The 57,671-nt window shown below is 70.8% G+C and carries 52 protein-coding genes and 1 tRNA gene (2 of these 53 cut by a window edge); 35 read left to right on the plus strand and 18 right to left on the minus strand.

Features of this window, described 5'->3' with window-relative positions; all coding sequences use genetic code 11:
- Both ACIP63_RS12425 and ACIP63_RS12430 read right to left on the minus strand, forming a co-directional pair.
- Positions 1-212: the start of a TetR/AcrR family transcriptional regulator gene (locus tag ACIP63_RS12425; protein WP_401514174.1), read on the minus strand. Its footprint begins 550 nt before the window's first position; the window shows 212 of its 762 coding nt (coding positions 1-212); it begins with the start codon at positions 210-212; its stop codon lies beyond the left edge, outside the window.
- 41 nt (positions 213-253) lie between these two features.
- Positions 254-1,189: a diiron oxygenase gene (locus ACIP63_RS12430; RefSeq protein WP_401514176.1), complete on the minus strand. Its 936-nt coding sequence runs from the start codon at positions 1,187-1,189 to the stop codon at positions 254-256.
- Between the two features lie 189 nt (positions 1,190-1,378).
- Here ACIP63_RS12430 and ACIP63_RS12435 point away from each other — a divergent pair, with 189 nt between their 5' ends.
- Positions 1,379-2,488: a ferritin-like domain-containing protein gene (locus ACIP63_RS12435; protein ID WP_401514178.1), complete on the plus strand. Its 1,110-nt coding sequence runs from the start codon at positions 1,379-1,381 to the stop codon at positions 2,486-2,488.
- A 20-nt stretch (positions 2,489-2,508) separates the two neighbouring features.
- Here the strand turns inward: ACIP63_RS12435 and ACIP63_RS12440 are convergent, their stop codons facing one another.
- Entirely contained in the window at positions 2,509-2,811 is a 303-nt protein-coding gene (locus ACIP63_RS12440; protein WP_401514179.1) for an SCO0607 family lipoprotein, read from the minus strand.
- Between the two features lie 122 nt (positions 2,812-2,933).
- On the opposite strand from ACIP63_RS12440, the gene ACIP63_RS12445 reads away from it, so the two are divergent.
- A complete protein-coding gene (locus ACIP63_RS12445; RefSeq protein WP_401514182.1) occupies positions 2,934-3,824 on the plus strand; it encodes an ADP-ribosylglycohydrolase family protein in 891 nt (296 codons plus the stop codon).
- 3 nt (positions 3,825-3,827) lie between these two features.
- Here ACIP63_RS12445 and ACIP63_RS12450 read toward each other — a convergent pair whose 3' ends face one another.
- The 6 genes from ACIP63_RS12450 to ligD form a co-directional block, all read right to left on the minus strand.
- On the minus strand, positions 3,828-4,904 hold the full coding sequence (locus ACIP63_RS12450; RefSeq protein ID WP_401514185.1) for an amidase family protein: 1,077 nt from the start codon (positions 4,902-4,904) through the stop codon (positions 3,828-3,830).
- Between the two features lie 4 nt (positions 4,905-4,908).
- The gene (locus ACIP63_RS12455) at positions 4,909-6,372 is read right to left on the minus strand and encodes a penicillin-binding transpeptidase domain-containing protein (protein ID WP_401514187.1); all 1,464 of its coding nucleotides are present in this window, start codon (positions 6,370-6,372) and stop codon (positions 4,909-4,911) included.
- Positions 6,369-7,733: an FtsW/RodA/SpoVE family cell cycle protein gene (locus ACIP63_RS12460; protein ID WP_401514190.1), complete on the minus strand. Its 1,365-nt coding sequence runs from the start codon at positions 7,731-7,733 to the stop codon at positions 6,369-6,371. Before ACIP63_RS12460 ends, ACIP63_RS12455 begins: the two co-directional genes overlap by 4 nt.
- A 70-nt stretch (positions 7,734-7,803) precedes the next feature.
- The gene (locus tag ACIP63_RS12465) at positions 7,804-8,124 is read right to left on the minus strand and encodes a zinc-ribbon domain-containing protein (RefSeq protein WP_356711659.1); all 321 of its coding nucleotides are present in this window, start codon (positions 8,122-8,124) and stop codon (positions 7,804-7,806) included.
- Positions 8,121-10,241, minus strand: a complete 2,121-nt coding sequence (locus ACIP63_RS12470; protein WP_401514193.1) for a PBS lyase — start codon at positions 10,239-10,241, stop codon at positions 8,121-8,123. Before ACIP63_RS12470 ends, ACIP63_RS12465 begins: the two co-directional genes overlap by 4 nt.
- Positions 10,242-10,623: 382 nt before the next feature.
- Positions 10,624-11,517: a non-homologous end-joining DNA ligase gene (gene ligD, locus ACIP63_RS12475; protein ID WP_401514196.1), complete on the minus strand. Its 894-nt coding sequence runs from the start codon at positions 11,515-11,517 to the stop codon at positions 10,624-10,626.
- Between the two features lie 59 nt (positions 11,518-11,576).
- Between ligD and ACIP63_RS12480 the strand changes: the two genes are divergently transcribed.
- Positions 11,577-12,632, plus strand: coding sequence for a Ku protein (locus ACIP63_RS12480; RefSeq protein ID WP_401514199.1), 1,056 nt, complete (start codon positions 11,577-11,579; stop codon positions 12,630-12,632).
- A gap of 32 nt (positions 12,633-12,664) precedes the next feature.
- On the opposite strand, the gene ACIP63_RS12485 is transcribed toward ACIP63_RS12480, so the two are convergent.
- Positions 12,665-14,305 carry a hypothetical protein gene (locus tag ACIP63_RS12485; RefSeq protein ID WP_401514202.1) on the minus strand — a complete coding sequence of 547 codons (1,641 nt, stop codon included), beginning with the start codon at positions 14,303-14,305 and terminating at the stop codon, positions 12,665-12,667.
- Between the two features lie 338 nt (positions 14,306-14,643).
- Here ACIP63_RS12485 and glyA (ACIP63_RS12490) point away from each other — a divergent pair, with 338 nt between their 5' ends.
- The 6 genes from glyA (ACIP63_RS12490) to ACIP63_RS12515 all read left to right on the plus strand — a co-directional run bounded on the left by glyA (ACIP63_RS12490) (position 14,644) and on the right by ACIP63_RS12515 (position 22,031).
- Positions 14,644-15,939: a serine hydroxymethyltransferase gene (glyA, locus tag ACIP63_RS12490; RefSeq protein ID WP_401514204.1), complete on the plus strand. Its 1,296-nt coding sequence runs from the start codon at positions 14,644-14,646 to the stop codon at positions 15,937-15,939.
- Between the two features lie 157 nt (positions 15,940-16,096).
- A complete protein-coding gene (locus tag ACIP63_RS12495; RefSeq protein WP_401514207.1) occupies positions 16,097-17,266 on the plus strand; it encodes a nuclease-related domain-containing protein in 1,170 nt (389 codons plus the stop codon).
- A 74-nt stretch (positions 17,267-17,340) separates the two neighbouring features.
- Entirely contained in the window at positions 17,341-18,303 is a 963-nt protein-coding gene (locus tag ACIP63_RS12500) for a D-2-hydroxyacid dehydrogenase family protein (protein ID WP_401514210.1), read from the plus strand.
- 93 nt (positions 18,304-18,396) lie between these two features.
- Positions 18,397-19,059 (plus strand): formylglycine-generating enzyme family protein, encoded by a 663-nt coding sequence (locus ACIP63_RS12505; protein WP_401515104.1) that lies wholly within the window; start codon positions 18,397-18,399, stop codon positions 19,057-19,059.
- 63 nt (positions 19,060-19,122) lie between these two features.
- The gene (locus ACIP63_RS12510) at positions 19,123-19,854 is read left to right on the plus strand and encodes a hypothetical protein (protein ID WP_401514212.1); all 732 of its coding nucleotides are present in this window, start codon (positions 19,123-19,125) and stop codon (positions 19,852-19,854) included.
- Between the two features lie 1,202 nt (positions 19,855-21,056).
- Positions 21,057-22,031: a TauD/TfdA dioxygenase family protein gene (locus ACIP63_RS12515; RefSeq protein ID WP_401514215.1), complete on the plus strand. Its 975-nt coding sequence runs from the start codon at positions 21,057-21,059 to the stop codon at positions 22,029-22,031.
- 81 nt (positions 22,032-22,112) lie between these two features.
- Here ACIP63_RS12515 and ACIP63_RS12520 read toward each other — a convergent pair whose 3' ends face one another.
- Complete coding sequence (locus tag ACIP63_RS12520) at positions 22,113-23,921, minus strand: ABC transporter permease/substrate binding protein (protein ID WP_401514217.1); 1,809 nt, start codon at positions 23,919-23,921, stop codon at positions 22,113-22,115.
- Between the two features lie 533 nt (positions 23,922-24,454).
- Positions 24,455-24,526, minus strand: a tRNA-Arg gene (locus ACIP63_RS12525).
- A gap of 171 nt (positions 24,527-24,697) precedes the next feature.
- On the opposite strand from ACIP63_RS12525, the gene ACIP63_RS12530 reads away from it, so the two are divergent.
- The 25 genes from ACIP63_RS12530 to ACIP63_RS12650 all read left to right on the plus strand — a co-directional run bounded on the left by ACIP63_RS12530 (position 24,698) and on the right by ACIP63_RS12650 (position 50,759).
- Positions 24,698-25,132 (plus strand): response regulator, encoded by a 435-nt coding sequence (locus tag ACIP63_RS12530; RefSeq protein ID WP_401514220.1) that lies wholly within the window; start codon positions 24,698-24,700, stop codon positions 25,130-25,132.
- 79 nt (positions 25,133-25,211) lie between these two features.
- Complete coding sequence (gene nrtL / locus ACIP63_RS12535; RefSeq protein ID WP_401514222.1) at positions 25,212-26,276, plus strand: ArgS-related anticodon-binding protein NrtL; 1,065 nt, start codon at positions 25,212-25,214, stop codon at positions 26,274-26,276.
- Positions 26,277-26,301: 25 nt separating this feature from the next.
- A complete protein-coding gene (lysA, locus tag ACIP63_RS12540; protein WP_401514225.1) occupies positions 26,302-27,693 on the plus strand; it encodes a diaminopimelate decarboxylase in 1,392 nt (463 codons plus the stop codon).
- A gap of 95 nt (positions 27,694-27,788) precedes the next feature.
- The gene (locus ACIP63_RS12545) at positions 27,789-29,099 is read left to right on the plus strand and encodes a homoserine dehydrogenase (RefSeq protein ID WP_401514227.1); all 1,311 of its coding nucleotides are present in this window, start codon (positions 27,789-27,791) and stop codon (positions 29,097-29,099) included.
- A 6-nt stretch (positions 29,100-29,105) separates the two neighbouring features.
- On the plus strand, positions 29,106-30,176 hold the full coding sequence (gene thrC, locus ACIP63_RS12550; protein WP_401514230.1) for a threonine synthase: 1,071 nt from the start codon (positions 29,106-29,108) through the stop codon (positions 30,174-30,176).
- Positions 30,177-30,441: 265 nt separating this feature from the next.
- The gene (gene thrB, locus ACIP63_RS12555) at positions 30,442-31,359 is read left to right on the plus strand and encodes a homoserine kinase (RefSeq protein ID WP_401514232.1); all 918 of its coding nucleotides are present in this window, start codon (positions 30,442-30,444) and stop codon (positions 31,357-31,359) included.
- Between the two features lie 388 nt (positions 31,360-31,747).
- Positions 31,748-33,805: a transcription termination factor Rho gene (gene rho, locus ACIP63_RS12560; RefSeq protein ID WP_401514235.1), complete on the plus strand. Its 2,058-nt coding sequence runs from the start codon at positions 31,748-31,750 to the stop codon at positions 33,803-33,805.
- Between the two features lie 468 nt (positions 33,806-34,273).
- Positions 34,274-35,377: an LCP family protein gene (locus tag ACIP63_RS12565; protein WP_401514238.1), complete on the plus strand. Its 1,104-nt coding sequence runs from the start codon at positions 34,274-34,276 to the stop codon at positions 35,375-35,377.
- Positions 35,378-35,554: 177 nt separating this feature from the next.
- A complete protein-coding gene (gene rpmE, locus ACIP63_RS12570; RefSeq protein ID WP_099174467.1) occupies positions 35,555-35,779 on the plus strand; it encodes a 50S ribosomal protein L31 in 225 nt (74 codons plus the stop codon).
- Between the two features lie 156 nt (positions 35,780-35,935).
- A complete protein-coding gene (prfA, locus tag ACIP63_RS12575; protein WP_104789115.1) occupies positions 35,936-37,012 on the plus strand; it encodes a peptide chain release factor 1 in 1,077 nt (358 codons plus the stop codon).
- 52 nt (positions 37,013-37,064) lie between these two features.
- On the plus strand, positions 37,065-37,910 hold the full coding sequence (gene prmC, locus ACIP63_RS12580; protein WP_329207327.1) for a peptide chain release factor N(5)-glutamine methyltransferase: 846 nt from the start codon (positions 37,065-37,067) through the stop codon (positions 37,908-37,910).
- A gap of 67 nt (positions 37,911-37,977) precedes the next feature.
- Positions 37,978-38,625 carry an L-threonylcarbamoyladenylate synthase gene (locus tag ACIP63_RS12585; protein ID WP_401514243.1) on the plus strand — a complete coding sequence of 216 codons (648 nt, stop codon included), beginning with the start codon at positions 37,978-37,980 and terminating at the stop codon, positions 38,623-38,625.
- A complete protein-coding gene (locus ACIP63_RS12590; RefSeq protein ID WP_104789118.1) occupies positions 38,622-39,263 on the plus strand; it encodes a protein-tyrosine-phosphatase in 642 nt (213 codons plus the stop codon). The genes ACIP63_RS12585 and ACIP63_RS12590 overlap by 4 nt, the downstream gene beginning before the upstream one ends.
- Before the next feature lie 140 nt (positions 39,264-39,403).
- A complete protein-coding gene (gene glyA, locus ACIP63_RS12595) occupies positions 39,404-40,684 on the plus strand; it encodes a serine hydroxymethyltransferase (RefSeq protein ID WP_401514248.1) in 1,281 nt (426 codons plus the stop codon).
- A 94-nt stretch (positions 40,685-40,778) separates the two neighbouring features.
- Positions 40,779-42,146: an MraY family glycosyltransferase gene (locus ACIP63_RS12600; protein ID WP_401514251.1), complete on the plus strand. Its 1,368-nt coding sequence runs from the start codon at positions 40,779-40,781 to the stop codon at positions 42,144-42,146.
- Between the two features lie 262 nt (positions 42,147-42,408).
- Positions 42,409-42,846 carry a hypothetical protein gene (locus ACIP63_RS12605; RefSeq protein ID WP_356711608.1) on the plus strand — a complete coding sequence of 146 codons (438 nt, stop codon included), beginning with the start codon at positions 42,409-42,411 and terminating at the stop codon, positions 42,844-42,846.
- 222 nt (positions 42,847-43,068) lie between these two features.
- Complete coding sequence (atpB, locus tag ACIP63_RS12610) at positions 43,069-43,884, plus strand: F0F1 ATP synthase subunit A (RefSeq protein ID WP_104789126.1); 816 nt, start codon at positions 43,069-43,071, stop codon at positions 43,882-43,884.
- 74 nt (positions 43,885-43,958) lie between these two features.
- Positions 43,959-44,204, plus strand: a complete 246-nt coding sequence (gene atpE, locus ACIP63_RS12615) for an ATP synthase F0 subunit C (RefSeq protein ID WP_014048348.1) — start codon at positions 43,959-43,961, stop codon at positions 44,202-44,204.
- Between the two features lie 42 nt (positions 44,205-44,246).
- Complete coding sequence (locus ACIP63_RS12620; RefSeq protein WP_401514254.1) at positions 44,247-44,792, plus strand: F0F1 ATP synthase subunit B; 546 nt, start codon at positions 44,247-44,249, stop codon at positions 44,790-44,792.
- Positions 44,789-45,604, plus strand: a complete 816-nt coding sequence (locus ACIP63_RS12625; RefSeq protein ID WP_401514257.1) for a F0F1 ATP synthase subunit delta — start codon at positions 44,789-44,791, stop codon at positions 45,602-45,604. The genes ACIP63_RS12620 and ACIP63_RS12625 overlap by 4 nt, the downstream gene beginning before the upstream one ends.
- 147 nt (positions 45,605-45,751) lie before the next feature.
- Entirely contained in the window at positions 45,752-47,323 is a 1,572-nt protein-coding gene (gene atpA / locus ACIP63_RS12630; RefSeq protein ID WP_073745255.1) for a F0F1 ATP synthase subunit alpha, read from the plus strand.
- A 3-nt stretch (positions 47,324-47,326) separates the two neighbouring features.
- On the plus strand, positions 47,327-48,244 hold the full coding sequence (locus ACIP63_RS12635; protein ID WP_033298379.1) for a F0F1 ATP synthase subunit gamma: 918 nt from the start codon (positions 47,327-47,329) through the stop codon (positions 48,242-48,244).
- The gene (atpD, locus tag ACIP63_RS12640; RefSeq protein ID WP_401514260.1) at positions 48,244-49,686 is read left to right on the plus strand and encodes a F0F1 ATP synthase subunit beta; all 1,443 of its coding nucleotides are present in this window, start codon (positions 48,244-48,246) and stop codon (positions 49,684-49,686) included. The genes ACIP63_RS12635 and atpD overlap by 1 nt, the downstream gene beginning before the upstream one ends.
- A 109-nt stretch (positions 49,687-49,795) precedes the next feature.
- Positions 49,796-50,170 (plus strand): F0F1 ATP synthase subunit epsilon, encoded by a 375-nt coding sequence (locus ACIP63_RS12645; protein ID WP_104789137.1) that lies wholly within the window; start codon positions 49,796-49,798, stop codon positions 50,168-50,170.
- Positions 50,171-50,312: 142 nt separating this feature from the next.
- Positions 50,313-50,759, plus strand: coding sequence for a DUF2550 domain-containing protein (locus ACIP63_RS12650; protein ID WP_014154045.1), 447 nt, complete (start codon positions 50,313-50,315; stop codon positions 50,757-50,759).
- A gap of 153 nt (positions 50,760-50,912) precedes the next feature.
- Here ACIP63_RS12650 and ACIP63_RS12655 read toward each other — a convergent pair whose 3' ends face one another.
- From ACIP63_RS12655 to ACIP63_RS12665, 3 genes are all read right to left on the minus strand, one after another.
- Positions 50,913-52,790 carry a glycosyl hydrolase family 18 protein gene (locus ACIP63_RS12655; protein ID WP_401514264.1) on the minus strand — a complete coding sequence of 626 codons (1,878 nt, stop codon included), beginning with the start codon at positions 52,788-52,790 and terminating at the stop codon, positions 50,913-50,915.
- Positions 52,791-52,951: 161 nt separating this feature from the next.
- On the minus strand, positions 52,952-53,602 hold the full coding sequence (locus tag ACIP63_RS12660; RefSeq protein ID WP_401514266.1) for a response regulator: 651 nt from the start codon (positions 53,600-53,602) through the stop codon (positions 52,952-52,954).
- Positions 53,599-54,795, minus strand: coding sequence for a sensor histidine kinase (locus ACIP63_RS12665; protein ID WP_401514269.1), 1,197 nt, complete (start codon positions 54,793-54,795; stop codon positions 53,599-53,601). The genes ACIP63_RS12660 and ACIP63_RS12665 overlap by 4 nt, the downstream gene beginning before the upstream one ends.
- A gap of 150 nt (positions 54,796-54,945) precedes the next feature.
- Between ACIP63_RS12665 and ACIP63_RS12670 the strand changes: the two genes are divergently transcribed.
- On the plus strand, positions 54,946-55,503 hold the full coding sequence (locus ACIP63_RS12670) for a hypothetical protein (protein ID WP_401514272.1): 558 nt from the start codon (positions 54,946-54,948) through the stop codon (positions 55,501-55,503).
- Here ACIP63_RS12670 and ACIP63_RS12675 read toward each other — a convergent pair whose 3' ends face one another.
- The 3 genes from ACIP63_RS12675 to ACIP63_RS12685 all read right to left on the minus strand — a co-directional run.
- On the minus strand, positions 55,504-56,076 hold the full coding sequence (locus ACIP63_RS12675; protein WP_401514275.1) for a cob(I)yrinic acid a,c-diamide adenosyltransferase: 573 nt from the start codon (positions 56,074-56,076) through the stop codon (positions 55,504-55,506).
- Positions 56,077-56,251: 175 nt separating this feature from the next.
- On the minus strand, positions 56,252-57,001 hold the full coding sequence (locus ACIP63_RS12680; RefSeq protein ID WP_401514278.1) for an ABC transporter permease: 750 nt from the start codon (positions 56,999-57,001) through the stop codon (positions 56,252-56,254).
- A gap of 9 nt (positions 57,002-57,010) precedes the next feature.
- Positions 57,011-57,671, minus strand: partial view of an ABC transporter ATP-binding protein gene (locus tag ACIP63_RS12685; protein ID WP_401514280.1) — the 3' portion only. Its footprint extends 122 nt past the window's final position; 661 of the gene's 783 nt are visible here — the last part of the coding sequence; its start codon lies off the right edge, out of view; its stop codon occupies positions 57,011-57,013.

A 57,671-nucleotide genomic window follows, 5' to 3' on the forward strand; every position in this document is an offset into this window, starting at 1 on the left:
GCCTCGTACAACTGCTGCCTGCCGCCGGGGAAGTAGCGGTAGACCAGGGGGCGGGAGACCCCGGCCGCCGCCGCGACCTCGTCGATCGACACGTCGTCCGGCGCCCGGTGGGCGAAGAGTGTGAGCGCCGCGCCCAGCAGTTGGGCGCGGCGTTCCTCGACACCGAGCCGTCGGTATGCGCGGGCCGGCGGTGCTGCGGGTGCGGAGGTCATACTCCGAAGCCTAAGCGCTACCCCCAGTAGGGGGGCCGGCCTCAGGCCAGCAGACCCGAGCTCTTCCACAGCCTGCGTCCCACCCCGTTGAGTACGCCGATGTCGTCGAAGAAGTCCGTGAGCCGCTTCGCTCCCGTCTGCATGACCTCCGCCCGGTGGCCGCTCGCCTTCACCTGCGCGACGGCCTCGTGGCGGTCCAGGCCGACGTTCTCGTACACCTGCGGGTTGACGAAGCAGACCGAGAACACGCGTGCCGCCTCACCGCAGTTGAGCCGCGTGAGCCTGCGCTGCCAGGGGGGAGCGGTGACCATCTGGCGGCGCAGCTCCTCGCGTGCGTAGCGCACGTGCCGCGCCTCCTCGACCACATGGATGCGGGTCACTCCGCGTACGAGCGACTGGACGCGCTCGTCGGGGAAGGTCAGGCGCTGCATCCAGTCCAGGATCTCCTCGCCGAGCAGGGTCGCGGCGAACGAACCGGGGGTGGTGGAGACGGTCTTCAGCACCCGCGCCAGGTTGTGGTAGCGCCGGGGGACCGGGTAGGCGGGCGCGCCGCCCCACTCGATCATGCGGGCGAACATCATGGAGTGCCGGCACTCGTCGGCTATCTCGGTGAGGGCGTAGCGGACATGCTTGCTGGTCACGGACTTGTCGTAGATGTGCCGGACGAGCAGCTGCATCAGGATGATCTCGAACCAGATCCCCAGCGAGGCCAGCGACGCGGCCTCGTGGCGGGCCAGGTCCATCCGCTGTTCCTCGGACATCCTCCGCCACAGCGGGGTGTCGTAGAGGGAGACCAGCTCGGGCGGCCAGAACCACTTGCCGTCCTCGACGGCCGAATCCCAGTCGAGCTCGGTGTCCGGGTCGAAGGAGTGCTTGGCCGAGGCTTCGAGCAGGCGGGCCGCCACCTGTTCGCGGTCCTTGAGGGGACCGAGCGCATCGCGCAGCGCCTGAATGTCCTCGTCGGTCACGGTCGTCACGGCTGAAGGCACCTCGCAGAGGGGTTACCGGCGGTCAAGTTTCCGCTCACGAATTATGAGACTGCCTGTCAGCAAGGGAGTCAATCCCTCGTGCGCGACTTGTTGACCGCGCGTCTACCAACGTGTGAACCTGCCAACTGACGTCAGCACCACGGAATGCACGATCCTCGCCGGGCGAAGGAGCTGTCCGTGTCGACACACGACCTCTACACCACCCCACCCGCCGCGCCGACATGGCAGGTGCCTGCCACGGGCGCGGCCCGGTTCAGCTGGGACTACGACGACGGCCGCGAACGCCTCCTCGCCCTCTACCAGAAGGGCAAGGACAAGCAGTGGGACGGCAACAAGCGCATCGACTGGAGCCTGGAGGTCGACCCCGCCGACCCGCTCGGCACCCCGGACGAGGCCCTCACGCTCCACGGCACCCCGCACTGGGCGAAGATGACCGAGCGGGACCGCGGTGAACTCCGCAAGCACTACACCTCCTGGCAGTTCAGCCAGTTCCTCCACGGTGAGCAGGGCGCCATGGTCTGCGCCGCGCGGATCGTGGAGTCGGTCCCCGACCTGGACGCGAAGTTCTACTCCGCGACCCAGACCATGGACGAGGCGCGGCACGCGGAGATCTACGGCCGCTTCCTGCACGAGAAGATCGGGATGCTCTACCCGGTCAACGACAACCTCCAGGGGCTGCTCGGCGACACCCTGCGCGACTCCCGCTGGGACATGCCCTACCTCGGCATGCAGGTCCTCATCGAAGGGCTCGCGCTCGCCGCGTTCGGCATGATCCGCGACACCACGACCAGGCCGCTGCCCAAACAGATCCTCGCCTACGTCATGCAGGACGAGGCCCGGCACGTGGCCTTCGGGCGGATGGCGCTGCGCGACTACTACAAGCAGCTGAGCGACGCCGAACTGCGCGAGCGCGAGGAGTTCGTCATCGAGGGCTGCTACCTCATGCGCGACCGTCTCAGCGGCGTCGAGGTCCTGGAGAACTTCGGCATCGGCAAGCAGGAGGCCAAGGACCTCTCCGAGCACTCGGAGTACCTCCAGCTCTTCCGCAAACTGCTCTTCAGCCGGATCGTCCCCTGCGTGAAGGACATCGGCCTCTGGGGCGAGCGGCTCCAGAAGGCCTACGTCGACATGGGCGTCTTCGAGCTGGGCGACTCGAATCTGGACCTCCTGATGGCCCAGGACGAGGAGATAGCCGAGCAGCTGGACCGGGAGCGCTTCGCGGCGGAGGAGCAGGAGCGGGTCGCGGAGGTCGCGGAGGCGATCGCGGAGGGCGGGACGGACGGCTGAACGGAGCCCCCGGAGCAGCCTCAGCTCTCCGCGGGGATCTCGATGGTCCTGCCGTCCTCGTCGAGGGTCCGGGTCTCCCAGTACGTGTACCACTTGTCGTCCACGCGCTCGGGCACCTTGCCCTCCGGGTAGCGGGCGTAGCCCTTGGGCGGCTCCTCGTCGTCGGACACGCACGCGCTGCCGGCGCTGCCGACGTGCAGGACCGGGTATTCGCCACCCCCGCACACGGCGTCCTGCATGGAGCAGGCGCCGGTGAGCAGGGCGACCGTGACGCCGGCGAGGGCGAGCCCGAGCGTGGTGCGGATTCGGTTGGCCGTTCGCATGGTGGGGCTCCCTCTGGTGTTCGGCTGACTGTGCCCAGCCTGCCGTGGCCGGCGAGAAGGAGCGTGAGCATCCGTACTCATATCCGGTGTACGTACCGGGTGCGCGGACGGAGGATGGCGCCATGAACTCCCCTCCCGGCCACGGTGACTCCGCGGCGGCCCGCCGCAGCCTCGAAGCGCTCGCCCTCGGCGACGCCTTCGGGGAGCGGTGGTTCCCGCTCTTCCGGCCGCCCCGCCAGGCCTACGCCGAGGTCCGGGCGCGCCGCACCCCGCACGAGCCCGTGTGGCACTGGACCGACGACACCGCGCTGGCGCTGGCGCTGCAACGGGTCCTCGACGAATACGGACAGGTCGAGCAGGACCGGCTCGCCCTGTACTACGCCCTGGCCTTCGACGCCGACCAGGCCCGTGGTTACGGCCACGGCATGCACATGCTGCTGCCGGAGCTGCTGGCCTCGCCGGCCGACTGGCGCACCCTCGCGCCGGGGCTCTTCGAGGGCGGCAGCCTCGGCAACGGAGCGGCGATGCGGGTCGCGCCGCTCGGAGCCCGCTTCCACGCGGACCTCGGACACACCGCCGAACAGGCCGTGCTCTCGGCGGTCGTCACCCACGCCCACCCGGAGGGCGTCGCCGGCGCGGTGGCGGTCGCGGTCGCCGCGGCGCTGTCGGTGCGTGGGGAGCTCACGCTGGAGGCGGTCGCCGCGCACACACCGCAGGGGGCGGTGCGCGACGGCGTGCTCCGCGCGGCGGAGGTGGCGTTCGCCACCGAGCCGTGGAAGGCCGCCGACCTCCTGGGCAACGGGAGCCGGATCAGGGCCGACGACACCGTGCCGTTCGCTCTGTGGACCGCCGCCCGGCACCCCGGCGACCTGGAGGCCGCCCTGTGGTCGACGGCGGAGGGCTTCGGGGACGTGGACACCACATGTGCCATCACCGGGGGCGTCGTCGGGGCGGCGACCGGGGTGGAGGGCGTCCCCGCCGAGTGGCGCCTCCGGCGGGAACCGCTGGGCTGACGGTCAGCCGGTCCGGCGCGGCGGTCCCGGCGGCGGCAGGACGCGTTCCACCGCGCACGCGATGCCGAGCAGTTCCGCGTCCGTCCCGCGGCCGGTCACCAGCTGGAGACCGGCCGGGCAGCCGTCCGGGGTGAAGCCGGCCGGCACGCTCGCCGCCGGATGGCCGCTGAGGTTGAACGCCCAGGTGAGCGCCGTGGAGTAGACGTCGCCCGGTCCTTCGTGACCGTGCGGCGGGTTGGGTGTCACCGGGGTGAGGAGCAGAGGCGTACGGGCGAAGAAGGCGTCGAGAGCGCGGTCGTTGGCGGCACGGAGCGCCCGGGTGGCGGGTGTCGGTGACTCCCCGCGCACTGCCGTCCATGTCTCCGCCGGGTCGAGCAGCGTGACGGGGTCCTGGACCAGGCGGATCACCCCGGCCGCGGCCAGCCGCTCCACCGCGGCTCGCGTCACCTCGGCCACCTCCGGCTCCACCGAGGCGAAGCCCAGGTCCGGGCTGTAGGCGGCCGGGACCGGAAGCCGTGCCGGCCGGGGCGCGTACCCGTCCAGCACATGGCGCAGGCAGGTCTCCGCCAGTGCCGCCGAGCTCGCGAGCACACCGGGGGAGGCCAGGCCCGTACGGTCCGGGGAGGGCAGCAGGCCCGTCGTCGTCTTCAGGCCGAACACCCCGCACCACGCAGCTGGGATCCGCACCGACCCGGCCCCGTCGCTGCCCGTCGCCAGCTCCACCATGCCGGCCGCGACCGCCACCGCCGAGCCCGCCGAGGAGCCTCCCGGAGTGCGGTCGGGCCGCCATGGGTTGACCGTACGGCCGTGTGCGCCCCGCCCCCATGTCTGCCAGTAGGTGCCAGGCCCGGGGACGGACGTCGTGCCGACCGGGACGGCGCCCGCCGCGGCCAGTCGGCGGGCCGCGTACGAGCGGAGACCCGTGCGGCCCTTCACCGCGAACGGCAGCCCGGCGAGCGGGAGGTCCCGGGCGGCCCGCTCCTCGGCGAGCGCGTCCTCGCGCCGGACCCCGGTGAACGCGTGGAGCTCCGGGTCCAGTTCGTCGATCCGGGCCAGCGCCGCCGCCACCGCTGAAGTCATGCGGTCAGTCTCGGGCATCCAGAGCGGCCTCCATCACCGCCCGGGCGATCGGAGCCGCGTTGCCGCCGCCGCTGACGTCGGCCCGGTCGGCGGCCGCGTCCTCCACCACCACGGCCACGGCGACCGCCGGGCGGCCGGAGTCCGGTGCCTGCGCCCAGGCGATGAACCAGGCGTAGGGCGTACCGGAGTTGTCGACCCCGTGCTGCGCCGTGCCCGTCTTGCCGCCGACCGTCACCCCGTCGATCGCCGCGTTCGTCCCGGTGCCGTCCTCCACGACGTCGACCATCATCCGCTGGAGCTGCTGCGCCGTCGTCGGGTCCATCGCCTGGTGGTACGAGTCCGAACCCTGCTGCCGGACCGTGTCGCCGTCGCCGGTGGTCACCCGGCCCACCAGGTGGGGACGCCTGAGGTCGCCGCCGTTCGCCACCGCCGCGGCCACCATGGCCATCTGGAGTGGGGTCGCCGTCGTGTCGAACTGGCCGATCGACGACTGGGCCAGCTGGTCGTCGCTCATGTCCGAGTCGAAGTTGCTGCGGGCCACCCGGGAGGGGATCTTCAGGTCGTCGTCGTTGAAGCCGAACCTGCCCACCGCCTCCAGCATCCCGTCCAGCCCCACCTCGACGCCGAGATGTGCCATCACCGTGTTGCAGGAGACCCGGATCGCCTCCGCCAGGGACGCCTTCTCGCAGCCGCGCGCCTCGTTGGGGAGCACGGTCGAGGTGCCGGGCAGGACGTACGGGGACGGGGTGTCGGTCTCCGCGTCCGGATCGGTGACCACCTCCGCGTCCAGCGCCGCGGCCGCCGTCACGATCTTGAAGGCCGAACCGGGCGGATAGGTCTGCCGGATGGCCCGGTTGAGCATCGGCCGGCTCTGCGCGCGGTTGAGCCGCGCCCAGGCGTCCGTGACGGCGGAGCCGGTGCCGGAGAGGACCTCGGGATCGTACGAGGGGGAGGAGACCAGCGCCAGGATCCGGCCGGTGGCGGGGTCGAGGGCGGCGACCGCGCCGCGCCGGCCGTCCAGGCCCTCGTACGCCGCGCGTTGCGTCGAGTCCTCGATCGTGGTGACGACGTCGCCGCCGGGCTGCCGGCTGCGGGTGATGTCCCCCCACAGCGGGAGGGGGGCCAGGATCGGGTCGGTGCCGGAGAGGACGCCGTCCTCGGCGTTCTCCAGCAGCGTGGTGCCGTACGTCTGCGAGGCGTAGCCGGTGACCGGCGCGTACAGCGGACCGTGACGGTAGGTGCGCTCGTACGCGAGCTGCTCGCCGGTGTCCTTCGACCCGGTGACGGGTTCGTCGCCGACCAGGATGTTGCCGCGCGGCTCGTCGTAACGGTCGATGGTGGTGCGGCGGTTGGCGGGGTTGGTGGTGAGTTCGTCGGCCTCGAAGAGCTGGACACGGGCGGCGTTGGCCAGCAGGGCGAGGAGCAGGAGCAGGCAGAATCCGGCGGCGTGCCGGATGTGGCGGATCACGGTCCCTCCCCGGCCGGCGCGGTCTCCGTATCGGGGGCGGGGGTGCGGGCCACGTCGCTGACCCGGATGAGCAGCGCCACGATGATCCAGTTGGTGACCACGGAGGACCCGCCCTGGGCCAGGAACGGCATCGCCATCCCGGTCAGCGGGATCAGCCCCATCACCCCGCCCGCGATCACGAAGACCTGGAGCGCCAGGATCGAGGCGAGGCCGACCGACAGGAGCCGCCCGAAGGGGTCCCGCAGAGCGAGGCCCGCACGGAAGCCGCGGGCGACGAGCAGGGCGTACAGCAGGAAGATCGCGGTGAGCCCGGCCAGGCCGAGCTCCTCGCCCGCGGTGGCCAGGATGAAGTCGGACTTGGCGGCGAAGCCGATGAGGATGGAGTGGCCGAGCCCGAGACCGGTGCCGAGCATGCCGCCCGCCGCGAACGCGAAGAGGGACTGCGCGAGCTGGCTCGGACCCTGGCCCGCGTCGATCGTGGCGTACGGGTCCAGCCAGTCCTCCACCCTGCTGTGCACATGGGGTTCGAACGAGCCGACGGCGAAGGCGCCGGCCGCCGCGAGGAGCAGCCCGACCGCGATCCACCCGGTCCTGCCGGTCGCCACGTAGAGCAGGATCACGAAGAGGCCGAAGAAGAGCAGCGAGGTGCCCAGGTCGCGTTCGAGGACGAGGACGCCGACGCTGAGCAGCCAGATCGCGACGATCGGGCCCAGTACCCGGCCCGTGGGGAACTGGAGCTTCCAGATCCTGCGGCCGGTGTAGGCGAGCGCGTTGCGGTTCGCCGCGAGGTACGCCGCGAAGAAGACGGCGAGCAGGATCTTGGCGAACTCGCCCGGCTGGAAGGAGAATCCGCCGACCCTGATCCAGATCTTCGCCCCGTTCACCGCCGGGAAGAAGATCGGCACGATCATCAGGACGAGGGCGGCGGCGACCGACAGATAGGCGTACCGCTGGAGCACCCGGTGATCGCGGAGGAACACCACCACCGCGATGAAGAACGCCACCCCGAGCGTGGACCAGATCAGCTGTGTCGTCGCCGCCCGGTCGCTCGGGGTCTCCAGGTCCAGCCGGTAGATCAGCACCAGGCCCAGTCCGTTGAGCAGCACGGCGATGGGCAGCAGCAGCGGATCGGCGAACGGGGCGCGGAAGCGGACCGCGAGGTGGGCGAGCAGGGCGAGGAGACCGAGACCGGCGCCGTACCCGGCGACATCGGGAGGCACGGCGTCGTTCCGGGCGAGGCCGACGGCGGCGTAGCCGTAGACGGAGATGAGCACAGCCCCGATCAGGAGCGAGAGCTCGACCCCGCGCCGCTTGGGCAGGCGTAGCTCGGGCGGGCGCGCCTCCGCCGTCGTTGCGGTCATGCCCCGCAACGTAGCAAGAGGCGGGTGTTATTTCCCTTATGTCAGCTTCGTGGCACTCCTCGGCCGCACCTCAGCGCTGGTACGGGTTCTGGCCGCCGGGAGGCGCGTAGCCGGGCTGCTGCTGCGCGGCGCCGTACGGATTGCCGTCCTGGCCGCCCTGGGCCTGCGCCAGCAGCTGGTCGGCCTGCTCCTTCGGTATCTGCCGCTCGCCGCCGCAGAAGGTGCACTGCGTCGCGTACTTCGTCGAGAACGGGAACAGCGGCACGAAGAACAGCGTGAACTTGGTGACCCGCTTGCGCAGGGTGTGCGCCGCGGGATTGCCGCACCAGCCGCACACCATCGTCAGGACTGCCAGCTGGTAGAGATACCCCTTGGTACCGAAAATGATCATGATGTGGTTCCTTTCCCCGTGTCTCCCAGGAGTGCCCGCCGGCAGAGCGCCAGCAGCCTCTCGTCCTCATAAGTGTCGTGACTGCCGTACCCGCCGTCCATCGCGTTGTGGCGGCGTACGGAGAGGAGCTCGGCACTCAGCACGTGTGCCGCGTCCGACCCTGCACCAGCCGGGCCCATCCGCGCCAGGCATTCCGCGACCCGGACCCGGACGTGACGGTTCTTCTCCCACGCCGAGAGGAGCACCGGCACCGATTCACCCGTGCGCCCCGAGACCTCCCAGAGGGCGATCGCGGCATCGACCCGGAGCCACAGCTCCTCGTGCGCCAGCAGGCCCCGCAGCCTCGGCGCCACCGCCTCGGCCCGCCTCCCCAGCCCGCCCAGCGCGCTCGCCGCCGCCCGGCAGTCGTGCACCTGCTCCGCACGCAGCCCCTCGGCCAGCACCGGCAGGACCGTATCCGCGTCGCCCGTGACCGCCCACAGGGCCTCCGCCGCCTCCGTCGCCGCCGCGGTCCCGGGCCGCCGGATCAGCCGCCGCAGCTCCGGAACGGCACAGTGGGCCGCCGGCCCGAACGACCTGAGCGCCCGCAGAGCCGCCGTACGCAGCCACTCGCCCCGGTACTCGGGAGCCCCCCGCAGCACCCGCAGCACCTCCGGAGCGGCCTCACCCGCACGCAGCGCCGTCAGCCCGGCGAGCAGCGGGCTCGCCCGGTCGTACGCCCCCTCGTCGAGGCCGACCTCGCCGAGCCTGCGCCGCAGCGTCTCCGCGAGGGGGGCCGCCGCGTCACCGAGGCACCGGACCGCGAACCCCACGTCGTGCGGCACCTCCGGCCGCTCCAGGGCGGTCGCCAGCGCGGGCAGCACCCGGGCGTCGCCCAGCCGGGCCAGCGCCTTCACCGCCGAGCCCAGACCGGGCGGCCCGCTCGCCCACTCCTTGACCCATGCCCCCGGATCCGCCGCCACCCGCGCGGCCAGCGCGTCGGCCGCCGGCGCCGCCAGCCCGAACAGCTCCTCCAGCACGTGCGAGGCGGCGTCGGCGAGCCGCGGCTCCGGATCGGTGAGCTGTACGCCGACGAGCCGCACCAGACCCTCGTACGAACCGCGCCAGGCCCGGATCAGCCCGCCGCTCATCCGTACGGCGTCGATGCGCTGCCACGGGTCCGGGCTGCACAGCTGGTCGGCCAGCAGCGCCGTGCGGTCCTCGACCCGGTCGTCCAGACCGACGTGGAGCGTCCGCAGCAGGTCGGCGGCCCACGGGGTGCTGCGGCCGGCGGACTCCTCGGCCGACAGCTCCCGCAGCTGGCCCACCAGCGTCGGAGAAGTGGCCCGGTCCGCCCCGGCGTCGTCGCCGCCCGGCGCCTTCCCGCCCGGCGGTTCCGGCCGCGGAGGCCGGGAGCGCAGCTCACGCAGCAGACCCGCAACCACCCGTACGACATCACCGGGCAGCGCGTCCGGAGCACACCTGGCCAGCTGGGCGAGGGCCGCGAGCCGCAGCCCGGGCGGATACGCCTCGGCGGCCAGCCGGCTCAGCCAGTCGGCCGCCCGCCCCGCCAGCGGCCGGTGGCGCAGGGCGATCCGGCCCGCGGCCTCGACGAGCGCGAGCCGCACCTCGTCGTCCGCCTCCACCGGCAGCCGCTCCCGCAGCAGCGCGAGCACCCTGCCCGGCCGGCCGTGCAGGGTGGCCAGGGCGAGCGGCGCGGCGAGCCGCACGCCCGGGTCCTCGTCCGCCACCAGCTCGAAGAACACCGCGGAACCGGCGGACACGGCGGCCGCGGCCATCGCGTAGTTCGCCACGCCCTCGATCTCGTCCTCGTCCAGCTCGTTCTCGTCGTCCTCGTCCAGATCGATGCCGCCGATGCTGGTGAGCAGCTCGACGATGCCGCCGCGGTCCCGTATCCCCGGGTCCACGGCCAGCTCGAAGAGGAACGGGATGCACGCGAGCGTGCAGGCGTACACATCGCCCTGGTGGTGCACCGCGCCGTACATGCCGTCGAGCGCGTTCTCCCGCTCCGCCGGATCGGCGGAGGCGAGTCCGTACAGGAGCCCCGGCACATCGTCGGCCGGGCCGTAGGCATGCTCCATCGAGGCCCAGTCGACCTCATCGATCCCCGTGAACACGCCACACCCTCCCCGTGTCTGGACCGGCCGGCACATGGGGGGGGCGGCGTCGCGGGGCCGGGCACGCACATCTGCCGCGTTGTCGTCAAGCACCATGGCCCTTCCCCAAGCTCCCGGCTTCGCCTGAGCAGGGGGAGACCCCATGGCCTCAATCTTCCGCTTTGCGGCTGCACGCGCCCGACCCCGCTCCTTCGCCCACCCCCCATGCGCCGGTCGGTCCTACCTCTGCGCCCCGGACGCGGCGGAGCCGTGCCCGCGAAGCGGCGTCTGCGCCGAGTGTGCACCACGCCCAGGACAATCCACCCTCCACTTGCGGCCTTTCCTGGCCGCGCCCGCCCTGGGCTGTGAGGGCGCTGTGCGTGCCCTGTACCCTCCGCTCCTCTCAGTCCTCCGGCAGGGGCCGGGCCTGCCCGGGATCGGTCAGCGGAGCGAGCAGATCTCCGTACCTTTCCAGCCGCCCGGTCATGTCGCCGGCGAGGAAGAGGAGATCGTCCGGCGCCCCGCAGGACTCGATCTCGTCCCAGGTGACGGGTGCGGAGACGGTCGGGCTGCCCTTCGCCCGCAGGGTGTACGGCGCCGCGGTGGTCTTCGCGGCGGCGTTCTGGCTGAAATCCACGAACACCTTCCCCGGACGCAGCGCGCGCGTCATCCGGTGCACGGCCAGGTCGGGCAGCGCACCCTGCGCCTCCACCGCCAGTCTCTTCGCGTACGCCGTCACCTCCTCGGAGGGGGTGGGTTCCAGGGGGACGAGCAGATGCAGCCCCTTCGAACCGGAGGTCTTCCCGTACGAGGACAGCCCGTCCTCCGCCAGCCGCTCCCGCAGCCAGAGGGCCACCGTGCAGCACTCGACGACCCCCGCGGGCGGCCCGGGGTCCAGGTCGAACACCATCCGGTCGGCCACGGCCGGGGCGTCCTGCCGCCACTGGTGGGTGTGGAACTCCACCACCAGGTTCGCCGCCCACATCAGCGACGGCAGGTCCTGGGCGAGCACCTGCCGGGCCCCGGGGTCGTCACTGCGGGGGACCGGGGCCGTGCGCACCCAGTCGGGCGTACCGGGCGGCGGATTCTTGGTGAAGAAGCGCAGCCCCTCAGGCCCGTCCGGATACCGGAGGAAGGACAGCGGGCGGTCGCGCAGGTGGGGCAGCATCGCGCCCGCCGCCGTGGCCGCGTAGTAGTGCAGCACCTCGCCCTTGGTCGTACCGGTGGCCGGGTACAGCACCTTGTCGAGATTGCTGAGCGCCAGGCGCCGCCCCTCCACCTCTGTGATCGGCGTCATACGATAAGAATCACATGAAATCGCACGAATGCGGTCGTGGCGGGCGTAAGGGGTGAACGGTGAGGTCCATCTGGAACGGTTCCATCTCGTTCGGTCTGGTCAGCATCCCGGTCAAGCTCATGAACGCCACGGAGAACCACGCGATCTCCTTCCGGCAGATCCACGTCGAGGACGGCGGCCGGATCCGCTACCGCAAGGTCTGCGAGCTGGACGAGGAGGAGGTGCCGGCCTCCGAGACCGTCAAGGCGTACGAGGACGCCGACGGCACGGTGATCCCCGTGACCGACGAGGACCTGGCCTCGCTCCCGCTCCCCACCGCCAAGACGATCGAGATCGAGGGATTCGTGCCGTCCTCGGCCGTCGATCCCCTCCAGCTGGACTCGGCCTACTACCTCTCGGCCAACGGCGTCCCCGCCGCCAAGCCGTACGCCCTGCTGCGCGAGGCCCTCAGGCGCAGCGGCAAGGTCGCCGTCGCGAAGTACGCCCTGCGCGGGCGGGAGCGGCTCGGCATGCTGCGGGTCTCCGGCGACGTGATCGCGATGCACGGCCTGCTCTGGCCGGACGAGATCCGCGCGCCGGAAGGCGTCGCCCCGGACACCGGCGTCAAGGTGCGCGACGCGGAACTGGACCTGGCCGACGCGCTGATGAACACCCTCGGCGACGCCGACATGGACACGCTCCACGACGACTACCGCGAGGCGGTCGAGGAACTGGTCGCGGCGAAGGCGGCCGGCGAGCCCGTGGCGGAGGAGGAGTCGGAGGAGCCCGAGGGAAAGGTGATCGACCTGATGGCGGCGCTGGAGAGCAGCGTGCGGGCGGCGAAGGAGTCCCACGGGGAGGACGGCGGCGAGGTCGCGGACGTCCACCACATCGGCTCCGGCCGGGGCGGCGGCGCGAAGAAGAAGACCGGCGCGTCCTCGAAGGGGGCCTCGTCGAAGAAGGCGGCCCCGAGGAAGGCCGCCGCGAAGAAGACCCCGGCGAAGAAGACAGCCGCGAAGGAGACAGCCGCCAAGAAGTCCGCCGCGAAGAAGCCGACCGCCAAGAAGTCCGCCGCGAAGAAGCCGGCGGCGAAGAAGACGACCTCTCCCGGCACGCGGAAGCGCACCTCGGCCTGACGCGTCACCGCGCCGGCCGAGGCCCGCTCACCTCAGCGCGCGGACGCCGGCTTCAGCGGATCCGGCAGCGTGGGCAGGTCCAGTCCGTACGGGTCCCTCTCGATCACGTAGGTGCAACTCGTGTACGAGTAGCCCGGATCGACGCTGGATCCGGAGGCGTAACTGTCGGCGGACGCCGTCGCCCCCGAGCCGTGCTTGTACAGGAAGTGGTAGTCGCCCGCCGGGAGCCGCAGTCGCGTCTTCGGGTACGACGTGCCGCTCGCCCTGCAGGCGCCCGCGGCGCCGGTGGCCTCGCTGCTGAACCGCTTACAGCCGCCGCAGGCCTTCAGCTTCACCGTGCCGGTGACCGGGCCCGTGTAGAGCACCTCGACGTCGTTGGGGGCCCCGTTGCTGATGACGAGTTCCATACGGACGCCACCTGGCTTGCCGCTCCCGGGCAGTCTTCTGCCGGCGGACGGCCGGACCTCGGCTATCTCGGCCGCCGTGGCGATGTCCCGGGCGTGCCGTCCGCGCCCGTCCTCCTCGTAGGTGTCCGCGAAGTCCGTCAGGGTCTGCCGGGCCTCGGCGAACCGCTTGTCCTTGAACTCGTCCACGCCGCAGGCGTACACCCCGTCCCGTACGCCCGCGTCCGCCTGCCGCCCCAGGGAGGGCACGGAGGTCTCGGGGAGCTCCGCGACCATGGTGCTCGTCCGCCGCAGCTGATCGGTCACGGCGCAGGGCTCAGCGCCCTTCAAGCCGGAGAGCTGCTGTCGTATCGTCCGGCTGACGGCCGGGCCCACCTGTCCGGCCTGCGAGGACTCGGGGAACGTGCGCAGCAGTGTGCCCAGCTCCTTGCTGCCGGAATCAGGCCCCGTACCGGCCAGACGGGAGACGCCGCAGCCGTACAGCGACTCCGCGAGCGGCGTGTCGGGCCAGCCGGCGAGATCGCCGAGCAGCTTCCGGTCCACCGTGCCGGGGAGTGTGCGCAGATAGGTCAGCGGCTCGACCGCCTCGCAGTGCCTCTTCGCGCGGTACGGCGTGGCGACGGCCTCGTAATAGCTCTTCAGACGCCCGGGTACGAGGGCGCCGGCGCGCGATCCGGGGTGGTCCTCGCCCAGTTCCCGGTAGAGCGTGAGCGCGTAGCGGTAGTCGGGCGCGGAGAGCAGGAACGAGCTCTTCGCCGCCTTCGCGACCAGATCGTCGCCCTCCTCCAGACGGTCGAGCAGCTCCTGCTCCACGGCCTCGTCCCGCGCGGAACCGTAGGCCACCGTTCCGGTGAGCGGGACGGCCAGCAGGAGCAGCCCGAGCACCGCTGCCAGGACGGGCCGGGGCCACCGGCCGAAGTCCGCGCGCCGGGCGATGCGGGCCGCGTCGGCTCCGGCGAGGACGAGCAGCACGAGATAGGCGGCGACGAGGGCGGCGGGCACCCCGCCCGGGTCCGCGGGGAGCGCGACGAGCAGGAGGACGCCCGTCGCGGCCCAGCTCACCGCCGCCCGGCCCCAGCGGCGCAGCAGGACGTGGCCGAGTCCCAGGCCGGAGAGGCTGAGCAGTCCGGCGGCGACGGCCCGCAGCGTGGCCCCCGGGGGCGGCGGGCCGGCAGCCGGAGGCCGGGCGGGAGGCGGCGGAGGCCGGCCGGCCCCCCACGCCTGCTCCGGTCCCGGCTCCGGCCCGGCCCCGGGTCTTGGCTCGGGCATGCCCGACTGATCACGTGACTCCATCACGGCCCCCCACCGCCGAACCCCGTCAGGTCCCCGGGAAGCTGCCCAGTTTCGTGCCCGTTCACGCGTCCTTGCGGATGTTGGCGCCGGTATGGTGCGGGATGCCGCGACCGGCGCGCACGCTGTCGGAACGCACCGCCCCGCAGTAAAGTGCGGAGAGCCGCGACTGGCGCGTACCCGGAAGGGTGCTCCGTGGAATCGACCACGAGGGAGCGGCACACCCCGGGCACGCCCCGGGGAGTCATCGCCGGAGGCCGTCCGCCTGGGCAGTCCGGGTCACCGTCGCCCCGTGCGACCGACCCGGGAGGAAACCCGTGGCCGTACAGCCGTCCGACGCACCCCGTCCCGCTCCCGCCCGCCCCGCCCTGACGGCGGCCGATCCGGCACTCGCCGCCCTGGTGGACGCCGAGGAGCGGCTCCAGGCGGACACCCTGCGCCTGATCCCCAGCGAGAACTACGTGTCGGCAGCCGTGCTGGAGGCGTCCGGCACCGTCCTGCAGAACAAGTACTCCGAGGGTTACCCCGGCAAGCGGTACTACGAGGGCCAGCAGGTCATCGACCAGGTGGAGACCCTCGCCGTCGACCGGGCCAAGGCGCTGTTCGGGATGGACCACGCCAACGTCCAGCCCTACTCCGGCTCCCCGGCCAACCTCGCCGTCTACCTGGCGTTCCTGGAGCCCGGCGACACCGTCCTGGGGATGTCGCTGCCGATGGGCGGCCATCTCACCCACGGCTGGGGCGTCTCGGCCACCGGCACGTGGTTCCGGGGCGTGCGCTACGGCGTGCGGCGTGACACCGGGCGCATCGACCTGGACGAGGTGCGCGACCTGGCGCGTGCCGAACGGCCCAAGCTGATCTTCTGCGGCGGCACCGCCGTTCCCCGGGTGATCGACTTCGCCGGCTTCGCGGAGATCGCCCGCGAGGTCGGCGCGGTGCTGGTGGCGGACGTCGCCCATATCGCCGGACTGATCGCCGGAGGCGCGCACCCGTCGCCCGCCCCGTACGCCGACGTGGTGTCGACGACCACCCACAAGACCCTCCGCGGGCCGCGCGGGGCGATGCTGCTGACCCGGGCCGAACACGCCAAGGCCGTCGACCGCGCCGTCTTCCCCGGCCTCCAGGGCGGCCCGCACAACCAGACGACCGCCGCCATCGCCGTCGCGCTGAAGGAGGCGGCCGGGGCGGACTTCGCGGCCTACGCCCACCAGGTCGTCGCCAACGCCCGTGCGCTGGGCGAGGAACTCGCGGCACGCGGCTTCGACCTCGTCTCCGGCGGTACGGACAACCATCTGCTGCTGGCCGACCTCACGGGCAAGGGCGTCTCCGGGAAGATCGCGGCCAAGGCGCTCGACCGGGCCGGGATCGTCGTCAACTACAACACCGTTCCGTACGACCCCCGTAAGCCCTTCGACCCGTCCGGCATCCGTATCGGCACCCCCGCCCTGACGTCCCGGGGTATCCCCGCCTCCGAGATGGGAGTGGTCGCGCAGTGGATCGATCTTGTGGTCGACGCCGCTCGTACAGGTGATGAAACGACCGTTTCCAAGGTCAGGGACGAAGTGAGGACCATGATGGAGGCCTATCCGGCGCCGGGTCTCCCCCTGGCCTGACCGGGGCGCCGGAGCAGCCCGGGGCACACAGGGCCCGGACTGCTCCGGAACGCCGTGCTCCCGACTCCGCGCGCCCGCTCTGCGCCCTGTGCGGGGGCGGACCCGCCGTACAGGCTGGGGGAGCAAGGACGTCGGCGGGGTGAACAGAGGGGGCACGATGCAGGATCTCAAGGTCACGTCATGGCAGCTCTTCGGGCACGACCGGCTCTATGTGAACCTGCCGGACGGCACCGCGATCGGATGGGCGGACCGGGGCAGCGGCACGATCACCGTCCTCCACCCGCGCTACCGCGACGCCGTGACCGACGCGCTCGCGCGCCAGGTCCCGGACCTGCCGGCACTCGTCGGCGAGGAGGCCCCGGCCGGGCCGCAGACCCCGCCCGCGCCGCCTCCGGTCCCGCGGATCCCGCCCATGCGGGGGATGCGGAAGCGGGGGGCCGCGCAGGAGGCGCCGCCCGTGCGGGGGCCCGCGCCCGCGGGCGAAGTGGCGCGTGCGCCGGGCGTGGCGCCCGCGGTGGAGGTGGCGCCTGCGGTCGAGGCGCCGCCCGCGCCGAGCGTGGCGCCCGCGCCGAAGACGGTGGACGGTCCGGAGCCGGCGGCCGGCCCCGTACCAGTGGCCGGCCCCGTACCGGTGGTCGGCCTCGCGCCGGTGGCCGGTCCGGAGCCGGAGCCGGCGCGGCGCCGGAGGCCGGCCGTCCTCCCCGCGCTGACCCCCTCGACCGACCTCGCGTCGCGCAGGCCGGGCGCCGGGCTGCGCGAGCAGCTCGGCGAATCCGGGACCGGCGCCCTCGTACGGGCCGCCACCGGGGCGCTGCGGCGGCACAAGGACGCGGACCCGCGGCGTGGCGCCCTCGCGGGGGAGCGGAGGGTCGGGGCCGAGCTCAAGCGGCTGACCCGGCACGGCTGGAGAGTCCTGCACTCCGTGCCGCTGCCGGACGGCACGGAGATCGGGCACCTGCTCATCGGGCCCGGCGGCGTGTTCGCCGTGAGCACCGATCACCGCCCCGGAGCATCGGTACGGATCGGCGACGGCACCCTGCGGACCGACAACGGCACCCCGCAGCCGTACGAACTCGACGGCCGGCCGGGCGCCCGGCGGGCCCGGGCCGCGCTGGAGGCGTACTGCGCCTTCGACGTGCCCGTACAGACCGTGCTGGTGTTCACCGGCGTCACGGCGCTGGAGGTGGCCTCCACACCGGCCGGGGTCCGCGTCTTCCGGGAGCGCCAGGTGTCCGTCCTCGCCCCGCTGACGGGCGTGTTCACCCCCACCCAGGTGGAGAGGGTCTACGACGTCGCGCGGAACAGGGAGGCCTGGCTGGACGCGTGAGCGCGGGACACGGCCGGTAGATTCCCCGGTGCTGCCGCAAGGCCGGCACCCGTACCGCCGAAGGGGAAGCCATCATGAAGCTCCGCTGCGCCGTGCTCGACGACTACCAGTCCGTGGCGGCCACCTCCGCCGACTGGTCACCCGTCGCCGACGACATCGACGTGGTCAGCTTCGCCGAGCACTGCGCCACGGAGGGTGAACTCGCCGACCGACTGGCCGGATTCGACATCGTCGTCACCCTCCGGGAGCGCGTGCCGTTTCCCGCGACGCTGATCGAGCGGCTGCCCCGGCTCCGCCTGATCGTCGCCTCCGGCATGCGCAACACCTCCATCGACTACGCCGCCGCCGAGCGGCACGGGGTCACCGTCTGCGGCACCGCCAGCACGGCGACCCCGCCCGTCGAGCTCACCTGGGCCCTGCTGCTCGGCCTGGCGCGCTCCGTCGTGACCGAGGCCAACTCCCTCCGCGAGAACGGACCCTGGCAGTCCACCGTCGGGACCGACCTGCACGGGCGCAGGCTCGGCATCCTCGGGCTGGGGAAGATCGGCAGCCGCGTCGCCGCGGTCGGCCGCGCCTTCGGCATGGACGTGGTGGCCTGGAGCCGGAACCTCACCCCGGAGCGGGCCGAGGAGGCAGGGGCGGGGCTCGCCGCGTCCTTGGAAGAGCTGTTGGAGACCAGCGACTTCGTCTCCGTACACCTGGTGCTGAGCGAGCGTACGCGCGGCTTGCTGGGAGCCAGGGAACTCGGGCTGATGCGGCCCGGAAGCTTCCTGGTCAACACCTCCCGGGCGGCGATCGTCGACCAGGAGGCTCTGCTCGACGTACTGCACCGAGGGGCCATCGCGGGCGCGGGCGTCGATGTCTTCGACGTCGAGCCGCTCCCGGCGGACCACCCGATGCGCGGCGCACCGCGCCTCCTGGCGACACCGCACCTGGGTTACGTGTCGCAGGCCAACTACGCGGCGTACTACGGGGACGCGGTCGAGGACATCCGCGCCTACCTCGACGGCGAGCCCGTCCGCAGGCTCGGCCGATGACCGATTAGCTTGTGCACGGGGGCACTTCGGCTCTCCCCGTACCGGAAGGCCCACCGCGTGCACACGCCCACCGACGACGAGACGGCCTCCTGCATGGTCCGGATACCGGCCGGCACCGTGGATCTGCGCGACGACCGCCGGGGCGCACAGTGGCAGGTGGAGATCGAGCCCTTCCTCCTCGGCCGCCACCCCGTCACCACAGCCCGGCAGCACCACGCGGTCACGGGGGAGGAGCTCGAACCCACCGTGCCGGGCGGCGCCCTGCCCGTGACGAACATCAGCTGGCTCGACGCCGTCGACCTGTGCAACCTGTTCTCGGCCCGCGCCGGACTCGACCTGGTCTACTCCCGGGACAGACGGACCGGAGAGGTGACCCGCGACCCTGCCTCCGACGGCTACCGCCTGCCCACGGAGGCGGAGTGGCAGTACGCCTGCAAGGCGGGGACCACGGGATACCGCTACGGCGAGATCGACGCCATCGCCTGGTACGACGGGAACTCCGGCGGCCGGCTCCACGAGGCCGGCGCCAAGGCGCCCAACCCGTGGGGCCTGCACGACATGCTGGGCAACGTCTGGGAGTGGTGCTGGGACCTCTACGACGAGGAGGTCTACGGCGAGTACCGCACCTTCCGCGGCGGCGGCTGGGCCGAACCGGAGCGCGGCTGCGGCGCCACGGTGCGCCGCCGCAGCCACCCCACGTTCGCGATCGACGACCTCGGCCTCCGGCTGGCCCGCAGCCGACCGGGGCGCGGGTGACGGAAAACCCTGCGACCGATCGAAAGCACGTGCGGTAGGTTCCTGTCACTCGAAGGGGGCGAAGTGACGAAGCTCAACCAGATCATCGCCGTGGAGAAGGGTGTCAAGAGCAAGTCGCTCCAGGACATCACCGCGGCCCACCACAAGGTGCAGAAGCCGGCGCTGCTGGCGGGCATCTCGCGTACGTACCAGCCGAAGGACGAAGAGGGCGAGCAGCTTCCGCCCGAGTCCGCGCGGGTGCAGATCAAGGCCGAGGAGGCGCTGCGTGAGATGTCCGCGTCGCTGACCCGGCTGTTCGACGTGACCGCGACGAAGGACTGGGCGAACTGCTCGGCCCGCGCGGACGTCACCGTCGACGGGCGTACGGTCGTCAGCGAGGTCCCGGTCAGCTACCTGCTCTTCCTGGAGAAGCAGCTCACCGACCTGCACACCTTCGTGAAGAAGCTCCCTGTCCTGGACGCTTCCGAGTCCTGGTCGCTCGACCCCTCGACGGACCTGTGGAAGACCGATCCGGTCCGCACCATCCGGACGAAGAAGGTCCCGCGCAACCACGTCAAGGCCGAGGCGACCGACAAGCACCCGGCGCAGGTCGACGTGTACTACGAGGACGTGCCCCTCGGGTACTGGACGACCGTGAAGTTCTCCGGAGCGCTTCCGGCGCGACGGGTGAACGAGCTGCTGGAGCGGGTCGAGAAGCTCCAGCACGCGGTGAAGTTCGCCCGCGAGGAGGCCAACAGCGCCGAGGTCACCGACCGGCGCGTCGGAGACGCGGTGTTCGGCTACCTGTTCGGCTAGGGCCGGACACCAGGCGGCACCCCCAAGAACGCCCCCGCGCGCAATGGCGTGGGGGCTGCGCACCCTGCACGAGGCGGAATTGAGGTCCGCCCCGTGTGATGAGCGCAAGCTGAAACTGACGTTCAGCCTGAAGACGCGGTAACGGTGGAGGTTCGAGTCCTCCCCCCGGCACCACACGCCGGGGTGGCCCAACATGGCAGAGGCAGCCGCGATCAATCTCAGACTCTCGCTCCAGCTTCAGTATCGCCGCCGATTGCCAGATCGACCGAGTACGGACGAACACCGTTGAATGCTGGTTCGAATCCGGCCTGCGCCTCTCCGCGGCGCGGTAGTTCAAAGGCAGAACGCGACGGTATGACGACTGATCCGCACTCTTAAACGGCGCTGGCAAGCGCAATTGGGTGGCAACCCCAGGGGCCCGGGAGCTGGATACGACTCCCGGGCTCCGCCACGTCCAGGCCGTGCCGACGTCGGCCCCGGCCGCTGTGAGTCGGTGGGAAGTCGCGGACAGGAAGTCGCCTCATATGTCCGATATGGATGTCCGTATTCTCCCACCGACCCGGGGGCAGAGTTGGCGGCGACGACCGATCGAGATCCTGAACGCCAGCCGTTAGCCCTGCATCCTGGACGACGCCGCGGCTGCCTGGTCCAGGAATCCCGCTCTCTGCGACCCAGGCCCGCTCGCCTTTCAGCTCACCTGCGCGACCGAGGACCTGTCCGGGCGGCTCGGGTGTCCGGCGCGGGCCCACGCCTCCCGGAGGCGGGCTTGACCGCGTCGGCGGGGGCGGCACACAATGCGGGACATGGCCCCCTACTCGCTGACCACCGTCGCCCTGCGTATGACGGGGCCTTGCGGCGAGTGTGCTCCGCGGTCCGTCACCTGTCTGCGCCGCCGCGGCCGTATCGGCTCGCCGCCCGCTCGCGTCGGCGTCCACTCGCGCTGACCGGTCGTCAACTCCACTCGGCCGCCTCGCGAGGCGAAGCCGAGAACCCGGTGATACCGGTGTTGTCTTCCCCCGGCCCTTCACGGTCCCGCTGTGTCCCGTACCTGCTCGGCAGGCACGCGGCGCGGGCGTGGAGGGCCCACCTCATCGCACCGCCGGAGGCCCCGGCCGCTGTCGCGGGTCCCACCCGTTCCCTTCGGGTACGGGGCCCGCCCACCGGAGCCCCCGGCGGCTCGCTCTCCGCCAAGGAGGAACCGTATGACCACCACCGCTTCCCCGCATGCGACCGCCACGCCCGCCGGCCGGCCCTCCGGCACCCCGCCCCTCCTGCGTGAGGCACGCATACCGCAGGACGGCCTGTACGAAGGGCACCGCGTCCTGGAACGGCTGCCGGCCAGCGAGACGACGCGCCCGTACACCCTCTTCGACGTCGTTCCTCAGGCCCGCACGATCGGCGCGGAGATCCACGGTCCCGACCTCTCCCGGCCGTTGGAGCCGGACCTGCGCGAAGAGCTGAACCGTGCCCTGCTGGAGTGGAAGGTCCTCTTCTTCCGGGGGCAGAACCTCACCTCGGCCGCCCAGCGCGATTTCGCACGCCACTGGGGCGAGCTGGAAGTCAACCCGCTGTTGGCCAGGGGCGACAGCGAGGACGTCGTGCGCTTCGACAAGACGGCCGGGGCACCGAAGACGTTCGAGAACGTCTGGCACACGGACGTCACCTTCCGCGAGCGTCCGGCTCTCGGCGCCGTCCTGCAACTGCGCGAGGTGCCGCCGCTGGGTGGCGACACCATGTGGGCGGACATGGCTGCCGCGTACGACAACCTGCCGCAGGAGGTGAAGGACCGCATCGACGGGGCGAGCGCCGTCCACGACTTCATCCCCGGCTTCGCCCGCTTCCACGGGCCCGAGCAACTCGCCCCTCACCAGGAGGCGTTCCCGCCGGTCGAGCATCCGGTCGTGCGCACACACCCGGAGTCGGGGCGCCGGATGCTGTTCGTGAACACCTCGTTCACGACTCGGATCGTCGGTATCGACCGGGCGGAGAGCGACCGCCTGCTGCGCTTCCTCTTCCAGCAGGCGCACGTACCCGAGTACCAGGTGCGTTTCCGCTGGCAGCCGGGCGACATCGCCTTCTGGGACAACCGGGCGACCCAGCACTACGCCGTGAACGACTACGCCCCGCATCCGCGGGTCGCCGAGCGGGTCGCCATCGCGGGGGACCGCCCCTTCTGAGCGACCCGGGACCGGCGACCGGCGACTGCCGGACGGCGGGCGCGGCACCGCGCCCGCCGTTCCGTCGCCGTACGTCCAGGGTCAGGGGGAGAGCGGCGCCATCTTGTCGACCATGCCCGGGTTCTCGTCGATCCACTTCTCCACGGCCTCTTCCTCATGGCCGGTGCCCTCGTCCTGGATGGCCGCCTCCAGGTCCCCGAGCTGCTCCTCCGACATGTGCCAGTCCTCGAGCCAGCCGCGGAACTCGGGGAACTCCTTCGGGAACGACTTGTGGCCGAGCGAGCGGATCTCGTTCACCTCGCCCCACAACTTCTTCGGGTCCTTGAGCTTGGTCAACTCGTACTTGCTGTACGCCCAGTGCGGCGACCACAGGACGACCGCCACCGGTTCGCGCTTGCGCAGCGAACGCTGCAGCTCCAGGATCATGCTGGGGGAGCTGCCGTCGGTGACCTCGTACTCCTTGTCGAGTCCGTAGCCGGGCAGCACCTCGTTCTTGAGCAGGTTCATCTGGCCGGTCCCGGGCTCGATGCCGATGATCCTGCCGCCGAACTCCTTCGACCTGCCCTTGAGGTCCGCCATCGAGTCGATGCCCTTGACATAGCTGGGCACCGTCACTTCCAGCGTGGTCTCGTCGTACCACGGACCGATGTCGACCAGGTCGTCCTTGTACTTGTCCCAGTACTGCTTCTGGGCGTTGGGGAGCCAGGCGTCGAACTCCACATCGACCTGGCCGCCGGCCATCGCGGTGAACATCGACCCGACGTCGTACTGGTGGATGCTGGGCTTGTATCCGCGCCGCTCCAGAACGTTCTTCCACAGGTAGGTGACAGCCACGTCCTCGTCCCACGGGAAGTAGCCGATGCTGGGAGCCGCACCGGCCTCCTTCCCCAGGTCCTTTCTGTCCACGTCCTGGCCGTCGTCGTCCGGGCCGGAGACGAACTGCAGGCCGCCGGCGAGCAGCGCGAGGACCAGCACACCTATACCCGCGAACGCTGTGTTGGGCCTCCACCGCAGGGCCTTTCCCGCCCGGAGGGAGGCCGCCCTGGCCAGCGCACGGCGACCGAGGGGCGAGATGCGCTGATTCAGCGCGCCGGTCATGCGATCGAGGTACATGGCGAGGATGACCACCGCGAGACCCGCCTCGAAGCCGAGGCCGATGTCCACCGAGCTGATGGCCTGGAAGACGACGGTACCCAGGCCGTCGGCGCCGACCATGCCCGCGATGACCACCATGGACAGGGAGAGCATGATGATCTGGTTCACGCCGGCCATGACGGTCGGCAGGGCCAGCGGCAGCTGTACGCGCAGCAGAATGGCACGCGGTGGGGCTCCGAACGCTTCCGCGGCCTCCACCAGCTCCTCGTCCACCTGCCGAATACCGAGCTCGGTCATCCGGATGCCCGGCGGCATCGCGAAGATGATGGTGGCGACGATGCCGGGCACCACGCCCACTCCGAAGAAGGTGATACCGGGGACCAGGTAGACGAAGGCCGGCATCGTCTGCATGAAGTCGAGAACCGGCCGAAGGACCGAACTCACCGACTTGTTGCGGGCCGCCCAGATGCCGAGAGGGACAGCGATCACCATGGTGACCGTGGCCGCCACGACGAGAAGCGACAGCGTCTGCATCGCCTTTTCCCACAACTCGATCGAGTTGACGAGAAAGAAGCCCGCGGAAGCGAGGACGGCGGCCACCACGCCCCGCAGCCACCAGGCGATCAGCGCGAGGATCGCACCCATGACCAGCGCGTCGGGGCCCGACATGACGAAGTACACCCCGTCGTACAGGCCTTGTCCGGCGGAGTGCAGGGAGTCGAAAAGCCAGGGCAGGCGAGCTTCCAAAAACTCGACCGCGCTGTTGACACCGGCACCTATCTCGAGCCTGATCACGGCTTCCCGCCTTCATCGCAACGGTGTCCGTCAGCTCCGGCAGTGCCTGGCCCGCGCACAGGTCGCCCGGCTCCCTCACCGAAAGTCCTGTACCTGCCTGGGGGCTCTGTTGTCAGCCTGGTCACGTGTGCCTTTCGCGTTGTCCCGAGACCCGGCGAAAGAGACATGGCGCAGCCCAGCCCCTCGGCGGTGTGGGACATGCGGATGCGCGCGGCGCGTGGCCGTAGCGGCGCCTCAGCCGGGCGGTCATGTGTCCTGGCAGCCGGATCCTGGCGTGCTGCCGTACCATCCGCGCCGGCTGCCCGAAGGGCGTCCGCGCCCGGACAGGGTGATGCGGGCTGCGGCTACCCAGTGTTCAAGGAGACAAACGGATGGCGAAGCTTTCGTTCGGACGAGCTCGACGAGCTCGCAGGTGCATCGCGTGTCCCTCAGCTTCCGGGCTTCCGGGCTTCCGGCGCGGACATGAACCGGCGCGGACATGAAAAAGACCCCCTGCTCAGTGTCTCCACTGATCAGAAGGTCTTTCCGGAAAGTGCCCCCGGCAGGATTCGAACCTGCGCACCCGGCTCCGGAGGCCGATGCTCTATCCCCTGAGCTACGGGGGCGATGTCGCTGCGCTCGGCGGCGACGAGTGAAACCCTACCAGCTCCGACGGGGTGTCCGGGAACAGGTTTTGCGCGTCGGCGGCGGCCGTGCGAGGCCGCGCCGGCCACCCTCCGGGGGCGGAAGTGGGCAAAACCCGGACGCAGCTCCTCCGCTCGACCTACCCTCGAAGGGTGTCAGGGGCGTACGGCCGCGTGCTTGTTGTCGACGACAACAAGGTCATCCGGCAGCTGATCAGGGTCAATCTCGAGCTGGAGGGCTTCGAGGTCGTGACCGCGGCCGATGGCGTCGAGTGCCTGGACCTGGTCCACGAGGTCTGCCCGGACGTGATCACTCTGGATGTGGTGATGCCCAGGCTCGACGGTATCCAGACCGCCGCCCGGCTGCGCGCCGATCCCAGGACCGAGCACCTGCCCGTCGCCGTCGTCAGCGCGTGCACGCCCTACGAGGTGGACTCGGGGGCGGCCGCCGGGGTCGACGCGTTCCTGGCGAAGCCCTTCGAGCCGAGCGAGCTGGTGCGCATGGTGCGACGGCTCGCCCACCGCGAGAATCCCGTGCCGGTCGACGGCAGGCGCGGCGCGGGGACGGCCGGGAGTACGGCCGGCTGAGGGCGTGCCCGGCCGGGTCGCTGCCCGTATGGCGAAACCGGTTGGCGAAGTGCCCCCCTTCCTCCCATACGCTTGTGCCGTGACCCCCGCAGATCTCTCCAGGACCGTGCTGCACGCTGTGCGCCGCGCGGTCGACGAGGACGCCCTGCGCGCGCCGGTGCCCGCGCGCGTGCGGGTGGAGCGGACACGGCCCGGCGGCAGCGGCGACTACGCCTGCGCCGTCGCCCTCCAGCTGGCCGGCCCCGCCGCGCTCCCCGCGCGGGACGTCGCCGCGCTGCTGCGGGACCGGGTCGTCGGCGCGCCCGGGATCGGACGGGTCGAGATCACCGGCCCCGGCTTCCTGAACTTCACGCTCGACGCGGACTCCGACGGTGCCGCGCGTTCCGTACGCGTACGCCAGGTGCTGGAGCAGGGGCTCCGGTACGGGTGGGGGGCCGAGTGCGCCGGGCAGGTCCATCAGCTCCACCACCGGCGCGAGGTCAGGGCGGCGGTCGTGGCGGGCACGGTGATGAAGATGCTGCGCGCGCAGGGCGCCCTGGGGCGTGTCACCTGCGAGGAGGCGTCCGACCCCGACTGGGCGCGTCTCGGCGTCACCGTCGACGCGCACGGCCGGCCTCCCGTCCCGCTCGCGCAGACCCGGCCCGTCCCCGCAGGGGCCACGGCGGGGGAGCTGCTGGAGCGGCTGGGGGCCGACGCCGCCCGCTGGGGCCTGCTGAGGCCCGCCGGGCACGACCGCGCCCACCTCGGGGACGACCTCCTCGTACAGGGCGAGGCCAATCCGCTGTTCCTCGTCCGGTACGCCCACGCCCGCTCCCGTGCGCTCACCCGCGAGGCGGAGCGCCTCGGCCTCACCGCCGGTTACGACGAGGACGTCGACGCGCCCGCGCTGCACGCCGCGCTCGCCGATCACCCCGGCGCCCTCGCCTCCGCCGCCCGCCACCAGGCACCCGACCGGCTCGCCCGGCACCTCGAAACGGTGGCGCACGCCTTCTTCGACTTCCACGATGCCTGCCCGACGCTCCCCGTCGGCGACGAGAAACCCTCGGCCGCCCACCGCTCCCGGCTGGCCCTTGCCGAAGCCGCCGGGACGGTGCTCGCAGGCGGCCTGTCCCTGCTCGGCATCAGCGCGCCCGAACACCTCTGAGACCGTAAGAGAGCAGAGCAGAACGATGAGCCGATCCGCACACCCCGCCGGGCCACGTCACGCCGACGTCCTCCCCGAGGGCCACTACACCGCCCCGGCCACCGACCTCAACGAGCTGGACCCCAAGGTCTGGTCCCGCACCGTCACCCGTGACGCGGACGGTGCGCTCACCGTCGGCGGGATCGAAGTCGCCCGGCTCGCCGAGGAGTTCGGTACGCCCGCCTACTTCCTGGACGAGTCCGACTTCCGGGCGCGCTGCCGCGCCTGGGCGGACGCCTTCGGGGCGGACGCCGATGTCTTCTACGCCGGCAAGGCCTTCCTGTCGCGGGCCGTGGTGCGCTGGCTCCAGGAGGAAGGGCTGAACCTGGACGTGTGCTCCGGCGGCGAGCTGGCCACCGCGCTGGACGCCGGGATGCCCGCCGAGCGCATCGCCTTCCACGGCAACAACAAGACCGTCGCCGAGATCGAGCGGGCCGTCGAGGCCGGCGTCGGACGGATCGTGCTCGACTCCTTCCAGGAGATCGTCCGGGTCTCGCACATCGCCCAGCGGCTCGGCGTCCGCCAGCGCGTGCAGATCCGCGTCACGGTCGGCGTCGAGGCCCACACCCACGAGTTCATCGCCACCGCGCACGAGGACCAGAAGTTCGGCATCGCGCTGGCCGACGGACAGGCGGCGGAGGCGGTGCGCAGGGCGCTCACCCTGGACGGCCTCGAGCTCATCGGCATCCACTCGCACATCGGCTCGCAGATCTTCGACATGGCCGGTTTCGAGGTCTCCGCGCGGCGCGTCGTGCAGCTGCTCGCCGAGATCCGCGACGAGCACGGCGTCGAGCTCCCCGAGATCGACCTCGGCGGCGGCCTCGGGATCGCGTACACCTCCGAGGACGACCCCCGTGAGCCGCACGAGATCGCCAAGGCGCTCAGCGACATCGTGACCCGGGAGTGCGAGTCCGCCGGTCTCCGGACCCCGCGCATCTCCGTCGAACCGGGCCGCGCGATCGTCGGCCCCACCGCGTTCACGCTGTACGAGGTCGGCACCATCAAGCCCCTCGAAGGCCTCCGGACGTACGTGAGCGTCGACGGCGGGATGTCGGACAACATCCGCACCGCGCTGTACGACGCCGAGTACAGCGTCGCGCTGGTCTCCCGCACCTCCGAGGCCGAACCCATGCTCGTACGCGTGGTCGGCAAGCACTGCGAGAGTGGTGACATCGTGGTCAAGGACGCGTTCCTGCCGGCCGACCTGGCCCCGGGTGACCTCATCGCGGTGCCGGCCACCGGTGCGTACTGCCGCTCCATGGCGAGCAACTACAACCACGCCCTGCGTCCGCCCGTCGTCGCCGTGCGCGACGGACAGGCGCGGGTCATCGTCCGGCGCGAGACGGAGGAAGATCTCCTGCGTCTCGATGTCGGCTGATGAAATTCACATCTCAAAATCCGGACGGGTGGCAGAAACCCCCGTCCGGTGAGTGAGACTGGTCCACACATCAGAAGTATGAGAAACGAGGTCGGATGATGCGTACGCGTCCGCTGAAGGTGGCGCTGCTGGGCTGTGGAGTGGTCGGCTCAGAGGTGGCGCGCATCATGACGACGCACGCCGACGACCTCGCCGCGCGCATCGGCGCGCCGGTCGAGCTCGCCGGCGTAGCCGTCCGCCGGCCCTCCAAGGTGCGGGAGGGCATCGACCCCGCGCTGATCACCACCGATGCGACCGCCCTGGTCAAACGGGGCGACATCGACGTCGTCATCGAGGTCATCGGGGGCATCGAGCCCGCCCGCACGCTCATCACGACCGCCTTCGAGCACGGCGCGGGCGTCGTCTCGGCCAACAAGGCGCTCCTCGCCGAGGACGGCTCCGCCCTCCACGCGGCCGCGGAGAAGAACGGCCGGGACCTCTACTACGAGGCGGCCGTGGCCGGCGCCATCCCGCTCGTACGGCCGCTGCGCGAGTCCCTCGCGGGGGACAAGGTCAACCGGGTGCTCGGCATCGTCAACGGCACGACCAACTTCATCCTCGACAGGATGGACACGAGCGGCGCCGGTTACTCCGAGGCGCTCGACGAGGCCACCGCCCTCGGGTACGCCGAGGCCGACCCGACCGCCGACGTCGAGGGCTTCGACGCCGCCGCGAAGGCCGCGATCCTCGCCGGGATCGCCTTCCACACCCGGGTGAAGATCGGCGAGGTGCACCGCGAGGGCATCACCGAGGTGACCGCCGCCGACATCGCCTCCGCCCGGCGCATGGGCTGCACCGTCAAGCTCCTCGCCATCTGCGAGCGCGCAGCCGACGGCAACTCCGTCACCGCCCGCGTGCACCCCGCGATGATCCCGCTCAGCCACCCGCTGGCCTCCGTCCGCGAGGCGTACAACGCGGTCTTCGTCGAGGCCGAGGCGGCCGGGCAGCTGATGTTCTACGGTCCCGGCGCCGGCGGCGCCCCGACCGCGTCCGCGGTCCTGGGCGACCTGGTCGCGGTGTGCCGCAACATCATCGGAGAGACCACCGGTCCCGGTGAATCCGCGTACACGCGTCTGCCGGTCAGCCCCATGGGCGACGTCGTCACGCGGTACCACATCAGTCTCGACGTGGCCGACAAGCCTGGCGTACTCGCCCAGGTCGCGACGGTCTTCGCCGAACAGGGCGTATCCATCGATACGGTCCGCCAGCAGAGTCGGCCGGACAGTCAGGAAACCGGCGGCGAGGCCTCCCTCGTCGTCGTCACCCACCGCGCGCCCGACGCCGCCCTCTCCGGGACCGTCGAAGCGCTGCGCAAGCTGGACACCGTGCGCGGTGTCGCCAGCATCATGCGTGTTGAAGGGGAGTAAGGACCCATGACCAGCAAGGGCACCCACCAGTGGCGCGGCATCATCGAGGAGTACCGGGACCGGCTTCCGGTCACGAGCTCCACCCCGGTCGTCACGCTCCGTGAGGGCGGCACGCCGCTCGTCCCGGCGCAGGTTCTCTCCGAGCGCACGGGCTGCGAGGTGCACCTCAAGGTCGAGGGCGCCAACCCCACCGGGTCGTTCAAGGACCGCGGCATGACCATGGCGATCACCCGGGCCAAGGAGGAGGGCGCGCAGGCCGTCATCTGCGCCTCCACCGGCAACACCTCCGCCTCCGCCGCCGCCTACGCGGTGCGCGCGGGCATGGTCTGCGCCGTCCTCGTACCGCAGGGCAAGATCGCGCTCGGCAAGATGGGGCAGGCGCTCGTCCACGGCGCGAAGATCCTCCAGGTCGACGGCAACTTCGACGACTGCCTGACCCTGGCCCGCAGCCTCTCGGACAACTACCCGGTGGCGCTGGTCAATTCGGTCAACCCGGTCCGGATCGAGGGCCAGAAGACCGCCGCGTTCGAGATCGTCGACGCGCTCGGCGACGCCCCCGACATCCACGTCCTGCCGGTGGGCAACGCGGGCAACATCACGGCCTACTGGAAGGGCTACAAGGAGTACGCGGGGGACGGCGTCTCCACGCACACCCCGCGCATGTGGGGCTTCCAGGCCTCCGGTTCCGCCCCGATCGTGCGCGGCGAGATCGTCAAGGACCCGGCGACCATCGCCACCGCGATCCGCATCGGGAACCCGGCGTCCTGGCAGTTCGCGCTCGACGCGCGGGACGAGTCGGGCGGCTTCATCGACGACGTGACGGACCGTCAGATCCTGTCGGCCTACCGTCTGTTGGCCTCCCAGGAGGGCGTCTTCGTCGAGCCCGCCTCGGCGGCCTCCGTGGCCGGTCTGCTCAAGGCCGCCGCAGAGGGCAAGGTGGACCCCGGCCAGAAGATCGTCTGCACCGTCACCGGCAACGGCCTCAAGGACCCCGACTGGGCCGTCGCGGGCGCTCCGCAGCCCGTCACCGTGCCGGTCGACGCGGTGGCCGCGGCCGAGAAGCTGGGCCTCGCGTAGCCGGCCCCCGCCGCAGCTCAACCGCCCTTCCGGGGCGGAGAGCGCATAGGAGGTGTGCGACACGCATCGTGCGCCTCCTGTGCGCCCTATGTCGCCGCAGAACCTTCCTTCGATAAGCTGTACCCGACCCGCCCCGCCGCATCCGCCGCGGTGCAGCAGCCGTCGTGACTGCCGGGCCCCCCGTCCCCCGCACAACGGCACCCCACGCACGTCGAAGTACCCTGCACACCATCCCCGCCGCCGTACAGGAAGAGTCGTCCAACCGATGGCCGGTCCCGCGTTCCGAGCCGCCGCCGTCCGGGTGCGCGTCCCCGCAACCAGCGCCAATCTGGGCCCGGGTTTCGACGCCCTCGGCCTCTCGCTGGGGCTCTACGACGACGTCGTCGTCCGGGTCGCCGATTCCGGGCTGCACATCGACATCGCGGGCGAGGGCGCCGAGACGCTGCCCCGCGACGAGAACCACCTGCTCGTACGCTCGCTGCGCACGGCCTTCGACCTGCTCGGCGGACAGCCCCGCGGCCTGGAGATCGTCTGCGCCAACCGCATCCCGCACGGCCGTGGCCTCGGCTCCTCGTCCGCCGCCATCTGCGCCGGGATCGTCGCCGCCCGCGCCGTGACGACGGGCGGCGAGGCCCGTCTCGACGACGCCGCCCTGCTGGAACTGGCCACCGAGATCGAGGGGCACCCCGACAACGTCGCGGCCTGTCTCCTCGGCGGATTCACGCTCGCCTGGATGGACGGCGGAGCCGCCAGGGCCATCCGGATGGACCCCGCCGCCTCCGTCGTGCCGGTGGTCTTCGTGCCGGCCACGCCTGTGCTGACCGAGACCGCCCGCGGCCTGCTGCCGCGCACCGTCCCCCATGTGGACGCCGCGGCCAACGCCGGTCGCGCCGCCCTGCTCGTCGAGGCCCTGACCAGGCGCCCCGAGCTGCTCCTCGCGGCGACGGAGGACCGGATCCACCAGGAGTACCGGGGTCCCGCCATGCCGCAGACCGTCGAGCTGGTGAACCGGCTGCGCGCCGACGGCGTCCCTGCCGTCATCTCCGGCGCGGGGCCCACGGTGCTCGCGCTGGCGGACGAGGGTTCCGCCGACAAGGTCGCCCGGCTGGCGGGCGAGGGATGGGCCGCGAACCGGCTCGCTCTCGACGCCCCGGGTGCGAGCGTGTTGCCGCTCGCCGCGTAACCGCATGTGATTGCCGGTGCATGAGAGGGGGAATGTTTGTTGGAGCCGGTAGTGTTAACCTCAAGTCAGCAATCGACGTCTTCGTGGCGCGTTGCTTCGTGTCCCCCTCCGGGACCACCACTCTTCCGGGAGCCTCCCCGACTGCCTGAGCAGCCCGCCTGAGCTTTCGAGCACGCTCCGGAACCGGCACGACACCCTCTTGCTCGTCCAGGAGTGGGCCGAGCAGGGGGATCTCGCGCCGGAACCCCGCACATTCGTCTCTCCGCCGTACCCGGCGGACCACCGCCCCGGCAAGGTCCGCGATCGACACGATCAACAGACCGCAGTCGGACAGCACAACCGGTCGCCGAGCCAGAAGGCCGACGTCCGCTCCAGGGAAGGACCCTTCGTGAGCGACACCACCGATCTGATGGGCGTGACTGCCGACAAGAGCGTCGACAGCTCCGTGCCCGCCGAAGGTGCTGCCACTGGCACCACCGCACGGCGCCGCCGCTCCGGCACCGGCCTCGAGGGCATGGTCCTGGCCGAGCTGCAGCAGGTCGCGTCCGGCCTCGGCATCAGGGGAACTGCGCGCATGCGCAAGAGCCAGCTGATCGAGGTCATCAAGGAGGCGCAGGCCGGAGGATCCTCCGCGCCCGCCCCCAAGGCCGCCGCATCCGCCGGTACGGACACCGGGAGCAAGCCGAAGCGGCGTGCCACGTCCAAGACGCGCACCGGTGACGAGAGCGCTGCCGCCCCGGCCGCCGACAAGGCCGACGCCCAGCAGCAGATCGACATCCCGGGTCAGCCGGCCAGCGACGAACAGCCTGCGGGCGAGCGCCGCCGTCGCCGGGCGACCGCGCAGGCGGGCAGCCCCGACACCAAGTCCGAGTCCAAGGCGGAGCCCAAGGCCGAGTCCAAGGCCGAGCCGAAGGCGGAGAGCCGCCAGGACCGCGGCGACGAGCGCGCCGAGGCGAAGGGCGAGGCCAAGGCCGAGTCCGCCGTCGACACGGCCGAGGGCCGTCGCGGTGACCGCCAGGAAGGCCGCCGTGACCGCCAGGACCGCGGTGACCGCCGCGACCGCCAGCGCGACCGCCGGGGCAAGGGCGACGACCAGGGCCAGCAGGGCGGCGGACGCCGTCAGGGCCAGCAGGGCGGCGGCCAGAACCAGGGCCAGGGGCAGAGCCAGCAGGGCGGCGGCGGCCAGCAGGACGACGGTTACGACGACGAGGGCGGCCGGCGCGGACGCCGGGGCCGCTACCGCGACCGCCGTGGCCGTCGTGGCCGCGACGACTTCGCGACCGACGTGCAGGTTGCCGACGACGACGTCCTGATCCCCGTCGCGGGCATCCTCGACATCCTCGACAACTACGCGTTCATCCGGACCTCCGGCTACCTGCCGGGCCCGAACGACGTGTACGTCTCGCTCGCCCAGGTCCGCAAGAACGGCCTGCGCAAGGGTGACCACGTCACCGGTGCGGTGCGCCAGCCCAAGGACGGCGAGCGCCGCGAGAAGTTCAACGCGCTGGTCCGCCTCGACTCCGTCAACGGCATGGCGCCGGAGAGCGGCCGCGGCCGTCCCGAGTTCCAGAAGCTGACCCCGCTCTACCCGCAGGACCGGCTCCGTCTGGAGACCGACTCCAACATCCTGACCACCCGGATCATCGACCTGGTCGCACCGATCGGCAAGGGCCAGCGAGGCCTGATCGTGGCCCCGCCGAAGACCGGTAAGACCATGATCCTTCAGGCCATCGCCAACGCGATCACGGTCAACAGCCCCGAGTGCCACCTGATGGTCGTCCTGGTCGACGAGCGTCCGGAAGAGGTCACCGACATGCAGCGGTCGGTGAAGGGCGAGGTCATCTCCTCGACCTTCGACCGTCCCGCCGAGGACCACACCACGGTCGCCGAGCTCGCCATCGAGCGTGCGAAGCGCCTCGTGGAGCTCGGCCACGACGTGGTGGTCCTGCTGGACTCGATCACCCGTCTGGGCCGTGCGTACAACCTGGCGGCGCCGGCCTCCGGCCGCATCCTGTCCGGTGGTGTCGACTCGACCGCGCTGTACCCGCCGAAGCGCTTCTTCGGTGCCGCGCGCAACATCGAGGACGGCGGCTCGCTGACCATCCTGGCCACCGCGCTCGTCGAGACCGGCTCGCGCATGGACGAGGTGATCTTCGAGGAGTTCAAGGGCACCGGCAACATGGAGCTCAAGCTCGACCGGAAGCTCTCGGACAAGCGCATCTTCCCGGCGGTGGACGTCGACGCGTCCAGCACCCGTAAGGAAGAGATCCTGCTCGGCACGGACGAGCTGGCCGTCGTCTGGAAGCTGCGCCGGGTGCTTCACGCGCTCGACCAGCAGCAGGCGATCGAGCTTCTGCTGGACCGCATGAAGAAGACGCAGTCCAACGCGGAGTTCCTGCTCCAGATCCAGAAGACGACACCGGGCAACGGAAACGGCAACGACTGACGTCGCCGCTCCACAGCTCCCCGACAGATGCCCCGTCACCTCGTGACGGGGCATCTGTCGTGTTTCCGCACCCGCCCGTTGACGTGTGCCGCCGCGCAGGAGCCGGCCCCCTCCGACCACTCCTGCCCGCAGGCCACCCACGGCGACGTGAGCGGCGGCCGCCGCCCCGGCCCGCCCGCCGGGACACCCCGGGAAGCCCCGGCGTCGGCAGGCGCCCGGGGTGCGATCTTTGCCACATACGCCGCGTTCCGCACCGGCCGGAGCAGCGGCGGTCCGTCAGGCCGAAACCCCAGGTGAGCGCCGGGTTCCCGGTCCGTGCACCCGCTTCTTCCGAGGCCCCCGTCGCCGGACGGGGGCCTCAGCCGGCTGTGCGACGCTTCTGGCTGCTCCGTCGTCCCACCGAGCGACGCCGGACCGCGCCCGTGCACCACGGCAGGGGGTAAGAGCGAGAAGCGAAAGAGGGACCGCATGAGCGAGCAGAGCAGGAGCGGCGGCCGAATACGCGGCACCGGCAGCCGCCGGAGGAAGCCCTCCCCGGCCCGCCGGGCGAAGAGGATCGCGCTGTGGGGCGCCGCCGCCCTGGTGGTCGTCGGAGGATCCGGGCTCGGTTACGCCTACTACACGCTCAACGGGAATCTGAAGGGCGTCGACATCGACGCCGCCCTGGGAGCCGAGCGTCCTGACGACGTGGACAACGGGTCGCAGGACATCCTGGTGCTGGGATCGGACTCCCGCTCCGGCGCCAATGCGGAGTACGGCGCGGACGAGGGCTCCGCCCGGGCGGACACCGCGATGATCGTCCACGTCAACGAGGGGCACACCTCCGCGAGCGTGGTCTCGGTCCCGCGGGACACCCTCGTCGACCGTCCCGCCTGCACGAGCGACACGACCGGGGAAGAGGTCGGCGCGGAGCACGAGACGATGTTCAACTCCGCCTACCAGGTCGGCGGACCCGCCTGCGCGGTGAAGACCGTCGAGTCGATGTCGGGCATCCGCATGGACCACTACGTCGAGGTCGACTTCACCGGGTTCAAGAAGCTCGTCGACGAGCTGGGCGGCGTCGACATCACCACCTCGCAGGCGATCGACGACCCCGACAGCCACCTCTCGCTGAAGCCCGGCCGCCACACCCTGAGCGGCGAGCAGTCGCTCGGCCTCGTCCGTACGCGCCACAGTGTCGGCGACGGCAGCGACCTGGGCCGCATCCAGCTCCAGCAGGCCTTCGTCAAGGCGCTGATGGACCAGGCGAAGAGCGTCGGGGTGTTCTCGAACCCGAAGACGCTCTTCGGGCTCGCCGACACCGCGACCAAGGCCGTCACCACCGACTCGCAGCTGGCCTCCGTCAAGAAGCTCACCGGCTTCGCCAACGGGCTCAAGGGCCTCGGCTCGAAGAACATCGACATGGTCACGCTGCCCGTGGAGTACGACCCCGAGGACCCGAACCGGGTGCTGCCCCAGGAGAAGGCCGACCGGCAGGTCTGGGCGGCCCTCAAGCAGGACGAGCCGATCCCCGCGTCCGCCACGGCGAAGTCGGCCGGCGACAAGGGCGGGGCCGGGAAGGTCGTACGGTAACGGCACCTTCCGTCACCATATGGTCGCGGAACGTTCCCCGTACGCACGGGAATACACACGGCCGTACCCTCGTTTTGGGAGATACGGCCGGTCCTGGCAGACTGGTACGTCGGCCCCGGTTCACGGACGCGCAATCCGCGCGAACGACCCGGAGCCCTCCCGAATCTAGGAGACACCTTGAAGCGCGACATTCACCCCGAGTACGTCGAGACGCAGGTCAGCTGCACCTGCGGTGCGTCGTTCACCACCCGGAGCACCCTTGAGGGCGGCGCGATCCGTGCCGACGTCTGCTCCGAGTGCCACCCGTTCTACACGGGCAAGCAGAAGATCCTCGACACCGGCGGCCGCGTGGCCCGCTTCGAGGCCCGCTTCGGCAAGGCTGCCGGCTCCGCCAGCAAGTAGCGAGCCACTGCGCCGGTTCCCGACGCCCTCCAACGGGGCGCCGGGACCGGCGTTTTTTCCGGCTGTGCGGCCGGGCGCGCCTCCCGGGGCGCTCCACCGGCAGCACTCCGTCCAGCAGGCCCGCAGACGTATGACGCAGAAACCAGGAGCCCGAAGATGTTCGAGGCGGTCGAGGAACTGATCGGCGAGCACGCCGATCTCGAGAAGAAGCTCGCCGACCCGTCGGTCCACGCCGACCAGGCCAACGCGCGCAAGCTCAACAAGCGCTACGCGGAGCTGACCCCGATCGTCTCCACCTACCGGTCCTGGAAGCAGACCGGCGACGACATCGAGACCGCCCGCGAATTCGCCGCCGACGACCCGGACTTCGCCGCCGAGGTCAAGGTCCTGGAGAAGCAGCGCGAGGAGATCACCGAGAAGCTCCGCCTCCTCCTGGTCCCGCGCGACCCCAGCGACGACAAGGACGTGCTCCTGGAGATCAAGGCGGGCGCGGGCGGCGACGAGTCCGCCCTCTTCGCCGGCGATCTGCTGCGCATGTACCTCCGCTACGCCGAGCGCATCGGCTGGAAGACCGAGATCATCGACTCCACCGAGTCCGAGCTCGGCGGTTACAAGGACGTCCAGGTCGCCGTGAAGACCAAGGGCGGCAACGGGGCCACCGAGCCCGGCCAGGGCGTCTGGGCCCGTATGAAGTACGAGGGCGGCGTGCACCGCGTGCAGCGCGTGCCCTCCACCGAGTCGCAGGGCCGCATCCACACCTCGGCCGCCGGCGTGCTCGTCACGCCCGAGGCGGAGGAGGTCGACGTCGAGATCCACGCCAACGACCTCCGCATCGACGTCTACCGGTCCTCGGGCCCCGGTGGGCAGTCCGTCAACACCACGGACTCCGCCGTACGCATCACGCACCTGCCCACCGGTGTCGTCGCCTCCTGCCAGAACGAGAAGAGCCAGCTCCAGAACAAGGAGCAGGCCATGCGCATCCTGCGGTCCCGGCTGCTGGCCGCCGCCCAGGAGGCCGCCGAGCAGGAAGCCTCCGACGTGCGCCGCAGCCAGGTGCGCACCGTGGACCGCTCCGAGAAGATCCGGACGTACAACTTCCCGGAAAACCGGATCTCGGACCACCGCGTCGGCTTCAAGGCGTACAACTTGGACCAGGTGCTCGACGGCGACCTCGACGCTGTCATCCAGGCCTGCGTCGACGCCGACTCCGCCGCCAAGCTCGCCGCCGCGTAGGCAGTGAGCGCCACCGCCCCGCCCCGCTCGTGAACCCGTACGGAGAACCGCGATGAACCTGCTGCTCGCCGAGGTGGCCCAGGCCACCCAGCGGCTGGCCGACGCCGGTGTCCCCTCACCGCGATTCGACGCCGAGGAACTCGCCGCGTTCGTGCACGACGTCAAGCGGGGCGAGCTGCACCATGTGCCGGACGCCGACTTCGACGCCCGCTACTGGGAGACGATCGCCCGCCGCGAGGCCCGCGAGCCGCTCCAGCACATCACCGGCCGCGCCTTCTTCCGCTACCTGGAACTCCAGGTCGGCCCCGGAGTCTTCGTCCCCCGCCCGGAGACCGAGTCGGTCGTCGGCTGGGCGATAGACGCGGTCCGCGCGATGGACGTCGTCGAGCCGCTGATCGTCGACCTCTGCACCGGATCGGGCGCCATCGCGCTCGCCATGGCCCAGGAGGTGCCGCGCTCGCGTGTGCACGGCGTGGAGCTGTCCGAGGACGCCCTGAGGTGGACCCGGAAGAACGCCGAGGGGTCCAGGGTCACCATCCACCGGGGAGACGCCCTGAGCGCCCTTCCCGAGCTCGACGGGCAGGTCGACCTGGTCATCTCCAACCCCCCGTACATCCCGCTCACCGAGTGGGAGTACGTGGCGCCGGAGGCCCGGGACCACGATCCGCAGATGGCGCTCTTCTCCGGCGAGGACGGCCTCGACACCATCCGCGGCATCGAGCGCACCGCGCACCGCCTGCTCCGCCCCGGCGGGCTCGTCGTCATCGAGCACGCCGACACCCAGGGCGGCCAGGTGCCGTGGATCTTCACCGAGGAGCGGGGCTGGGCCGACGCGGCCGACCACCCCGACCTGAACAACCGGCCCCGGTTCGCGACGGCCCGCAAGGCCATGCCGTGACCACCGGGACACCGGTACCGCACGAACCCCACCCGACAGACCCGTACATGTCCGAGGAGGCCGGCTGATGGCACGGCGATACGACTGCAACGACGCGACCGACCGTACGACCGGCCTGCGTGAGGCCGCGTCCGCCGTCCGCCGCGGCGAACTGGTCGTGCTGCCCACCGACACCGTGTACGGGATCGGTGCGGACGCCTTCAGCTCGGAGGGCGTCGCCGACCTGCTCGACGCCAAGGGCCGCGGCCGCAACATGCCGACCCCTGTCCTGATCGGCTCCCCGAACACCCTGCACGGCCTGGTCACCGACTTCTCCGAGCAGGCCTGGGAGCTCGTCGACGCGTTCTGGCCCGGCGCCCTGACACTCGTCGCCAAGCACCAGCCGTCCCTCCAGTGGGACCTCGGCGACACCCACGGCACCGTCGCCGTCCGGATGCCGCTGCACCCGGTCGCCATCGAGCTGCTCACCGAGGTCGGCCCGATGGCCGTCTCCAGCGCCAACCTCACCGGACACCCCTCGCCCGAGGACTGCGACGCCGCCCAGGGGATGCTCGGCGACAGCGTCTCCGTGTACCTCGACGGCGGCCCCACCCCCGGGATCGTCCCGTCCTCGATCGTCGACGTCACCGGCAAGGTCCCGGTGCTGCTGCGGGCAGGCGCGCTCTCGGTCGAGGAACTCCGCAAGGTGGTACCAGACCTCGAGGTGGCCAATTGACCGCCCCTGAGGGGCGTGGCATAACGGGGCGGCACGACACCTTCCGCATCCTCCACGTCAGCACCGGCAACGTGTGCCGCTCGCCCATCACCGAGCGGCTGACCCGGCATGCCCTCGTGGACCGCCTCGGCGACCCGCTCAGCGGCGGCCTCATCGTGGAGAGCGCGGGCACCTGGGGGCACGAGGGCGCGCCCATGGAGGCCAACGCCGAGGTCGTCCTCGCCGACTTCGGCGCCGACGCCACCGGCTTCGTCGGGCGCGAGCTCCTCGACGAGCACGTGATCCGCGCCGACCTGGTGCTGACCGCCACCCGCGACCACCGCGCCCAGGTGATCTCCATGGGGCACTCGGCGGGCCTGCGGACCTTCACCCTCAAGGAGTTCACCCGGCTGGTGCGGGCCATAGACCCCGCGACGCTGCCGGACGCCCGTGAGGAGGGCGTCGTCGAGCGCGCCCGCGCGCTGGTGCGCGCCGCGGCGGCCCTGCGCGGCTGGCTGCTGGCCCCCACCGCGGAGGCCGACGAGGTCTACGACCCGTACGGCGCCCCCATCACGTTCTTCCGTTCCATCGGTGACGAGATCAGCCAGGCCCTCGATCCCGTCATGACGGCTCTCACCGGGGTTCGCGCGCCGCACTGAGCCGTCTCGGGCCCACGCTCCCCGCAACGGGGTGCGCCGACCGGCGTAGAGGGGCGCCCGGCAGCGGGCAGGCGGCCCGGGGCGGGCCTACATTGGATCTGACGCCACGCACCCCCCTCCTCGAGGCCCGGAGCCGTCAGATGCCGGTCACCACTCCAGCCGCCCGCGCGGCCGCGCCCTCGCCGGACACCGCCATGCCGCAGGACTTCGGCGCCCTGCTCCGCGAGGACCCGGAGATCGGCTCCATCCTGCTGGCCGAGGCGGGGCGGCAGTCGAGCACCCTCCAGCTCATCGCCGCCGAGAACTTCACCTCACCCGCGGCCCTCGCCGCCCTCGGCTCCCCGCTCGCCAACAAGTACGCCGAGGGCTACCCCGGCGCCCGTCACCACGGCGGCTGCGAGCAGGCCGACGCCGCGGAGCGCGTCGCCGTCCGGCGGGCGACGGAGCTGTTCGGCGCCGAGCACGCCAACGTCCAGCCGCACTCCGGATCGTCGGCCGTCCTCGCCGCCTACGCCGCGCTGCTGCGTCCCGGTGACACGGTGCTGGCCATGGGGCTCCCGTACGGCGGACATCTCACCCACGGCGCTCCGGGCAACTTCTCCGGACGCTGGTTCGAGTTCGCCGGTTACGGCGTCGACCCCGACAGCGGACTCATCGACTACACGCAGGTGCGCGCCCTGGCCCGTGCCCGGCGCCCCAAGGCGATCGTCTGCGGGTCGATCTCGTACCCCCGGCACCCCGACTACGAGCAGTTCCGGGACATCGCCGACGAGGTGGGCGCCTATCTGATCGCGGACGCCGCCCACCCGATGGGACTGATCGCCGGGGGAGCGGCGCCCAGCCCGGTGCCGTACGCGGACGTGGTGTGCGCGACGACGCACAAGGTGCTGCGCGGCCCGCGCGGCGGCATGATCCTCTGCGGCGTCGAGCTCTCGGAGCGGATCGACCGCGCGGTGTTCCCGTTCACCCAGGGCGGCGCCCAGATGCACACGGTCGCGGCGAAGGCCGTCGCGTTCGGGGAGGCGGCCACACCGGCGTACGCGGTGTACGCCCACCGGGTCGTCGCCCACGCCCGTGTCCTGGCGGCCGCCCTGGAGTCCGAGGGCTTCGAGGTCACCACCGGCGGTACGGACACCCACATCGTCGTCGCCGACCCCGGCCCGCTGGGCGTCGACGGCCGCACCGCCCGCGAGCGGCTCATGGCCGCCGGGATGGTCCTGGACACCTGTGCCCTTCCGTACGGGGACGCGCGAGGGATCCGGCTGGGCACCGCGGCCGTCACCACCCAGGGCATGGACGAGGACGACATGGCACGGATCGCCGAGCTGTTCGGGGCGGCCGTGCGCGAGGAGGGCGGCCCGGGCCCGCTGCGGGCCGAGGTCCGCGAACTTGCCGAGCGCAATCCGCCGTATCCGGGGTAGGCGGTGTGAACCTCGTATGTGCAACCGACAACCCGTGGCTCGGCGTCCTTGCTCAGGAGACTAGGGTGTGGGGCTGAGATGGCCGGCGAATTCTGTGGGGCAGCCCGTGCGTGATTACCTGCTGACGCTCTGTGTCACGGCAGCGGTGACCTATCTGCTGACCGGGCCGGTGCGGAAGTTCGCCATCGCGATCGGGGCGATGCCCGCGATCCGGGCGCGTGACGTACACCGGGAACCGACACCTCGGCTCGGTGGCATCGCCATGTTCGGCGGACTGTGCGCGGGGCTGATCGTCGCGGACCACCTGTTCAACCTGAACGGCGTCTTCGAACTCTCCAACGAACCCAGGGCGCTGCTCTCCGGCGCCGCCCTGATCTGGCTGATCGGCGTCCTGGACGACAAGTTCGAGCTCGACGCCCTCATCAAGCTCGGCGGACAGATGATCGCCGCCGCGGTCATGGTCATCCAGGGTCTGACGATCCTGTGGCTGCCCATCCCCGGCGTCGGCACCGTCGCGCTCACCCAGTGGCAGGGCACGCTGCTCACGGTCGCCCTGGTCGTGATCACCATCAACGCGGTCAACTTCGTCGACGGCCTGGACGGCCTCGCGGCCGGCATGGTCTGCATCGCTTCGGCGGCGTTCTTCCTCTACACCTACCGCCTCTGGTACGGGTACGGGATCGAGGCGGCCGCCCCCGCGACGCTCTTCGCCGCGATCCTCATGGGCATGTGCCTCGGCTTCCTGCCGCACAACATGCACCCCGCCCGGATCTTCATGGGCGACTCCGGATCGATGCTGATCGGGCTCGTGCTCGCCTCCGGCGCGATCTCCGTCACCGGCCAGGTCGACCCCGACGCGATGAAGCTCTTCGAGGGCAGCGAGCGGCAGGCGACCCACGCGATGCTGCCGGTCTTCATCCCGCTGCTGCTGCCGCTCACGATCATCGCGATCCCGGCGGCCGACCTGATCCTCGCGATCGTGCGCCGGACCTGGAACGGCCAGTCGCCGTTCGCGGCCGACCGGGGCCACCTGCACCACCGGCTGCTGGAGATCGGCCACTCGCACAGCCGGTCCGTGCTGATCATGTACTTCTGGTCGGCGCTGATCGCCTTCGGCGCCGTCGGCTACTCCGTGCACTCCACGTCGCTCTGGATCGTCCTGGTCATCGTGGGGCTCAGCGCCGTCGGCCTGATCCTGCTGCTCATGCCGCGCTTCACCCCGCGCGCACCCCACTGGGCCGAGTCCTTCGTGCCGCCGCGCTACCGGCGCCGCCGGCACGACGGCGAGGGGGAGGCCGACGGCTCCTCGTCCGGTCAACACGGGGCGGAGGGTTCGCAGATGGCCTCCCCGGATCCGGAACGGGCCTCCGTGTCCGTGGGAGTCTCCGGCGTCAACGGAGCGACCGCGATCGGCCCCCGTTCGCGCTTCACGGATCGGGACCGTGCCGACTCGCCGCGTTGACTCCCCGGTGCAGAAGTCTCCATACCAGACAATGCGCCGTGATGTTCTGCACACACGCGCGGGTTAACCCTCATGTGTGACAGCTGGCACACTTTCTGAGTAAAGACCTCATCAAATAGTTTGTGATACCGTTCACGAAGCCCGGTGAGGAGGCCGAAGGACCCGAGTAGCACGGTCCTTCGACCCGAAGCATCGACTCGGACCGGGCCTACGCTCGTCCCTGACGACCACTGACCACCCCCTGCAACGCGGAGTAACCGCCATGCCGTCCAACGACGCCCGGACTCTCCTCCACACCGCCGTGCCCACTGCTGCCGCCGGTGTTGTCGCCGTCGCCGTCAGCGCTGCGCTCGCCGGCGGCAAGGGAGCGATCGGCGCTGCGGTCGGGACGCTGGTGGTGATCCTCTTCATGGGGATCGGACTCGGCGTCCTGCAGCGCACGGCGAAGTCCATGCCGCACCTGTTCCAGGCCATGGGGCTGGTGCTCTACACGGTCGAACTGCTGCTGCTCTTCGTCTTCGTCGCCGCTTTCCAGAACACGACGCTGTTCAACCCGAGGGCTTTCGCGGCCTCGTTGATGGCCGCGACGCTCGTGTGGGTCGCGGCGCAGATCCGTGTGCACATGAAGACCAAGATCCTTTACGTCGAGCCGGACTCGTCCGCGGGCAAGACGCCCGAGAACATGGGGTCTTCGACGTGAGGGGTAGGGCCGGGATAAGCGCGCGTTCGAGACCCTGCTATCGTCCGGTGCCAACTGCGGCACTGCGGGCGCGGGCATCAAAAACGGCGCCTGCTTCATCGCGAGGCGTAATGCCTGAGCCGCCCCCCATCCGTAACACCAGTCCAGTGCCGACCAGCGGCTGCTTGCCGCGCCGACACAACGAGGTTGCCGTACCTATGCGCCACGCTGAAGGAGCCCGCGGTGAGTGCTGACCCGACGACGGTGCTCGCCTTCGAGACCGACTGCCACATCTTCGACGGATGCGGCTTCCCGGCTCCTGGCCTGCACTCCTTTGTTTTCGAGCCGATGTTCACCGTTGGCGGCATCGAGATCAACAAGCCGATGCTGCTGGCGGTCCTGAGCACCGTTGTCGTCGTCGGCTTCTTCTGGGCGGCTTTCAACAAGCCGAAACTGGTGCCCGGAAAGCTCCAGATGGTCGCCGAGGCGGGTTACGACTTCATCCGCACCGGTGTGGTGTACGAGACGCTCGGCAAGCGCGAGGGCAAGAAGTACGTACCCCTCATGGTCTCGCTGTTCTTCTTCATCTGGATCATGAACCTCTGGGCGATCATTCCCCTCGCCCAGTTCCCGGTGGTCTCGGTCATCGGGTTCCCGGTGGCGCTGGCCGCGATCGTCTACATCCTCTGGGTCAGCCTGACCTTCAAGCGGCACGGCTTCGTCGGCGGCTGGAAGAACATCTCCGGCTACGACCCGTCGATCGGCCCGGCTCTTCCCTTCGTCATGCTCATCGAGATCATGTCGAACCTGCTGATCCGGCCCTTCACTCACGCGGTGCGACTGTTCGCGAACATGTTCGCCGGCCACGTGCTGCTGCTGATCTTCACCATCGCCAGCTGGTACCTGCTGAACGGCATCGGCATCGCGTACGCCGGTGTGTCGTTCGTGATGACCATCCTGATGACCGCCTTCGAGCTGTTCATCCAGGCGCTGCAGGCCTACGTGTTCGTCCTTCTGGCCTGCAACTACATTCAGGGTGCTCTCGCCAAGGAGCACTGAGCAGTCCAGCACCACCCCCGATAGTCGTCCGGTGGCCAACCCCCACCGGTTCTGAAAGAGAAGGAAGAAACGGCATGTCCGCTCTTGAGACCCTCGCCGCCGTCAACATCACGGGCAACCTCGGTTCCATCGGCTACGGCCTCGCCGCGATCGGCCCCGGCGTCGGCGTCGGCATCATCTTCGGTAACGGCACCCAGGCGCTGGCCCGCCAGCCCGAAGCTGCCGGCCTGATCCGTTCGAACCAGATCCTCGGCTTCGTCCTCTGTGAGGCGCTCGCCCTGATCGGTCTCGTCATGCCCTTCGTCTACCCGGTCGACTAAGTCGCGGCATTCCGACTGCCCGATGCGACGAAAGGCATTGATGTGAACGCCCTACAGCTGGCGTCCGAGGAAGAGATCCAGAACCCGCTGCTCCCGGCGCTTCCTGAGATCATCATCGGCCTGATCGCCTTCGCCATCGTCTTCGGCTTCCTCGCCAAGAAGCTCCTCCCGAACATCGAGAAGGTTCTGGAAGAGCGCCGCGAGGCGATCGAAGGCGGGATCGAGAAGGCCGACGCGGCCCAGACCGAGGCCCAGAGCGTTCTTGAGCAGTACAAGGCTCAGCTCGCCGAGGCACGCCACGAGGCCGCCCGTCTGCGCCAGGAGGCGCAGGAGCAGGGTGCCGTCATCATCCAGGAGATGAGGGCGGAGGGTCAGCGGCAGCGCGAGGAGATCATCGCGGCCGGCCACACCCAGATCGAGGCCGACCGCAAGGCCGCGGCGTCCGCGCTGCGTCAGGACGTGGGCACCCTCGCCACCGCCCTGGCCGGCAAGCTCGTCGGCGAGTCCCTCGAGGACCACGCCCGGCAGAGCGGCACCGTCGACCGTTTCCTCGACGAGCTCGAGGCGAAGGCCGAGGCCGTCCGATGAACGGAGCGAGCCGCGAGGCGCTGGCCTCCGCACGCGAGCGTCTCGACGCGCTGACCGACTCCACGTCGGTCGACGCGGCGAAGCTCGCCGAGGAGCTGGCAGCCGTCACCGCGCTGCTCCACCGCGAGGTATCGCTGCGCCGGGTCCTCACCGACCCGTCGCAGGGCGGCGAGGCCAAGGCCGAGCTGGCCGGACGACTGCTGCGCGGTCAGGTGGGCGGCGAAGCCGTGGACCTGGTCTCCGGCATGGTCCGCTCCCGCTGGTCGCAGTCGCGTGACCTGGTGGACTCGGTCGAGGAACTGGCGAACACCGCGGACCTCACCGCGGCCCAGCGCGCCGGTGCGCTCGACGACGTCGAGGACGAGCTCTTCCGGTTCGGCCGGATCGTCGGCTCCGACGTCGCGCTGCGCTCCGCCCTGACCGACCGGAAGGCCACGGTCTCCGCCAAGAGCCGGCTGCTCAGCAGTCTGCTCGGCGGCAAGGCCCAGCCCGTCACCGAGCGCGTGATCACGCGCCTCGTGACGCAGCCCCGAGGACGTAGCCTGGAAGCGGGACTCGAGTCCCTGTCCAGGCTCGCCGCGGAGCGCCGGGACCGCATGGTCGCCGTCGTCACCTCGGCGGTGCCGCTGTCCGATCGCCAGAAGCAGCGCCTCGGCGCCGCCCTGGCGAAGATCTACGGCCGGCAGATGCACCTGAACCTGGACGTGGACCCCGAGGTCCTCGGCGGGATCTCGGTGCGCGTCGGTGACGAGGTCATCAACGGCACGATCGCGGAGCGCCTCGAAGAGGTCACCCGCAGGATGGCCGGCTGACAGCGCGCAGCGCCCACACCGCACCAACTGAACGAGCAAGAATTGCGGCCCGGTTGGGCCGTGCAGAAATTGCGGAAGATTCCTGGGGGTCGCCCCCAGACCCCTTTGAGAAACTTCGGGCCCAACAAGGAGAGCAGGGAACCCCAGATGGCGGAGCTTACGATCCGGCCGGAGGAGATCCGGGACGCACTGGATAACTTTGTCCAGTCGTACCAGCCGGACGCGGCCTCGCGCGAGGAGGTCGGGACGGTCAGCGTTGCCGGCGACGGCATCGCGAAGGTGGAGGGCCTGCCCTCCGCCATGGCGAACGAGCTGCTGAAGTTCGAGGACGGCACCCTCGGTCTCGCCCTCAACCTCGAGGAGCGCGAGATCGGTGCGATCGTCCTCGGCGAGTTCAGCGGAATCGAGGAGGGCCAGCCGGTGCAGCGCACCGGTGAGGTGCTCTCGGTCGGCGTCGGCGAGGGTTACCTCGGCCGCGTCGTCGACCCGCTCGGCAACCCGATCGACGGTCTCGGCGAGATCGCGACCGAAGGCCGTCGCGCCCTCGAGCTGCAGGCCCCTGGCGTCATGGTCCGCAAGTCGGTGCACGAGCCGATGCAGACCGGCTACAAGGCCGTCGACGCCATGGTGCCGATCGGCCGCGGCCAGCGTCAGCTGATCATCGGCGACCGTCAGACGGGTAAGACCGCTCTGGCCGTCGACACGATCATCAACCAGCGCGACAACTGGCGCTCGGGCGACGTGAACAAGCAGGTGCGCTGCATCTACGTCGCCATCGGTCAGAAGGGCTCCACCATCGCCTCCGTGCGCGGTGCCCTCGAAGAGGCCGGCGCGCTGGAGTACACGACCATCGTCGCCGCCCCGGCGTCCGACCCGGCCGGCTTCAAGTACCTGGCGCCGTACACCGGCTCGGCCATCGGCCAGCACTGGATGTACGACGGCAAGCACGTCCTCATCATCTTCGACGACCTCTCGAAGCAGGCCGACGCCTACCGCGCCGTGTCGCTTCTGCTGCGCCGTCCGCCGGGCCGTGAGGCCTACCCGGGCGACGTCTTCTACCTGCACTCGCGTCTGCTGGAGCGCTGCGCCAAGCTCTCCGACGACATGGGCGCCGGTTCGATGACGGGCCTCCCGATCGTCGAGACCAAGGCGAACGACGTGTCGGCGTTCATCCCGACCAACGTCATCTCCATCACCGACGGCCAGTGCTTCCTGGAGTCCGACCTGTTCAACGCGGGTCAGCGTCCGGCGCTCAACGTCGGTATCTCGGTCTCCCGAGTCGGTGGCTCCGCCCAGCACAAGGCCATGAAGCAGGTCTCCGGCCGTCTCCGTGTGGACCTCGCCCAGTTCCGTGAGCTGGAGGCGTTCGCCGCCTTCGGTTCCGACCTGGACGCGGCCTCCAAGGCGTCGCTGGAGCGCGGTAAGCGCATGGTCGAGCTGCTGAAGCAGCCGCAGTACGCCCCGTTCCCGATGGAGGAGCAGGTCGTCTCCGTCTGGGCCGGCACCACGGGCAAGATGGACGACGTCCCGGTCGAGGACATCCGCCGCTTCGAGAGCGAGCTCCTGGAGTTCCTGCGCCGCGAGCGCAAGGACCTCCTGACCAGCATCGCCGAGGGCGGCAAGATGTCCGACGACACGCTGCAGTCGATCGCCGACGCGATCGCCGCCTTCAAGCAGCAGTTCGAGACCTCGGACGGCAAGCTCCTGGGCGAGGGCTGATCGATGGGCGCTCAGCTTCGCGTTTACAAGCGCCGCATCCAAGCCGTCACCGCGACCAAGAAGATCACCAAGGCGATGGAGATGATCGCCGCCTCGCGCATCGTCAAGGCGCAGCGCAAGGTGGCGGCGTCGATGCCGTACGCGACCGAGCTCACCCGTGCGGTGACCGCGGTGGCGACCGGCTCGAACACCAACCATCCGCTCACCACCGAGGCCGAGGCTCCGGCCCGGGCGGCGGTCCTGCTCCTCACGAGCGACCGCGGTCTGGCCGGCGGCTACTCCTCCAACGCCATCAAGGCGGCGGAGCGGCTGCGGGAGCGGCTGGCGGCCGAGGGCAAGGAGGTCGACACGTACATCGTCGGCCGCAAGGGTGTCGCGTACTACGGCTTCCGTGAGCGCAAGGTCTCGGAGTCGTGGACCGGCTTCACCGACAGCCCCGAGTACTCGGATGCCAAGAAGATCGCCGAGCCCCTCATCGAGTCCATCCAGAAGGACACGGCCGAGGGCGGCGTCGACGAGCTGCACATCGTCTTCACGGAATTCGTGTCGATGATGACGCAGAACGCGGTCGACGGCCGGATGCTGCCGCTCTCGCTCGACCAGGTCGCGGAGGAGAACACCGGTAAGGGCGAGATCCTCCCGCTGTTCGACTTCGAGCCGTCGGCGGAGGACGTCCTCGACGCCCTTCTGCCGCGCTACGTCGAGAGCCGTATCTACAACGCACTGCTGCAGGCCGCCGCTTCCGAGCACGCCGCCCGCCGCCGTGCGATGAAGTCGGCGACCGACAACGCCGGGGATCTGATCAAGAGCCTTTCCCGGCTTGCCAACGCGGCCCGCCAGGCCGAAATCACCCAGGAAATCAGCGAGATCGTCGGCGGTGCAGGTGCGCTGGCCGACGCGTCCGCGGGGAGTGACAAGTAATGACGACGACAGTTGAGACGGCCGCTGCCACGGGCCGCGTCGCCCGGGTCATCGGCCCGGTCGTCGACGTGGAGTTCCCCGTCGACGCGATGCCGGAGATCTACAACGCCCTGCACATCGACGTCGACGACCCGGCCGAGGCCGGCGCTCGTAAGACGCTGACCCTGGAAGTCGCCCAGCACCTGGGTGACGGCATGGTCCGCGCGATCTCGATGCAGCCCACCGACGGTGTGGTCCGCCAGGCCCCGGTGACCAACACGGGCGAGGGCATCACCGTCCCCGTCGGTGACATCACCAAGGGCAAGGTGTTCAACACCCTCGGTCAGATCCTGAACGAGCCGGAGGCCGAGGCGCAGATCACCGAGCGCTGGCCGATCCACCGCAAGGCCCCGGCCTTCGACCAGCTCGAGTCCAAGACCGAGATGTTCGAGACCGGCCTGAAGGTCGTCGACCTGCTGACCCCGTACGTCAAGGGCGGCAAGATCGGTCTGTTCGGTGGTGCGGGCGTCGGCAAGACGGTCCTCATCCAGGAAATGATCATGCGTGTGGCGAAGCTGCACGACGGTGTGTCGGTGTTCGCCGGTGTCGGCGAGCGCACCCGTGAGGGCAACGACCTCATCGACGAGATGACCGACTCGGGCGTCCTGGAGAAGACCGCGCTGGTCTTCGGCCAGATGGACGAGCCGCCGGGCACCCGTCTGCGGGTCGCGCTGTCCGCCCTGACCATGGCGGAGTACTTCCGCGATGTGCAGAAGCAGGACGTGCTGCTCTTCATCGACAACATCTTCCGCTTCACGCAGGCCGGCTCCGAGGTCTCCACGCTGCTCGGCCGCATGCCGTCCGCGGTGGGTTACCAGCCGACCCTGGCCGACGAGATGGGTGTGCTCCAGGAGCGCATCACCTCGACGCGTGGTCACTCGATCACCTCGATGCAGGCGATCTACGTCCCCGCGGACGACCTGACCGACCCGGCCCCGGCCACCACGTTCGCCCACCTCGACGCGACGACGGTTCTCTCCCGTCCGATCTCCGAGAAGGGCATCTACCCGGCCGTGGACCCGCTGGACTCCACGTCCCGCATCCTGGACCCGCGCTACATCGCGCAGGACCACTACGACACGGCCAGCCGCGTCAAGGGGATCCTGCAGAAGTACAAGGACCTCCAGGACATCATCGCGATCCTCGGTATCGACGAGCTGGGCGAGGAGGACAAGCTCGTTGTCCACCGTGCCCGTCGCGTCGAGCGCTTCCTGTCGCAGAACACCCACGCCGCCAAGCAGTTCACCGGCCTGGACGGTTCGGACGTCCCGCTCGACGAGTCGATCGCCGCGTTCAACGCGATCTGTGACGGGGAGTACGACCACTTCCCCGAGCAGGCGTTCTTCATGTGCGGTGGCATCGAGGACCTCAAGGCCAACGCCAAGGAGCTCGGCGTCTCCTGAGCCTCCGGCTCACCGAGGGGGGTGGGTGTGTCCCGCCCCCCTCACCACGCCCCGTAGAATTGAACCGACACCCGGCACGACCGCCGGGTGGTGACCCGAGGAGCCACCCTTGGCTGCTGAGCTGCATGTCGAGCTGGTCGCCGCGGACCGCAGTGTCTGGTCCGGCGAGGCCACCCTCGTTGTCGCACGTACCACGTCCGGCGACATCGGCGTCATGCCCGGTCACCAGCCGCTCCTGGGTGTGCTGGAATCGGGCCCCGTGACGATCCGTACGAGCGACGGCGCGACTGTTGTCGCCGCTGTGCACGGCGGTTTCATCTCGTTCGCGGACAACAAGCTCTCGCTGCTGGCGGAGATCGCCGAGCTTGCTGACGAGATCGACGTCCAGCGCGCCGAGCGTGCGCTGGAGCGCGCGAAGTCGGAGACGGACGCCGGTGCCGAGCGCCGCGCGGACGTGCGACTGCGTGCGGTGGCGGCGCACTGAGCGTCCCGACGAGGAGTTTTTGACTCAGCCGCGGCCCGAGCTGGAGAGATCCAGACCGTGTCGCGGCTGAGGCGATGCAGGTGCAGTCCGGTTCTGCCGGTTTCGGTATCCGTTACTCGACGATGCGAGGAGGTCGGTGGAGATGGTCCTCGCTCTGTGGGTTGGCGGTCTGGTCGTCGTACTGGTCGCGGTGGGTCTGTTCGTCTTCGGCCTCCGCAGGCGGCTGATCCAGCGCTCCGGCGGAACCTTCGACTGCAGCCTGCGCTGGGACGTGTCCGAGGAGCCGGATCCGTCCGGCAAGGGCTGGGTGTACGGGGTCGCCCGCTACAGCGGTGACCGTGTCGACTGGTTCCGGGTCTTCTCCTACTCGCCCCGTCCGCGCCGCGGCCTCGAGCGCTCCGCCATCGAGGTGGTCGCGCGCCGGCTGCCCGAGGGCGAGGAGGAGCTGGCGCTCCTGTCCGACTCCGTCGTGCTCGGCTGTCTCCACCGGGGGACGCGCCTGGAGCTGGCGATGAGCGAGGACGCCCTGACCGGCTTCCTCGCGTGGCTGGAGGCGGCGCCGCCCGGCCAGCGAGTCAATGTGGCTTAGATGAGGGTGCTCGCTGGTTGGGGGTCCCCCCGGGCGGGGTCTGGGGGAGGGTGAATGTCGCCCGAGTGAGCTCGTGGGCATGCGAAAACCGGGGAGACAGGGGGCGGACCTGTCTCCCCGGCGCTTTTTCGGGGTGCGACTGCCTCGTAGGGGTTAGTTGAGGCCGCTGTCCATCGCGCTCACGAGCTCGCCGTTCGCGGTGTCACCGCTGAACTCCCAGAAGAACGCCCCGCCCAGCCCCTGGCTGTTCGCCCAGGCCATCTTGGACGTGATCGTCGCCGGGGTGTCGTAGCTCCACCAGTTGGTGCCGCAGTGGGCGTACGCCGTGCCGGCGATCGTGCCGGTGGCCGGGCAGCTGTTCTTCAGGACCTTGTAGTCCTCGATGCCGGCCTCGTACGTCCCCGGGGCCGCCCCGGTCGCCGTTCCGCCGGGTGCCGCCTGGGTGACGCCGGTCCATCCGCGTCCGTAGAAGCCGATGCCCAGCAGAAGCTTCTTCGCCGGGACGCCCTTGGCCTTCAGCTTGGCGATGGCGGCGGCGGAGTTGAAGCCCTCCTGCGGGATGCCGCTGTACGAGGTCAGCGGGGAGTGCGGGGCGGTCGGGCCCTTGGCCTCCCAGGCGCCGAAGAAGTCGTACGTCATGACGTTGTACCAGTCGAAGTACGCCGCGGCGCCCGCGTAGTCGGCGGCGTCGATCTTGCCGCCCGCCGAGCCGTCCGCGGTGATCGCGGCGGTGACCAGGTTGTTCGTGCCGAACTTCGTGCGCAGCGCCGAGGAGAGGTTCTTCAGCGCGGCGGGCCCGCTGGTGTCACAGGTGAGACCGCAGGCGTTGGGGTACTCCCAGTCGATGTCGATGCCGTCGAAGACATCGGCCCAGCGGGGGTCCTCGACCAGGTCGTAGCACGACTGGGCGAAGGCGGCGGGGTTCTGCGCCGCGGCACCGAAGCCGCCGGACCAGGTCCAGCCGCCGAAGGACCAGATGACCTTGATGTGCGGGTACTTCGCCTTGAGCTTGCGCAGCTGGTTGAAGTTGCCGCGCAGCGGCTGGTCCCAGGTGTCGGCGACGCCGTCGACCGACTGGTCGGCGGTGTAGGCCTTGTCGTAGTCGGCGTAGGCGTCACCGATGGTGCACTTGCCGCCCTGGACGTTGCCGAACGCGTAGTTGATGTGCGTGATCTTCTCGGCGGAGCCGGAGGTCACGAGGTTCTTGACGTGGTAGTTGCGCCCGTAGACGCCCCACTCGGTGAAGTAGCCGAGGTTGACCTTGTCGCCCGGTCCGGGGCCCGGGTCCGTGGTGCCGGTGGTGCGGACGGCGACCGAGGCGCTGACCGGGCCGGTCTGGTCGGCGGTGTCACGGGCCTGCACCGTGTACGAGTAGTCGGTGCCCTTGGTGAGACCGGTGTCGGTGTACGTCGTCGTGGTCACCGTGGCGACCTTGGCGCCGTCGCGCAGGACGTCGTAGTTCTTGACGCCCTTGTCGTCGGTGGCGGCGCCCCAGGTGAGCTTCGCCGAGGTGTCGGTGATGTTGCTCGCTGTGGGGGTGCCGGGCTTGGACGGGGCGCTGTCGCCGGGGACGCTGCCGCCGTCACAGGAGGCGCCGTTCAGCTTGCAGCCGGTGGGGGAGCCGGTGCCGGTCCCGTTGAAGCCGAAGCTGATGCTGGCGCCCGGGGCGACCGTGCCGTTCCAGCCGAGGTTCTTGGCGGTCCAGTGGGTTCCGGAGCTCGTGACGGAGGCGTCCCAGGCGGAGCCGACCGCGGTGCCGGAGGGGAAGTCCCACTCGATGGTCCAGGAGGAGAGGGCGGTCGTGCCGGTGTTCTTGACCGTCCACTGGCCCTCGAAGCCGGTGCCCCAGTCGGACTTCTTGACGTACGTGGCGGTCGCGGAGGTGGCGGCCTCGGCGGGAGAGGCCAGGCCGACCATCGCGGCGAGGGGAAGCAGGAGCGCGGTGAAGGCCGCGACCGTCCTCGTCCTGGTGGTGGAGGGGGTGCGTCTCCATCTGAGACGGGTGAGGCGTACGGGGTTGTCAGTGCTCAACGGTGCTCCTCGGGTGAGGTCCGGCAATCGGGATGGTCCGTCAAACCCTGCGTCGCCCTGAGCCCGCTTTGTCATGGCGTACTCACCGCAGTGTGTCCGGTGAGATTAGGAAGGTCTGGACCAATCGTCAAGAGGTCCAGACCAAAGTTCCGCCCCAGAGGTCAGAGACCCAACTCCTGCGCCAGTACCGCCGCTTGCACCCTGCTCCGCAGCTCCAGCTTCCCCAGCAACCTGCTGACGTGCGTCTTCACCGTCGCCTCAGCCATCTGGAGCTGCCCCGCGATCTCCGCGTTCGACAGCCCCTCCCCGAGACAGCCCAGCACCTCCCGCTCCCGGCGCGTCAGCGGGGCGAGCATCTCGCGGCCCGGCCCGTCCGGCCTGCGTGAGGCGGTGGCCCCGGCGAACTCCGCGATCAGCCGCCGGGTGACCGCCGGGGCGATCAGGCCCTCCCCGCGCGCCACCGTCCGCACCGCGTCGAGCAGGTCCTTCGCGTCGGTGTTCTTCAGCAGGAAGCCCGAGGCGCCGGCGCGCAGCGCACCGAAGACGTACTCGTCCAGGTCGAAGGTGGTCAGCACCAGCACGTCCGCCAGCCGCTCACCCACGACCTGCCGCGTCGCGGACACCCCGTCGAGCCGGGGCATCTGCAGATCCATCAGCACCAGATCCGGGCGGAGCTCGCGGGCCAGGCGCACGGCCTCCTCCCCGTCGGCCGCCTCGCCCGCCACCTCGATGTCCGGAGCGCTGCCCAGGATGAGCACCAGCCCCGCGCGCACCGCCGACTGGTCCTCCGCGACCAGCACCCGGATCGTCATGTGCGGTACGTCCTCTCCTCGACGGGCAGTTCGGCCCGCACCAGCCAGACCTTCGTGCCGTCGCCCCGGGGTTCCGGCCCCGCCTCGATACTCCCGCCCAGCAGCGCCACGCGTTCCCGCATCCCCACCAGACCGGCCCCCGAACCGGGTGCGCGCGGTCCCGGCCGGTCGCCCAGCACGCTGCTCACCTCGACGGTCAGCACCTCGCGCGAACGCCCCAGCCGGACCGCCACCGGACCGGGCGCCGCATGCTTCAACGCGTTCGTCAGCGACTCCTGCACGATGCGGTACGCGGCCAGCTCCACCGGTGCGGGCAGCGGCCCGGCCTCGTCGCGGGCGTCGTCCAGGGTGACGGTGAGCCCGCTGGACGCGGAGTTCGCGCCCGCCTGCCCCACGAGGACGTCCAGGGAGGCGAGGGTCGGAGCCGCGCTCGGCGGCCCGGCCGCGCCGCTCTCCCTCAGCAGTCCGATCAGGCGCCGCATCTCGGCCAGCCCGTCGACACTGTTCTGCCGGATCACCCCGAGGGCCTCGCGGGAGGTGCCCGGATCGTCGATGGAGAGCGCGGCGGTGGAGTGGATGGCGATCGCGGAGAGATGGTTGGCGACCATGTCGTGCAGCTCGCGGGCCATCCGGGAACGTTCGGCGGTCACCGCCTGGGCCCGGTCCATCTCTGCCAGCAGCGCGGTCTGGTCGGCGCGCAGCCGGGCCGCCTCGGCGGCGTCCCGGTGGTTGCGCACGGCGGCGCCGGTGAGGGCGGGGCCGAAGAGGACCATGCCGACGACGATCCCGATGAGTACGGCGTCCGCCGAGGGGGCCCAGGCGATGAAGCCGACCGTCGTGGCGACCGTGACGAGCAGCGTGATCACCGGAATACGGCGTGAGGCGGCGGGCGTGGAGTACAGCACCGCCGCGTACACGAGGTCCGTGAACAGCAGCAGGGTCGCGAGGCTCCCCACCGTGAACTGGTCGGCCACCAGGGCGAGTGTGCCGACCGCCAGAGCGGTGAGCGGGGCGCTGCGCCGGAGCAGTTCGAGGGCCGACATCACCACGAGCGGCAGCAGGGACACCCAGGGGGCGTCGAAGAGCCGGCCGTTCTGGATGTGGATGCCGATCAGCCACAGGATCACACCGCCGAAGAGCCCGGTGACCGCGAGCAGGACGTCGTCGCGATGCGGGCGCGCAAGGGAGAACACTCCCTCATCCAACACGGCGCGGGCCCGCATCACGTCCGTACCCGGGGTGAGGCGTGGGTACATCGAAGGATGCAGTCACGTTTCCTCACTGCTGACGACGATCCGGCGCCGTACGGAAGGGAGCCTGGAGGGGACGGAAGGGGAAGTGCCGTGATCGTCACGCTGATCGTGCTCTGCGAGGTCGGGTTCTGGGTGCTGCTGGCCGCCGGACTCGCACTGCGGTACGTCGCGAGGAAGCCGCGGCTGGGCGCCGCCGTCCTGCTGTGCGAGCCCCTGCTGGAGGTCGTCCTGCTGGTGGTGACGGCCGTCGACCTGAGGAACGGCGCCGAGCCGGACTGGAAGCACGGCCTGGCGGCCGTCTACATCGGCTTCACAGTGGGACTCGGCCACTCCACCGTCAAGTGGGTCGACGCCAGGGTCGCCCACCGCTTCGCGGGCGGCCCGCCGCCGGTGAGGCCCCCGAAGTACGGGATGGCGCGGGCCGCCCACGAGTGGCGCACCGCCGCCCGCTGGATCCTGGCCTCGGTGACCGCCATGGCCCTGCTCCAGGCGGCGATCTGGTACGTCGGCGGGGGCGGCGACACCGGCTCGCTGCAGATGTGGCAGCAGAAGATGCTCTGGGTGATCGGGATCAACCTGATCATCGCCGTGGGCTACACCGTCGCCCCGAAGCAGGAGCCGAAGGACCGGGTCGGGGCGGGCCGCTGATCAGCGCTCGCCGCCCGGCACCCACAGCACGTCGCCGACCTCCTTGTTCGCCGTCCTGGCGAGGATGAACAGGAGGTCGGAGAGACGGTTGAGGTAGGTCGCCGTCAGCGCGTTCATCACCTCGCCGTGCACCTCCAGCGCCGCCCAGGTGGACCGCTCCGCCCGCCGGACGACCGTGCAGGCCTGGTGCAGCAGCGCCGCCCCCGGGGTCCCGCCCGGGAGGATGAAGCTGCGGAGCTTCTCCAGCTCCTCCAGGAAGGTGTCGCAGTCCGCCTCCAGCTTGTCGATGTAGGACTGTTCCACCCGCAGCGGCGGGTACTCCGGGTTCTCCACCACCGGTGTGGACAGGTCCGCGCCCACGTCGAACAGGTCGTTCTGCACGCGGACGAGGACCTTCACGACGTCCTCGGTGAGGTTCCCGAGCGCGACGGCCGTACCGATGACGGCGTTGGCCTCGTTGGCGTCGGCATAGGCCGAGATCCGCAGATCGGTCTTGGCGGTCCGGCTCATGTCGCCGAGGGCGGTGGTGCCCTTGTCGCCGGTACGGGTGTAGATGCGCGTCAGATTGACCATGGGGCCAGCGTAGGGTCTTTCGTTCGGGTCAGGCCGGATCAGGGAGCGGGGTCTGGTGCGTGCAGCTGCAAGGCGGAGGATTGAGGCAACGCGGAGCGTTGTCGATTGACGACAACGCGGCAGATGTGCGTGCCAGGGCACGCGAGCCCGGCCTGACCCGAACGAGAGGCCCTGGTTACGCCCCGGCCCTGCGGAAGACACGCGTGCCGACCGTCACAGCCAGAAGGGCGAACGCGAGCGCCACCAGCGTCCCGTACAGCATGTGCGCCGTGGCGTACGAGCCGACGTACGCGTCCCGCACCGCGTCCACCAGGTAGCGGAACGGCGTGAAGTGCGACAGGACGTCCAGCCAGGCGGGGCCGAGCGTCATCGGCAGCATCAGGCCGGAGAGCAGCATGGCCGGCATGGTCAGCGAGTTGATCACCGGTCCGAACTCCTGCGGCGTACGCACCTTCATGGCCAGGGCGTACGACAGCGAGGCCAGCGAGACGGTCAGCAGGCCCACGAACGCGAAGCCGACGATCACTCCGGGCAGCGGCGCGCGCAGCCCCATGACCAGCGCGGCGAGCACCAGCAGCACGGCCTGGAACATGAAGAGCAGTGCGTCCCGCAGGACCCGCCCGAGCAGCAGGGCCAGCCGGCTGACGGGGGTGACGCGCATGCGCTCCACGACCCCGGTGGACTTCTCGATGATGATCGAGAAACCGGCGAACGAGGCGCCGAAAAGCCCCAGTTGGAGCAGCAGGCCGGGAACCAGGACCTGCCAGGAGTCACCGGTGGAGCCGAGCGGGAGGCCCGTGAGGAGCGGGCCGAAGAAGAGCAGGTAGAGCAGCGGCATCAGAATCCCGAAGAAGATCTGGAACCGCGAGCGCAGGGTCTGCCGGACGTACCGGCCGAAGATCAGTGACGTGTCGTGGAGAAGCATGGGGGCGTCCTATACGGCGATGGGGGCGGCCTCGGCGGCGGGCGGGGTCCGCCCGGTGATCGCGAGGAAGGTCTCGTGGAGCGAGGCGTCGGGTGAGCCGGCGTGCTCGGTCTTCAGCGCGGCCGGCGCGCCCTCGGCGACCACCAGGCCGCCGTCGATGACGACCAGCCGGTCGGCGAGGGCGTCTGCCTCGTCGAGGTAATGGGTGGTGAGCACGACCGTCGTGCCGAAGTCGTCCCGCAGGCCCCGGACCAGGTCCCACAGGTCCTCCCGGCTGCCCGGGTCGAGCCCGGTGGTCGGCTCGTCGAGGAAGAGCACGGCGGGGCGGTGGGTGAGGCCCATCGCGATGTCGAGCCGGCGGCGCTGGCCGCCGGAGAGCGCGGCCGTCCTGCGGTCGAGCAGGTCGCCGAGGCCGAGGCGGGCCGCCAGCTCGGCCGTGCGCGCGACGGCGTCGGCCTTGCTCAGCCGGTAGAGCCGCCCCTGGGTGACCAGCTCCTCCCGCACGGTGACGTGCGGGTCCACCCCGCCGGACTGGGCGACGTAACCGCACTTCTCGCGGACCCCCGCCGGGTCCGCCGTCAGGTCGCAGCCGGCGACCGTGGCCGCGCCGCCGGTGGGGGCGAGCAGCGTGGTCAGCATCCGCAGGGTGGTGGTCTTGCCCGCGCCGTTG

The sequence above is a fragment of the Streptomyces sp. NPDC088746 genome, assembly GCF_044751065.1.
Taxonomy (GTDB): domain Bacteria; phylum Actinomycetota; class Actinomycetes; order Streptomycetales; family Streptomycetaceae; genus Streptomyces.

Excerpts from the sequence above, each read along its gene's own strand:
- ACIP63_RS12440 (WP_401514179.1), bottom strand. The coding sequence starts at position 2,811 with ATGCGAACGGCCAACCGAATCCGCACCACGCTCGGGCTCGCCCTCGCC.
- ACIP63_RS12445 (WP_401514182.1), top strand. The coding sequence starts at position 2,934 with ATGAACTCCCCTCCCGGCCACGGTGACTCCGCGGCGGCCCGCCGCAGC.
- ACIP63_RS12450 (WP_401514185.1), bottom strand. The coding sequence starts at position 4,904 with ATGACTTCAGCGGTGGCGGCGGCGCTGGCCCGGATCGACGAACTGGAC.
- ACIP63_RS12460 (WP_401514190.1), bottom strand. The coding sequence starts at position 7,733 with ATGACCGCAACGACGGCGGAGGCGCGCCCGCCCGAGCTACGCCTGCCC.
- ACIP63_RS12465 (WP_356711659.1), bottom strand. The coding sequence starts at position 8,124 with ATGATCATTTTCGGTACCAAGGGGTATCTCTACCAGCTGGCAGTCCTG.
- ligD (WP_401514196.1), bottom strand. The coding sequence starts at position 11,517 with ATGACGCCGATCACAGAGGTGGAGGGGCGGCGCCTGGCGCTCAGCAAT.
- ACIP63_RS12485 (WP_401514202.1), bottom strand. The coding sequence starts at position 14,305 with ATGCCCGAGCCAAGACCCGGGGCCGGGCCGGAGCCGGGACCGGAGCAG.
- ACIP63_RS12495 (WP_401514207.1), top strand. The coding sequence starts at position 16,097 with ATGCAGGATCTCAAGGTCACGTCATGGCAGCTCTTCGGGCACGACCGG.
- ACIP63_RS12500 (WP_401514210.1), top strand. The coding sequence starts at position 17,341 with ATGAAGCTCCGCTGCGCCGTGCTCGACGACTACCAGTCCGTGGCGGCC.
- ACIP63_RS12505 (WP_401515104.1), top strand. The coding sequence starts at position 18,397 with ATGGTCCGGATACCGGCCGGCACCGTGGATCTGCGCGACGACCGCCGG.
- ACIP63_RS12515 (WP_401514215.1), top strand. The coding sequence starts at position 21,057 with ATGACCACCACCGCTTCCCCGCATGCGACCGCCACGCCCGCCGGCCGG.
- lysA (WP_401514225.1), top strand. The coding sequence starts at position 26,302 with ATGAGCCGATCCGCACACCCCGCCGGGCCACGTCACGCCGACGTCCTC.
- ACIP63_RS12545 (WP_401514227.1), top strand. The coding sequence starts at position 27,789 with ATGATGCGTACGCGTCCGCTGAAGGTGGCGCTGCTGGGCTGTGGAGTG.
- thrC (WP_401514230.1), top strand. The coding sequence starts at position 29,106 with ATGACCAGCAAGGGCACCCACCAGTGGCGCGGCATCATCGAGGAGTAC.
- thrB (WP_401514232.1), top strand. The coding sequence starts at position 30,442 with ATGGCCGGTCCCGCGTTCCGAGCCGCCGCCGTCCGGGTGCGCGTCCCC.
- ACIP63_RS12565 (WP_401514238.1), top strand. The coding sequence starts at position 34,274 with ATGAGCGAGCAGAGCAGGAGCGGCGGCCGAATACGCGGCACCGGCAGC.
- prfA (WP_104789115.1), top strand. The coding sequence starts at position 35,936 with ATGTTCGAGGCGGTCGAGGAACTGATCGGCGAGCACGCCGATCTCGAG.
- prmC (WP_329207327.1), top strand. The coding sequence starts at position 37,065 with ATGAACCTGCTGCTCGCCGAGGTGGCCCAGGCCACCCAGCGGCTGGCC.
- ACIP63_RS12585 (WP_401514243.1), top strand. The coding sequence starts at position 37,978 with ATGGCACGGCGATACGACTGCAACGACGCGACCGACCGTACGACCGGC.
- glyA (WP_401514248.1), top strand. The coding sequence starts at position 39,404 with ATGCCGGTCACCACTCCAGCCGCCCGCGCGGCCGCGCCCTCGCCGGAC.
- ACIP63_RS12605 (WP_356711608.1), top strand. The coding sequence starts at position 42,409 with ATGCCGTCCAACGACGCCCGGACTCTCCTCCACACCGCCGTGCCCACT.
- atpE (WP_014048348.1), top strand. The coding sequence starts at position 43,959 with ATGTCCGCTCTTGAGACCCTCGCCGCCGTCAACATCACGGGCAACCTC.
- ACIP63_RS12625 (WP_401514257.1), top strand. The coding sequence starts at position 44,789 with ATGAACGGAGCGAGCCGCGAGGCGCTGGCCTCCGCACGCGAGCGTCTC.
- atpA (WP_073745255.1), top strand. The coding sequence starts at position 45,752 with ATGGCGGAGCTTACGATCCGGCCGGAGGAGATCCGGGACGCACTGGAT.
- ACIP63_RS12635 (WP_033298379.1), top strand. The coding sequence starts at position 47,327 with ATGGGCGCTCAGCTTCGCGTTTACAAGCGCCGCATCCAAGCCGTCACC.
- atpD (WP_401514260.1), top strand. The coding sequence starts at position 48,244 with ATGACGACGACAGTTGAGACGGCCGCTGCCACGGGCCGCGTCGCCCGG.
- ACIP63_RS12650 (WP_014154045.1), top strand. The coding sequence starts at position 50,313 with ATGGTCCTCGCTCTGTGGGTTGGCGGTCTGGTCGTCGTACTGGTCGCG.
- ACIP63_RS12660 (WP_401514266.1), bottom strand. The coding sequence starts at position 53,602 with ATGACGATCCGGGTGCTGGTCGCGGAGGACCAGTCGGCGGTGCGCGCG.
- ACIP63_RS12675 (WP_401514275.1), bottom strand. The coding sequence starts at position 56,076 with ATGGTCAATCTGACGCGCATCTACACCCGTACCGGCGACAAGGGCACC.
- ACIP63_RS12680 (WP_401514278.1), bottom strand. The coding sequence starts at position 57,001 with ATGCTTCTCCACGACACGTCACTGATCTTCGGCCGGTACGTCCGGCAG.